The 48,326-nt window shown below is 41.7% G+C and carries 44 protein-coding genes and 2 pseudogenes; 24 read left to right on the top strand and 22 right to left on the bottom strand.

Translation table 11 applies throughout. The annotated features are described in order from the left end of the window. Nucleotides 1-134: 134 nt before the first annotated feature. Nucleotides 135-704 carry a peptidylprolyl isomerase gene (locus ACG9ZB_RS13870; RefSeq protein ID WP_419326345.1) on the bottom strand — a complete coding sequence of 190 codons (570 nt, stop codon included), beginning with the start codon at nt 702-704 and terminating at the stop codon, nt 135-137. Between the two features lie 96 nt (nt 705-800). Between ACG9ZB_RS13870 and ACG9ZB_RS13865 the strand changes: the two genes are divergently transcribed. After that, a complete protein-coding gene (locus ACG9ZB_RS13865) occupies nt 801-1,469 on the top strand; it encodes an acetoacetate decarboxylase family protein (RefSeq protein ID WP_419326344.1) in 669 nt (222 codons plus the stop codon). Between the two features lie 45 nt (nt 1,470-1,514). Here the strand turns inward: ACG9ZB_RS13865 and ACG9ZB_RS13860 are convergent, their stop codons facing one another. Then, the gene (locus tag ACG9ZB_RS13860) at nt 1,515-2,588 is read right to left on the bottom strand and encodes an alpha/beta hydrolase (RefSeq protein ID WP_419326343.1); all 1,074 of its coding nucleotides are present in this window, start codon (nt 2,586-2,588) and stop codon (nt 1,515-1,517) included. A 198-nt stretch (nt 2,589-2,786) separates the two neighbouring features. Between ACG9ZB_RS13860 and ACG9ZB_RS13855 the strand changes: the two genes are divergently transcribed. Beyond that, on the top strand, nt 2,787-3,335 hold the full coding sequence (locus tag ACG9ZB_RS13855) for a hypothetical protein (protein ID WP_419326342.1): 549 nt from the start codon (nt 2,787-2,789) through the stop codon (nt 3,333-3,335). Between the two features lie 137 nt (nt 3,336-3,472). On the opposite strand, the gene ACG9ZB_RS13850 is transcribed toward ACG9ZB_RS13855, so the two are convergent. After that, nucleotides 3,473-3,700 carry a hypothetical protein gene (locus ACG9ZB_RS13850; RefSeq protein WP_039890835.1) on the bottom strand — a complete coding sequence of 76 codons (228 nt, stop codon included), beginning with the start codon at nt 3,698-3,700 and terminating at the stop codon, nt 3,473-3,475. Between the two features lie 921 nt (nt 3,701-4,621). Between ACG9ZB_RS13850 and grpE the strand changes: the two genes are divergently transcribed. The 5 genes from grpE (at nt 4,622) to ACG9ZB_RS13825 (ending at nt 9,653) form a co-directional block, all read left to right on the top strand. Continuing rightward, a complete protein-coding gene (gene grpE / locus ACG9ZB_RS13845) occupies nt 4,622-5,170 on the top strand; it encodes a nucleotide exchange factor GrpE (protein WP_058951459.1) in 549 nt (182 codons plus the stop codon). A 119-nt stretch (nt 5,171-5,289) separates the two neighbouring features. Then, complete coding sequence (dnaK, locus tag ACG9ZB_RS13840) at nt 5,290-7,230, top strand: molecular chaperone DnaK (RefSeq protein WP_419326341.1); 1,941 nt, start codon at nt 5,290-5,292, stop codon at nt 7,228-7,230. A 114-nt stretch (nt 7,231-7,344) separates the two neighbouring features. Further along, the gene (gene blaOXA, locus ACG9ZB_RS13835; RefSeq protein ID WP_419326340.1) at nt 7,345-8,169 is read left to right on the top strand and encodes an OXA-211 family carbapenem-hydrolyzing class D beta-lactamase; all 825 of its coding nucleotides are present in this window, start codon (nt 7,345-7,347) and stop codon (nt 8,167-8,169) included. An 83-nt stretch (nt 8,170-8,252) separates the two neighbouring features. Further along, on the top strand, nt 8,253-9,164 hold the full coding sequence (locus ACG9ZB_RS13830; protein WP_419326338.1) for a matrixin family metalloprotease: 912 nt from the start codon (nt 8,253-8,255) through the stop codon (nt 9,162-9,164). Between the two features lie 114 nt (nt 9,165-9,278). Further along, a complete protein-coding gene (locus tag ACG9ZB_RS13825; protein ID WP_419326336.1) occupies nt 9,279-9,653 on the top strand; it encodes a hypothetical protein in 375 nt (124 codons plus the stop codon). 61 nt (nt 9,654-9,714) lie between these two features. On the opposite strand, the gene erpA is transcribed toward ACG9ZB_RS13825, so the two are convergent. From erpA to ACG9ZB_RS13805, 4 genes and pseudogenes are all read right to left on the bottom strand, one after another. Continuing rightward, the gene (gene erpA / locus ACG9ZB_RS13820; RefSeq protein WP_004697409.1) at nt 9,715-10,050 is read right to left on the bottom strand and encodes an iron-sulfur cluster insertion protein ErpA; all 336 of its coding nucleotides are present in this window, start codon (nt 10,048-10,050) and stop codon (nt 9,715-9,717) included. 118 nt (nt 10,051-10,168) lie between these two features. After that, the gene (locus ACG9ZB_RS13815) at nt 10,169-11,170 is read right to left on the bottom strand and encodes a putative solute-binding protein (RefSeq protein WP_419326348.1); all 1,002 of its coding nucleotides are present in this window, start codon (nt 11,168-11,170) and stop codon (nt 10,169-10,171) included. Between the two features lie 231 nt (nt 11,171-11,401). Then, the gene (locus ACG9ZB_RS13810) at nt 11,402-12,412 is read right to left on the bottom strand and encodes a putative solute-binding protein (RefSeq protein ID WP_004697413.1); all 1,011 of its coding nucleotides are present in this window, start codon (nt 12,410-12,412) and stop codon (nt 11,402-11,404) included. A gap of 255 nt (nt 12,413-12,667) precedes the next feature. Next, nucleotides 12,668-13,620, bottom strand: a pseudogene (locus tag ACG9ZB_RS13805) (putative solute-binding protein). 249 nt (nt 13,621-13,869) lie between these two features. Here ACG9ZB_RS13805 and ACG9ZB_RS13800 point away from each other — a divergent pair. Further along, nucleotides 13,870-15,810 carry an ATP-binding cassette domain-containing protein gene (locus tag ACG9ZB_RS13800; protein WP_419326334.1) on the top strand — a complete coding sequence of 647 codons (1,941 nt, stop codon included), beginning with the start codon at nt 13,870-13,872 and terminating at the stop codon, nt 15,808-15,810. Nucleotides 15,811-16,448: 638 nt separating this feature from the next. Here ACG9ZB_RS13800 and ACG9ZB_RS13795 read toward each other — a convergent pair. The 5 genes from ACG9ZB_RS13795 to dnaA form a co-directional block, all read right to left on the bottom strand. After that, complete coding sequence (locus ACG9ZB_RS13795; protein WP_419326332.1) at nt 16,449-16,817, bottom strand: hypothetical protein; 369 nt, start codon at nt 16,815-16,817, stop codon at nt 16,449-16,451. Nucleotides 16,818-16,986: 169 nt separating this feature from the next. After that, the gene (gene gyrB, locus ACG9ZB_RS13790; RefSeq protein ID WP_419326330.1) at nt 16,987-19,458 is read right to left on the bottom strand and encodes a DNA topoisomerase (ATP-hydrolyzing) subunit B; all 2,472 of its coding nucleotides are present in this window, start codon (nt 19,456-19,458) and stop codon (nt 16,987-16,989) included. 52 nt (nt 19,459-19,510) lie between these two features. After that, nucleotides 19,511-20,593 (bottom strand): DNA replication/repair protein RecF, encoded by a 1,083-nt coding sequence (gene recF, locus ACG9ZB_RS13785; protein WP_419326328.1) that lies wholly within the window; start codon nt 20,591-20,593, stop codon nt 19,511-19,513. Nucleotides 20,594-20,608: 15 nt separating this feature from the next. Continuing rightward, complete coding sequence (gene dnaN / locus ACG9ZB_RS13780) at nt 20,609-21,757, bottom strand: DNA polymerase III subunit beta (protein WP_159127930.1); 1,149 nt, start codon at nt 21,755-21,757, stop codon at nt 20,609-20,611. A gap of 110 nt (nt 21,758-21,867) precedes the next feature. After that, the gene (gene dnaA, locus ACG9ZB_RS13775; RefSeq protein ID WP_419326326.1) at nt 21,868-23,247 is read right to left on the bottom strand and encodes a chromosomal replication initiator protein DnaA; all 1,380 of its coding nucleotides are present in this window, start codon (nt 23,245-23,247) and stop codon (nt 21,868-21,870) included. Nucleotides 23,248-23,919: 672 nt separating this feature from the next. Between dnaA and rpmH the strand changes: the two genes are divergently transcribed. The 5 genes from rpmH (at nt 23,920) to mnmE (ending at nt 28,033) form a co-directional block, all read left to right on the top strand. Beyond that, on the top strand, nt 23,920-24,054 hold the full coding sequence (gene rpmH, locus ACG9ZB_RS13770; protein WP_000831329.1) for a 50S ribosomal protein L34: 135 nt from the start codon (nt 23,920-23,922) through the stop codon (nt 24,052-24,054). Nucleotides 24,055-24,087: 33 nt separating this feature from the next. Continuing rightward, a complete protein-coding gene (gene rnpA / locus ACG9ZB_RS13765) occupies nt 24,088-24,477 on the top strand; it encodes a ribonuclease P protein component (RefSeq protein ID WP_039890852.1) in 390 nt (129 codons plus the stop codon). 9 nt (nt 24,478-24,486) lie between these two features. Then, nucleotides 24,487-24,807 (top strand): membrane protein insertion efficiency factor YidD, encoded by a 321-nt coding sequence (gene yidD / locus ACG9ZB_RS13760; protein WP_004977726.1) that lies wholly within the window; start codon nt 24,487-24,489, stop codon nt 24,805-24,807. Between the two features lie 5 nt (nt 24,808-24,812). Beyond that, nucleotides 24,813-26,576 (top strand): membrane protein insertase YidC, encoded by a 1,764-nt coding sequence (gene yidC, locus ACG9ZB_RS13755; RefSeq protein WP_419326325.1) that lies wholly within the window; start codon nt 24,813-24,815, stop codon nt 26,574-26,576. A 101-nt stretch (nt 26,577-26,677) separates the two neighbouring features. Beyond that, the gene (mnmE, locus tag ACG9ZB_RS13750) at nt 26,678-28,033 is read left to right on the top strand and encodes a tRNA uridine-5-carboxymethylaminomethyl(34) synthesis GTPase MnmE (protein WP_419326323.1); all 1,356 of its coding nucleotides are present in this window, start codon (nt 26,678-26,680) and stop codon (nt 28,031-28,033) included. A 43-nt stretch (nt 28,034-28,076) separates the two neighbouring features. Here mnmE and ACG9ZB_RS13745 read toward each other — a convergent pair whose 3' ends face one another. Continuing rightward, a complete protein-coding gene (locus ACG9ZB_RS13745; protein ID WP_419326347.1) occupies nt 28,077-29,222 on the bottom strand; it encodes an MFS transporter in 1,146 nt (381 codons plus the stop codon). 165 nt (nt 29,223-29,387) lie between these two features. Further along, nucleotides 29,388-29,600 carry a metal-sensing transcriptional repressor gene (locus ACG9ZB_RS13740; RefSeq protein ID WP_419326321.1) on the bottom strand — a complete coding sequence of 71 codons (213 nt, stop codon included), beginning with the start codon at nt 29,598-29,600 and terminating at the stop codon, nt 29,388-29,390. Between ACG9ZB_RS13740 and ACG9ZB_RS13735 the strand changes: the two are divergent. Beyond that, nucleotides 29,573-30,163, top strand: a pseudogene (locus ACG9ZB_RS13735) (cation transporter); the annotation flags it as partial. The gene ACG9ZB_RS13740 and the pseudogene ACG9ZB_RS13735 sit on opposite strands and share 28 nt — an antisense overlap. 106 nt (nt 30,164-30,269) lie before the next feature. Next, on the top strand, nt 30,270-30,971 hold the full coding sequence (locus ACG9ZB_RS13730; RefSeq protein WP_419326319.1) for a DsbC family protein: 702 nt from the start codon (nt 30,270-30,272) through the stop codon (nt 30,969-30,971). 58 nt (nt 30,972-31,029) lie between these two features. Here ACG9ZB_RS13730 and ACG9ZB_RS13725 read toward each other — a convergent pair whose 3' ends face one another. The 3 genes from ACG9ZB_RS13725 to guaD form a co-directional block, all read right to left on the bottom strand. Continuing rightward, on the bottom strand, nt 31,030-31,281 hold the full coding sequence (locus ACG9ZB_RS13725; protein WP_317455396.1) for a GlsB/YeaQ/YmgE family stress response membrane protein: 252 nt from the start codon (nt 31,279-31,281) through the stop codon (nt 31,030-31,032). 172 nt (nt 31,282-31,453) lie between these two features. Next, nucleotides 31,454-31,981 (bottom strand): hypoxanthine phosphoribosyltransferase, encoded by a 528-nt coding sequence (gene hpt / locus ACG9ZB_RS13720; protein ID WP_279699875.1) that lies wholly within the window; start codon nt 31,979-31,981, stop codon nt 31,454-31,456. Between the two features lie 226 nt (nt 31,982-32,207). After that, nucleotides 32,208-33,524, bottom strand: a complete 1,317-nt coding sequence (gene guaD, locus ACG9ZB_RS13715) for a guanine deaminase (protein WP_419326317.1) — start codon at nt 33,522-33,524, stop codon at nt 32,208-32,210. Nucleotides 33,525-33,852: 328 nt separating this feature from the next. Here guaD and ACG9ZB_RS13710 point away from each other — a divergent pair, with 328 nt between their 5' ends. After that, a complete protein-coding gene (locus ACG9ZB_RS13710) occupies nt 33,853-34,326 on the top strand; it encodes a hypothetical protein (RefSeq protein WP_058870669.1) in 474 nt (157 codons plus the stop codon). Nucleotides 34,327-34,708: 382 nt separating this feature from the next. Here the strand turns inward: ACG9ZB_RS13710 and ACG9ZB_RS13705 are convergent, their stop codons facing one another. The 3 genes from ACG9ZB_RS13705 to ACG9ZB_RS13695 all read right to left on the bottom strand — a co-directional run bounded on the left by ACG9ZB_RS13705 (nt 34,709) and on the right by ACG9ZB_RS13695 (nt 37,385). Continuing rightward, nucleotides 34,709-35,869 carry a glutathionylspermidine synthase family protein gene (locus tag ACG9ZB_RS13705; RefSeq protein ID WP_419326315.1) on the bottom strand — a complete coding sequence of 387 codons (1,161 nt, stop codon included), beginning with the start codon at nt 35,867-35,869 and terminating at the stop codon, nt 34,709-34,711. A 3-nt stretch (nt 35,870-35,872) separates the two neighbouring features. Then, a complete protein-coding gene (locus ACG9ZB_RS13700) occupies nt 35,873-36,235 on the bottom strand; it encodes a hypothetical protein (protein ID WP_279699871.1) in 363 nt (120 codons plus the stop codon). A 184-nt stretch (nt 36,236-36,419) separates the two neighbouring features. Continuing rightward, nucleotides 36,420-37,385 (bottom strand): TerC family protein, encoded by a 966-nt coding sequence (locus ACG9ZB_RS13695; RefSeq protein ID WP_419326313.1) that lies wholly within the window; start codon nt 37,383-37,385, stop codon nt 36,420-36,422. 398 nt (nt 37,386-37,783) lie between these two features. Between ACG9ZB_RS13695 and ACG9ZB_RS13690 the strand changes: the two genes are divergently transcribed. The 3 genes from ACG9ZB_RS13690 (at nt 37,784) to ACG9ZB_RS13680 (ending at nt 38,857) form a co-directional block, all read left to right on the top strand. Beyond that, the gene (locus tag ACG9ZB_RS13690; RefSeq protein ID WP_419326311.1) at nt 37,784-38,068 is read left to right on the top strand and encodes a GNAT family N-acetyltransferase; all 285 of its coding nucleotides are present in this window, start codon (nt 37,784-37,786) and stop codon (nt 38,066-38,068) included. Nucleotides 38,069-38,103: 35 nt separating this feature from the next. Next, nucleotides 38,104-38,388 carry a GNAT family N-acetyltransferase gene (locus tag ACG9ZB_RS13685; protein ID WP_004697494.1) on the top strand — a complete coding sequence of 95 codons (285 nt, stop codon included), beginning with the start codon at nt 38,104-38,106 and terminating at the stop codon, nt 38,386-38,388. A 94-nt stretch (nt 38,389-38,482) separates the two neighbouring features. Continuing rightward, the gene (locus ACG9ZB_RS13680) at nt 38,483-38,857 is read left to right on the top strand and encodes a hypothetical protein (RefSeq protein WP_419326310.1); all 375 of its coding nucleotides are present in this window, start codon (nt 38,483-38,485) and stop codon (nt 38,855-38,857) included. Between the two features lie 60 nt (nt 38,858-38,917). On the opposite strand, the gene mpl is transcribed toward ACG9ZB_RS13680, so the two are convergent. After that, entirely contained in the window at nt 38,918-40,285 is a 1,368-nt protein-coding gene (mpl, locus tag ACG9ZB_RS13675) for a UDP-N-acetylmuramate:L-alanyl-gamma-D-glutamyl-meso-diaminopimelate ligase (protein WP_419326308.1), read from the bottom strand. A 255-nt stretch (nt 40,286-40,540) separates the two neighbouring features. Between mpl and ACG9ZB_RS13670 the strand changes: the two genes are divergently transcribed. The 4 genes from ACG9ZB_RS13670 to ACG9ZB_RS13655 all read left to right on the top strand — a co-directional run bounded on the left by ACG9ZB_RS13670 (nt 40,541) and on the right by ACG9ZB_RS13655 (nt 44,796). After that, complete coding sequence (locus ACG9ZB_RS13670) at nt 40,541-40,879, top strand: DMT family protein (RefSeq protein WP_004977754.1); 339 nt, start codon at nt 40,541-40,543, stop codon at nt 40,877-40,879. A gap of 192 nt (nt 40,880-41,071) precedes the next feature. After that, nucleotides 41,072-41,584 (top strand): 5-(carboxyamino)imidazole ribonucleotide mutase, encoded by a 513-nt coding sequence (purE, locus tag ACG9ZB_RS13665; RefSeq protein WP_419326307.1) that lies wholly within the window; start codon nt 41,072-41,074, stop codon nt 41,582-41,584. A gap of 15 nt (nt 41,585-41,599) precedes the next feature. Beyond that, nucleotides 41,600-42,721: a 5-(carboxyamino)imidazole ribonucleotide synthase gene (locus tag ACG9ZB_RS13660; protein WP_419326306.1), complete on the top strand. Its 1,122-nt coding sequence runs from the start codon at nt 41,600-41,602 to the stop codon at nt 42,719-42,721. A 791-nt stretch (nt 42,722-43,512) separates the two neighbouring features. Next, nucleotides 43,513-44,796, top strand: coding sequence for a lytic murein transglycosylase (locus ACG9ZB_RS13655; RefSeq protein ID WP_419326304.1), 1,284 nt, complete (start codon nt 43,513-43,515; stop codon nt 44,794-44,796). Nucleotides 44,797-44,907: 111 nt separating this feature from the next. Here the strand turns inward: ACG9ZB_RS13655 and ACG9ZB_RS13650 are convergent, their stop codons facing one another. Then, nucleotides 44,908-46,035 (bottom strand): anhydro-N-acetylmuramic acid kinase, encoded by a 1,128-nt coding sequence (locus ACG9ZB_RS13650; protein ID WP_126039055.1) that lies wholly within the window; start codon nt 46,033-46,035, stop codon nt 44,908-44,910. A 63-nt stretch (nt 46,036-46,098) separates the two neighbouring features. Between ACG9ZB_RS13650 and tyrS the strand changes: the two genes are divergently transcribed. Beyond that, on the top strand, nt 46,099-47,331 hold the full coding sequence (gene tyrS, locus ACG9ZB_RS13645) for a tyrosine--tRNA ligase (protein WP_419326303.1): 1,233 nt from the start codon (nt 46,099-46,101) through the stop codon (nt 47,329-47,331). Nucleotides 47,332-48,326 lie beyond the last annotated feature (995 nt).

Genomic DNA, 48,326 nt, shown 5'->3' with positions numbered 1-48,326 from the left:
GTGCTTTTAACTGGTTGTTTTATCGGGTGTTGTATTTTTATGCACTAAAAAGGTTCAAAAACATGCAACCACACACCTAACCCAATAATTTTAAAGCAGAAATATAAATTTAATATTTCTGCTCTCTTTTTTCATTACTTTTGCACTGCTGCTGCTTTAATATTCACACTGAGAATTTTAACAGGTTGTTTCGGTACACCTTGATGTGGCCCTGCACGTCCTGTCGGTACTTTAGTGATTTTATCTACCACATCCATACCTTTAGTGACCTGACCAAAAACCGCATAACCTGCGTTATTGGTACTTCTATCTAGAAAGTTATTATCCACCACATTAATAAAGAACTGACTGGTTGCAGAATGCGGTAGGTTGGTTCGTGCCATCGCCAAAGTGCCACGTTTATTCGATAGACCATTACTTGATTCATTTTGAATGGCTGGTCGTGTTGGTTTTTCTATCAGGTCCGCAGTCATGCCCCCACCTTGCACCATAAAACCCGGAATGACGCGATGAAAGATCGTGCCGTTATAAAACTTAGCTTTCGTATAGTCTTCAAAGTTTTTTGCTGAGATGGGTGCTTTATCATTAAACAGTTCAATTTCGATGTTGCCCATTGATGTTTTCATTTCAACAATCGTGTTATTTGCCATGACCGCCATACTCATACATGTAGCCGCCACTGCAACTAAACTCTTCTTTAACATTTCGTTACTCACAGCATTTAGATGTTATTAGATTTCGGTATATTAATCGTTCAGTATAAATAAAACACTACTTCTTCTAAGAAAACGAGAATAACGATGAATGAAGCTTTAGCCCTGTCTCAATTGAGTCAATTTCCACCTTGGCATTTACAAGATGAAGCCTTTATTTTGAATTATTGGATTAGTCCGCAATTTATTCGACAATATAAAGCGTTTCGTATTGCCCCGTCCCCGATTGGTCGTGTGGTTCAAGTCATGTTGGTGCGTTATCATCAATCTCCTGTTGGACCTTATGATGAACTACTTTTACTCGACCATCCTTTACTGAGCAAACGGCGTTTAAGTTCGATTCCTAAAATTTATGTGTCTACACAGATTTCAGTTGAACATGGTCAACAACTTTGGGGTATTCCGAAAGAGTTCGCTCAGTTTGACTGGCATACGCAGCACGAAACAACACAATGTCAACTCAGCACTCAAGACCAAACCCTGTGTTTAACACTCACCCAGTGCAAAAAGGCACGTCCGTTTTATATTAATAGTCATCACATTCCACGTTCTATGCTCAAAATACAGCAAGCATGGCAAGGTCAACGTTATGAGTTTTCTCCACAGTTTCGCGCAAAGCTAATGAAACTGAAAAAATTTGAATGGCAAAACCATACCACTCTCTTTCCAGACTTTGGCCAAGCCAAGGCTCTACAAAGTTTTTATCTCCCGAGCTTTCAGCTCGTTTTTCCAGAAGCCAAAATCCGCTCTAAATAAAAAACAATGTTCCACGTGAAACATTCTTTTTAAAATTCATGCTTTTTATTTGGCATTCTTATCCCAAAATTTTCTAAAATCCTTTGCCATTTCTATGGTAATTTTTTTTGCTCGACGAGAAATGATGGTGAAGTTCACAAACCCATGGGGTTGATCTAGATAATTCTGATAATAAACCTTATTGCCCTGCTGCTTTAATTTGATGGCATAAATTTCACCTTCATCATGTAATAAATCATGACCTGCGGTGATGACAAAAGCGGGTGCGACACTTTTTAATACACCATAAGTCGGCGAAACAATAGGATCATCCAGTGCTACCTGATGTTGTTCAGCATACAACGACGTCACTCTATCGACATCTTGCCCCGTTAAGGTCAGTCCATCTTTATAAGCAAAGAACGATGGATGGCGACTTTTGAAATCGACCACGGGGTAAATTAACAGTTGTGCACTTGGCGCATAAGCTTTTGCAGCAGTTCGCTGCGCCACCACGGCACTGATATTACCACCGGCACTATCGCCAACCACCGCAATTCGATTTTTCAAAATTTTGAACTGACGACGGTTTTGATAGACCCAAGCCAAAGCATCTTCACAAGATTGAATTAATAAATTCGGGCCAACTTCTGGCGCCAAAGGATAGTCAATACTGAGCACCTGCACTTTGGCATGGATCGCCAGTAAGCGACAGACTTCATCATGACTGTCGAGACTGCCGACCACGAAGCCGCCGCCATGATAAAACACCAGCATCGGAAGTTTCTTATTCGGTGCAGGATGATAATGCCGCGCAAACACAGTTCCACTTTGTAAAGGTAGACGTAAATCCTCCACTTGTTTTACCGTGCTGGGTTTGGCGGTCAACATTTGAATTTGATTATCAAACAATTTACGCGAACGGTGGTAGTCTTCAAAAATAAAGCCCGATTTGCCTTGCTTATATTGAGCCGCCATTAAGCATTTAATAAAGGGGTCCAGTTGTTCAAACTGGTGAGGATAACCTAGTGCTTTCACCAGGCCTTCTTGTGCTACTGTCGGTAAGCGATCAATCATACGTGCCGCAGTGCCTTGGCCTTGTTCCATCCATTGTTGTAAAGTTTGATTCAACACGCCCATATCAATAATATCCTTTTATCGTTCTTCATATTCTCTACATGATCATCACTTATGTGACCATTCTCTTATATAAGTCTTCACATCAAGATACATAGCAATACGCCCTATACGCTAATCTTCTTTTAAGAGCTTGTCATTGACAATTTTTATGCCGATTTAGGAGTGTTTTGCTACTCCGTTTTATGAAGGAGACCTGCCATGACTAAAAAAATAATATTCCTCTCGCTCATCAGCACCTTGTTTGTTGGTTGTGTGGCTTTTCCTGAGGATGGCTATTATGACGGACGCTACGACCACCGCTATGATTATGATGATCGACGCTACGACCAACATGATCGCTATGAACGTGAACGAGAACGCCAACGTTGGGAATACCAACAACGACAAAACCGTATCGAACGCGAACGTCGCGAGGCAGACCGAAACCGCCAAAGACATGCTGAATGGGAACGCCAAAACCGCGAACAAGAACGGCAACGTATTGAAGCTGAGCGCAAACGGATCGCTAACCAACGTCATCACGACTGGCAACAGAAAAAGCGTGATCAAGAGCGATTAAACCAAGAACGTAAACGTTATGATGCTGAGGGTCAGCAACGACAAAATGCCGAACGCAAACGTCGTGAGCAAGAGCATCAACGGACTGAAGATCGACGCAAACAATCCCATAAGGATCGTAAGCAACGTCCCGATGATCAACGCCGCGATCAAAACAAAGGTTGGGATAACTCACGTCAAGAACGATAAAATCGTCATCGTACATCAGACTGATGAAATAACACGGCTGAACAGCTTCTAATTATTTACCCTTAAAAAAAAGACCTTCACGGCATCCTGTGAAGGTCTTTAACAAAGCGAATGTAAGAGAAGTTCTCTTTTAAGCTTTATTGTTGTGTGGTCGCAGGTGTAGATTGGATGGGTTCAATCTGAGCCGCAGGATCTGCTTGAACCTCGACTCCAGCACTCCCCTCAACGGTTGCTGTTGCATCCGGTGCAGTGGTCACTTGAGCGGACTCAGGCGCTGTATTGGTTTCATTTGAGCTACAGCCCACAATGGCAAATGCTGAACCTAAAAGCGCTAGAGACAATAATGCAGTTTTCTTATTTAACATTCTTTCATTTCCTTTTACGTTATACAAAATAGCAAAGCCAAACTTTGCGCTGCCTATCTTTGTCAAATCCGAAAACTTTTACACACGTGCTGAGTTGTAGTTTTTGCAGACTCGAGTACAACTTGTGCAATTTTTTATTAATTGGGTACAAATACCGCCTTAGGACTACATCTCCACAGCAGCTCAAGTTAATATGCTGATTCTGCATTATTTCTTTCTTCGGTGAGCAGCATAAATAGGAACTCTATGCTTACACAATCAACTCTTCAGTATTGCAGAACTCTTGTATGCTGATACACGATTAAATAATGTTATTTTTAAAGTTGAAGCAAAAAAAAGCTTAATCCAAGGTAGATTAAGCTCGAGAAAGCATACAAAAATAAAGAAACCAGATCCTTAAAATCGAATTTTGAGTGCAAAGCTCGAATCACTCTGACAGCATTATACCTTTGCACCGAATAGAGTACTTTTGGGAGACGTACTATTCAAAAACCTAAATCTCTAAATTAAGAGGGTTTCCCCAAGCTATGCAAATAGGTCGCAGTCACCATACTTTACTCTCTCCACAAAGTATGATCACCGCTGATGAACTCATTATGTGGTCAAGCGAAAAATTAGTAAAACAGATAAATTTAATTAAAATAATTCAATGTAACGATTAGCCTTTGTCAACATAAAAAACTCAAGCAGGATTGGAAATGGACCTTTGCACAGAATAAGCACCTAGAAAGCCTGATTTCAGCAAATTTTTACCAAAAATAAATGAATTAATCACTGAAGCCGCTTGAATTTTTGGCTCTTGCCCCGACCTTTTGTAGTAATCCTGAATTCAATGACGCATGGCAGTTCAGATTAACCCAGTTAACACTGATGCCTGAAGGACTGTACATGTTTAAGAACCCATTTAAACGGAGTAAATCAATGGCGACTGAGCACAATCAAGAAGCTCAAGATCTAGGGCAAGAGCAAGCGGATTCACAAACAGCGCAAACTCAAGCTGAAACGGAGCAAGCTGAAGTTTCAGTTGAGGATTTACAAGCTCAAATTACCAATCTTGAAGAAAGCCTAAAGCTTGAAAAAGCACGCACTGCAAATGCTGTATACGAAGCACAAAAAAGTGTAGAGCGTATTCAACGTGAATCCGATAAGCATAAAGACACCGTTCTCGAAAAATTCGCAAAAGAGTTACTGGACTCAGTGGATAATTTAGAACGTGCCCTTAGCGCATCGGGTGAGGAAAAAACACCAATGTTTGAAGGTGTGGAACTAACGTTGAAATCGCTACTGACTGCACTGGAAAAATTTGGTGTGGTCGCAGTTGATACAGCAAATGGTTTCAATGCGGACTTGCATCAAGCAGTCGGGATTGATCCAAATGCGAAAGCCAACGAGATCGGAACGGTATTACAAAAAGGTTATACCTTAAATGGTCGTTTGCTTCGTCCAGCAATGGTCATGGTTGGCGCATAAACTCTATAAATTCGAGAGTTTGTAAAATTTTTTCTTGATTATCACTTGAAAAAAATTGAACGGCTCTCATATCGAATAACAAGCAAAAACATTGCAAAAATTTTTGAGGAATCATCCAAATGGCTAAAATCATTGGTATTGACTTAGGTACAACAAACTCTTGCGTCGCTGTACTTGAAGGCGACAAAGTTAAAGTGATCGACAACGCTGAAGGTGCACGTACAACACCATCGATTATTGCGTATAAAGATGGCGAAATCTTGGTGGGTCAGTCTGCAAAACGTCAAGCAGTGACTAACCCTAAAAACACATTATTCGCAATCAAACGTTTGATCGGTCGTAAGTATCAAGACCAAGCAGTTCAAAAGGACATCGGTCTTGTCCCTTACAAAATCATCAAAGCTGACAATGGTGATGCTTGGGTTGAAGTAAACGACAAGAAACTTGCACCACAACAAATCTCTGCTGAAATCTTGAAAAAGATGAAGAAAACTGCAGAAGATTACTTAGGTGAGACAGTAACTGAAGCGGTGATTACCGTTCCTGCTTACTTTAACGATGCACAGCGTCAAGCAACTAAAGATGCGGGTAAAATCGCAGGTTTAGAAGTTAAACGTATCATCAACGAACCAACGGCTGCTGCACTTGCGTTCGGTATGGACAAAAAAGAAGGCGACCGTAAAGTTGCAGTTTATGACTTAGGTGGTGGTACTTTTGACGTATCTATCATTGAAATCGCTGATCTTGATGGCGACCAACAAATTGAAGTGTTATCAACCAATGGTGATACTTTCCTTGGCGGTGAAGACTTCGATAACGCTTTAATCGAGTTCTTGGTTGAAGAGTTCAAGAAAGAACAAAACTTCAACTTGAAACAAGATCCACTTGCATTACAACGTTTGAAAGAAGCAGCTGAAAAAGCAAAAATCGAGCTTTCTTCATCAAATGCAACTGAAATTAACCTTCCGTACATCACGGCTGATGCTACTGGTCCTAAACATTTAGTGATTAACGTAACACGTGCAAAACTTGAAGGTTTAGTGGCTGATTTAGTTGAACGTACAATCGAACCTTGCCGCATTGCGCTTAAAGATGCTGGTCTTTCAACAAGCGACATCTCTGACGTAATCTTGGTGGGTGGTCAATCTCGTATGCCACTTGTACAACAAAAAGTACAAGAGTTCTTCGGCCGTGAACCACGTAAAGACGTGAACCCTGACGAAGCGGTAGCAATGGGTGCTGCAATTCAAGGTGCGGTATTGTCTGGTGACAAAACTGACGTACTTCTTCTTGACGTTACTCCGTTGACACTTGGTATCGAAACCATGGGTGGCGTGTTAACAGCAATTATTGAGAAAAACACCACGATTCCTGCGAAGAAATCTCAAGTGTTCTCAACTGCTGCGGACAACCAACCTGCTGTAGACATTTCTGTGTTCCAAGGTGAACGTAAAATGGCACAGCAAAACAAATTGTTAGGTAACTTCCAATTGGGCGACATTCCACCTGCTCCACGTGGTGTGCCACAAATTGAAGTATCGTTCGACATTAACGCTGACGGTATCTTAAAAGTATCGGCTAAAGATAAGAGCACTGGTAAAGAGCAATCAATCCAGATTAAAGCAAACTCAGGTTTGTCTGATGCTGAAATCGAAGCAATGATCAAAGATGCTGAAGCGAATGCTGAAGAAGACCGTAAGTTCGAAGAACTTGCGAAAGCACGTAACGAAGCGGATGCATTGGTATCTTCTGCTCAAAAAGCAGTGAAAGATCTAGGCGAGCAAGTAACTGCTGACGAAAAAACTGCTGTTGAAACTGCTGTTGTTGAGCTTGAAACTTCGACTAAAGAAAATGATGTAGAAGATATCAAAGCGAAAACTGAAGCACTTCAAAACATCATCATGCCGATTACGCAACGCGCTTATGAAGCTGCGCAAGGTCAAGGCGGTGCTGAAGGTTTCGATCCGAATGCATTCGGTGGTGACGCTGGTCAACAACAAAAAGCGGACGATGGCGTTGTAGATGCTGAGTTCACTGAAGTAAAAGATGACAAAAAATAATTTGTCTCTTTAATAAAAAACCGCGCGAAAGCGCGGTTTTTTATTATCTCAATATTGTTGTTTCACATTCCACTTTTACCTTAGGCTGATAAAAAATTTAGATCTTAGCCACCCATGAAAACTATACAGTTGGGACTCATCGTCCTCATTACAACCTTCGGTTCCGCATGTACAACAATAAGCCCCTCCGTAGAAACAGCTAAAAACCAACAGCAACAAAGTGCGCAGCAGCAGATCCAACAGGGCTTCGATCAACTCCAAACCACTGGGGTGATTGTCATTAAGGATAAGTATGGCTTACACAGCTACGGCAATGACTTGAGCCGTGCTCAGACACCCTATGTACCCGCCTCTGCCTTTAAAATGCTGAATGCCTTAATCGGACTAGAACATGGTAAAGCAACCAGCACCGAGGTATTTAAATGGGATGGTCAAAAGCGCAGCTTCCCTGCTTGGGAAAAGGACATGACTTTAGGGCAAGCCATGCAAGCATCTGCCGTTCCCGTTTATCAGGAGCTAGCACGGCGCATTGGCCTAGACCTGATGAAAAAAGAAGTGCAGCGCATTGGATATGGCAATCAACAGATTGGCAACGTTGTCGATAATTTTTGGTTAGTCGGTCCACTACAAATTACGCCTGTTCAAGAAGTCCTTTTTGTAGAGAAGCTGGCCAATACACAACTCGCTTTTAAACCCGATGTACAACATGCAGTACAAGACATGCTGCTGATTGAACAAAAACCGAATTATAAACTCTATGCCAAATCTGGTTGGGGCATGGACCTAGAACCGCAAGTGGGCTGGTGGGCAGGCTGGGTCGAAACTTCAACAGGTGAAAAAGCGTATTTTGCTTTGAATATGCATATGAAAACAGGGATTTCAGCCAGCGTGCGTGAGCAACTGGTCAAACAAAATCTGACAGCACTGGGAATAATTTAAGCCCATAGAGAAGACGCATTTTTTATATTGCAAAGGTATTTTTTACGCTAAAGTAGCTAAAAATAAAGATATATGAATGAAATATGCGTCAAAGTCTCTTGTTTGCTTTACTGAGCTTTTTAGGATTGATTCTGTATCAAAATATGCAACAGCCCCAGCTGCGTCTCAATCCACTGCTGGATCGACTCACCCATCCATTCGATCAGCGTATTCGTTATCGTATTGCGGAAGTCGATCCGCGTTTTGGTCTCAGTGAACATGAGTTAAAGTACATTAGCCAGCAAGCCACGGATATTTGGAAGCAGGGTTTGGGCCAAGACTACTTTGTCTATGACCCCAATGCTCGGTTCAGTATTCGACTCATTTATGACCAGCGTCAAGATGAGTCGGTACAACGCCGTGATCAACTGTCTAAACTGACACAAAATGAACACGGGCTGAATCAAAAAAATAATGAACTCAAAGCCATGCAGCAAAATCTGGCACGCCACTCAGGGGCCTTAGATATGCAAAAACAGAGTCTACAAGACCTTAGCCAAAACTATAATGCCATGATCCGTCAGTATAACCAGCACGGCGGAGTCCCTGCTTCGCAGCAAGCAGCCGTACAACAGAGTTTGGCGCAGCTGCGTCAACAGCAACACGTTTTAGACCAACAAATTGCCAGCTTTAACCTGCAAGTAAATGCCTACAATCAAAAGGTGGATGAGCTGAATCGTTTGGATCAAGGCCATAATCTGGCCATCGACCAGTTCAACCAGCGCTTTCAACCCCGTCTATTTGATAAAGGCCTGTTTAATGGGCGTGAAATTCATATTTATGAGTTTGAGTCCAAAGAAGACTTACGTCTGACTTTAGCGCATGAATTTGGCCATGCCCTCGGAATGAAACATCATAATGATCCGAAAGCCCTGATGTACCCAATGCTAGAAGAGCAAGATATGCAGCATTTCCGTTTAAAAAGTGCCGATATTGCATTGTTTAATGCCCGTTGAAATGATGAATTGCTAAAAAAATCCCCTAATTTTAATATGTGTATGAAATACAATCACAGCACATCTTGACTCGGGTTCGTGTTATTGTAAATAATTGAATATCCACTAGAAGCTTTGGAGACGAATGTGAGTTACTACCATATCTTAATCGAAGTAAATGACCACATCAGTACGATTGAAGAAACTCGTGATATCGAAATCTTTGATATTGTTGAGATTCAACCTTATCTCCATTCTATTCTATTGCCCTATTTTAACGAGCAGCTGTTAGAACTTGAAGATGAAAATTTAGAGTTTAAGGATGTTTTACATCTGGAAGTTAAACAGACGCTTTTACCGATCAATGATTTGATTGAAGAAGAACAGAAACTGTTACCGAGTGACACCGATGTCACCATTACCGCCTATGAAATTTTTAATAACCGTGACTTAAGCCAAGATGTCACCACGATTATTTTTGACTTACTCGATGCGATTAAACTCGATTGAAAGCGAATGATTGCACATAAAAAAAGCCCTCATCATGAGGGCTTTTTTAATCAGATCAGGTTTAGATCGAGAAAGATGAACCACAACCACAGGTCGTTGTTGCATTTGGGTTTTGCACAATGAAACGTGAACCTTCTAAACCTTCAATATAATCCACCACTGAACCGACCAAATATTGATAACTCAATGAGTCAACCAACATTTTCACATCACCATTGATAAATTCTGCGTCGTCTTCATTTTGGTTTTCAGCAAAGTTAAAACCATAAGAAAAACCTGAACAACCACCGCCCGTGACATATACACGAAGCATTAAATCTTGATTACCTTCACTGTCGCGTAATTGACGTACTTTATTTGCGGCATTGTCGCTTAGTTCAAGTGCTTGGGCATTCATCTTAGATTCCTCAGTTCGGTTCAGCTGTCTTTCAAATCAAAAAGACCATATTTCGAGTATAGCATACTCAATATATGGTCCCTATTTGAATATTTAAAGTCAAATCAGACTAATTTTCTCAAGATTGTTTGTAATTTTCATCCTGTAGTCCACATTCAAAGTTTTTCGCCGCTTGCTTACAACGGAATTGCCATAACAGTTTCATCATTCGCTTATCGTAAATACCGCGGTTGGTGAGATCAATTCGTGCTTCCCGCATCATCTTTTGATAACCGGGTTGATCTGCAGCAGGCACCTGCATCCAATATTTTTGCGGAATTTCGGCTTTCATTTTACCCAAGATGCCGAATGCACGCGGCAGCTGGCCTTTGACCCATTCTCGTGATTTTTGTCCATAACCTGCAGGAAATTTATCCGGACGAATGATGATATTACCTGTGACCTGTAAAATCGGATAATTTACAATCGCCCCTTTCGTCCCCAAGCCTTTATGTAACTCTAAGGGCTTAAAAGCCGCTGCAGGTGCACCAATAATATCGACTTGACCGTTATTGAACTTTGCACCAAAGTTCGTGACATCAGCACTCACAGCTTGTGCACCAATTTGTTGAACCATGACTTTTTGCGCTTGGTCATAGTCTAAAACCGCAATTTTCTTGCCTGCAGCTTTCGCTACGGTATTGATGCTACGGTCATTCACCATTAAAAAAGCATCCCCCACAGGAATCACACCTGCCACTTCGTACTTGCCATTGACCATATGTTTAGCAAAAGTTGGGCTGGCCAAGCCTTGCATCACTTTAACAGCTAAATTGAGATCGGGAATCGCACCAATTGCGTCGAGTGAGCCTGTAAACGAATTAAATTGACGCCCGCGCATGCCTGTAACACTAATGGCATCACATTTTCCTGCTTTAAAATCCTCAGCAATCACGGCTTCATTTTGTCCGACCCGAAGTTCAATATCCGCGCCCCAGTTTTTAGCCGCCAACTGATAATCTTTCATCAGGCTATACACATCACCATTTTTACCGACCAAGTCGAATACACAAACTACTTGTTTGGCCTGTGCCATCGCTGTTGCAGAAATGACTAATGTCCCAACACTCAGGCTTTTCATCCACTGTTTCATACATCTTCCTTTAGACTTATTGTTGTTTATTGTGATGAGCCATTCACTTGTGCTCTTTGTTATTTTTTAATGCCCCGAATGGCACTTCACTCGGTTCAAAACCACTCATTTCCTACGCGCTATACAAATTAGCAGCTTCAAGACCATTTAAATCGGTCGATTAAAAGCAAAAAAGAAAGCCCAATTTAAACTGAACTTTCTTTGATCCCATTCAGAAAATTACTCACCGCCCAGTGAGCATTCAAAGTTGGCTTTATCCACCGAGCAACGGGCTTTTTTCAACACCGACATCATTGCTGGATCATAAATGCCTCGTTTGGTCATATCCATCCGACCATCACGCAACATTTTTTGATATTTGGTTTTGTCTTCTGCTGTAAGATTCATTTTGTATTTTGCAGGAATGCCTGCTTCTAAACGACCAATCATCGCGATGCTTTTCGGTAGGTTTTTCACAAACCAATCTCGCGATTTTTGTCCAAAGCCTGCGGGGAATTGATCTGGGCGAATCACAAAGTCAGCTGTCACTTGTAGTACAGGGAAGTTAAACATGGCGCCGTTCGTGCCTAAACCTTTATAAATTTCTAGGGGCTTATAGGCGTAAGCCGGTGCCCCGACCATATCAACTTGACCATTATTAAACTTCGCTACAAAGTTAGACACATCGGAAATCACCGCTTGCGCACCGACGCGTTGTACCATGATTTTTTGGGCATCGTCATAGCCCAAGACTGCAAACTTTTTACCTGCCGCTTTTTCAATGGAATTAATACTTTTATCGCGTACAAAAATAAAAGCTGAACCTAAAGGTGCAATCCCTGCCACTTCATATTTTTTACCTCCAAGATTGGTCACCATTTTGGCCGCATTACGCTGATCCAATGCAAAAGTAATTGCACGTTGTGCAATGGCATTGCTTGGCGCTCCGCCCAAAGCATCAATAGAACCGACAAATTTATTGTACTGGCGTGCACGCATAGCGGTCATAAACACACCATCACACTTACCTGCTTTAAAATCGTTGTCGGCCACGGCTTCATCTTGACGAGGGATTAAATTAATTTCAGCCCCCCAGCCTTTTGCCGCCAAAGCCCATTCTTGCGCCATTTGATACGACTCACCAGATTTGCCAAGCAAGTCAAATACACAGATGTCCACTTTGGCCGCTTGTGCTGTCGACGCCACACCCAAAGCAGAAAAAGCAGCGAGTGCGAGGGTTAATTTTTTCATTCTTGTGTCCTTGTTGGTTTTGTTGTTTGACAGGTGTCCATACACATGCAAAATATTAAGCAAGTTAAAATTAAAAAAATAGAGCATTTACTCAAGAATTATTGTCAATTGGGCAAATTTTTTTCTTTTCTCTCATTTTTTATTTTCACAGGATTATTAAAAGCATTTTAAATTCATCATATTAAAATAAAAACCCTGCATCATCCGTTTTACATGAATGATGCTTAATATTACAAAGAAATACAGATTTTCGCCTTATTCACCGCCCAATGAACATTCAAAATTGGTGCGTTCAACCGTACAACGGGCTTTTTTCAACACGCGCATCATGCCTGGGTCATAGCCCCCTTGTTTGGTTAAATCAATGCACCCTTCCCGTAGCAAGCGCTGATATTTTTCTTTGTCTTCTTTGCTGAGTTGCATTTTGATTTTACTGGGAATGGCAGCGTCAAGTCGATGCACCATGGCAAAGGATTGCGGAATTTTTTGTAAAAACCATTGCCGTGATTGCTCGCCAAATTGAGTAGGAAAACGCTCGGGTCTGACTATTAAATCTGCAGTGACATTGACTACGGGAAAGTTAAGCATAGCCCCTTTAGAGCCTAGACCTTTTTTCAATTTCTAAGGGTTTATAGGCATATGCAGGTGCAGCAACCACATCGACTTCGCCTGTATTAAACTTTTTTATAAAATTGGAAATATCCGACATCACAGGTACAGCGCCCACTCGCTCTACCATCACCCGTTGGGCCCGGTCATAATGCAGAATGGCAAATTTTTTATCTTGTGCTTTTTCGATGGTATTTAGACTTCGGTCTTTTACAAAAATATATGCTGAACCAATCAAGCCAATACCAGCCACTTCATAGTTTTCACCTTGTAATGTGGTGGTCATACGCTTGGGGTTTCTAAGATCCAACACATACTCCACGGCCTTTTGTGCAATTTTATTGCTTGGCACCCCGCCTAAGGCATCAATCGAACCTGCGAACTTATTATAAGTGAGCGCGCATTGAGGTCATATACACCGCATCGCATTTATCATTTTGAAAGGCTCTATCGGCCAAGTCTTCGTCCTGAAAGGAAATGAATTGTACCTGTGCCCCCCATCTTTTACTGACCAAAGCCCATTCTTCTAAGAATTTATAAGATTCCCCTGCTTTACCCAGCACGTCGAAGACACACACCTGCTGCTTCGCTTGCACCATACTTGAGAAGCCGCACAGTGCTAGCGTCGATAAAATAAAAAATCCTTTTATTTTCAATATTATAAATTCATTTTTTGTTTTACTGGGAAAATATATCTGTGTGCTATTCCTCAATACAGGTCAAATGGCTTCATCCTCCCCTTAAAAGTAACTATTCAAGATTTCAGTTCAGATAAATTTTGAATGTTTAGTCTTTTGCTGACGCATCCATTAGAATAGGCGCACCTTTTTCTGATATTTGATAGTTCCATGATTCAGCTTGATCAAGTTTCATTGCGCCGTGGTGGACGAGTGTTATTTCAAAAAGCCTCCATGCAAATCCATCCGGGTTGGAAAGTTGGTCTCACCGGTGTCAATGGTGCTGGAAAATCAACCCTGTTTGCTGCGCTCTTAGGCTCAATCGGTCCTGATGATGGCACCCTAAGCCGCCCTGCCGTATGGACAGTGGCGCACATGGCGCAGGAAGTAAAAGCCTTAGATATGGCTGCGATTGATTTCGTCCTGACTGGTGATGAAGAGTATTGGAACATTCAACAACAGCTCAACCATCCTGAACAATTAACTGACACTGAACTGGCCGATTTACATGGCCGATTCGACGAAATTAACGGTTATTCGGCACTTGCTAAAGCCGCTCAGCTTATGGCGGGTCTGGGTTTTATGGAACATCAAAACCAACTTTTGGTTTCGAGTTTCTCTGGTGGATGGCGGATGCGTTTAAACTTAGCACGTACCCTGATGAGCCGTTCGGATCTATTATTACTCGATGAACCGACCAACCACTTAGATCTCGATGCTATTTTATGGTTAGAAGATTGGTTGAATGCCTATACGGGTACCCTGATTTTAATTTCGCATGACCGCGATTTCTTAGATGCCATTACCAACCGTATTTTGCATATCGAAAATCAAGAACTCACCCTCTATAGCGGCAACTATTCTACCTTTGAAACCACTCGTGCAGAACGTTTGGCACAACAACAACAAGCCTATGAAAAGCAGCTCGAAACACGGGCACATATTCAAAAATATATTGATCGTTTTAAAGCCCAAGCCACTAAAGCGCGTCAGGCACAAAGCCGAATTAAACAACTGGAACGGATGCAACTACTTGCCCCTGCGCATGTCGATACCCCGTTTACCTTTAGCTTCCGTGAACCCACCAAAATGAGTTCGCCACTGCTCACTCTAGAGCAGGCTGATATTGGTTATGGCGATAAACTGATTGCAACCAATATCAACCTACAAATCACCCCGACGAGCCGAATTGGCTTATTGGGGATGAATGGTGCAGGTAAATCAACCTTAATCAAATCCTTGGTTGGTGATTTACCTTTACTCGCAGGACAGCGCAAAGCTTCCGAACTGTTGAATATTGGTTATTTTGCCCAGCATCAAATGGATTCACTGGATGAATCGGCCAGCCCAATGCTGCAATTGGCACGAATTGCGGATAAAAAAATCAGTGAAGCGACCTTACGTGCCTTTTTAGGCAGTTTCGGCTTTAGTGGCGAACGAATGGATACCCCTTGTGAGAGCTTTTCAGGTGGTGAACGTGCGCGTTTGGCATTGGCTTTAATCGTGTGGTTACGTCCCAATGTGTTGATTCTAGACGAACCGACCAACCATTTAGACTTAGATATGCGCCATGCCCTGACCATGGCTTTACAAGACTATGAAGGTGCAGTGGTCTTGGTTTCACACGAACGCCAACTGATTGCCAGCGTGTGCGATGACCTCATTTTAGTCCACGCTGGAAAATCCATCGAATTTGAAGGCGATCTTCACGATTATGCCAACTGGTTACGTCAAGCGCGCCTAGAGATGATTAAAAAAGGCGGAATCGTAGCGCCGATCGTATCTAAAGTCAGCACTCAAAAAACCATCGTTTCAAAGGTTGATAAAGAAGCGCAGCGTAAATTGGCCGCACAGCGCCGTGAACAAACGCGTCCGATTCGTAAAAATATCGAAAAATGTGAAAGCATACTGGCAAAACACCAGCCACGTTTAGTCGACATTGAACGTTTACTCGGTGATGCTGGCCTATATGATGCTGCACGCAAAGATGAACTCATGAAACTGATGAATGAGCAAACCGAACTTAAAAGCCAAGTCAGTGAAGCAGAAGAACAAATGCTAGAGCTGATGATGGAACTTGAAGAACTCGAAAGCTCATTCGAAAACGAATAATCTTTCCTCATACACCCTGCCCGCTCTGTTTATGCATGGCGGGCATTTTTATGTCTTAACCATTTTGATTGATTTACTTTGCTGCAACACCAATCGATCTTGAAAAACGTACCTTTTCGGTCTATGCATATAACTCAATAGGAAATGCACTCAATTAGTCTGAGCATTTTTATAATTCATAAGTTATTGAAATTAAAATTATTTCTTAATAAATTAAGCGATAAATTAATTGATTTTTATTGTTTAGATATTCTTAAAAAGCAAAAATTAGATTGTTTAATTCAGCTTAATTAATTGAATACTCAACTATATACAGCCCTATTCCAGTAAATTTGACAGCTTAAAGCCAAATATAACCTTTACAACAGACAGCGAATATCCATCATGCTCAGGCATGCACCTTTCAACACAACAAGTTTTGAATTTAAAAAGAGGGAATAAATTTAAAAGATCTGATTTAAATTTAAAAATAAGGCAGGGTTTTAAATTTAAAGACCACACTTAAAGCAGCTGTGGATAAAATTATACGTATTTTAGCAGCTAATATAAAGTGCTATTTTTATTTATCCACAGGCCAGCGCTGTTTATTTATCCAGTTGTTTTAGGCAAATCGATTCTCTTTTTCGCGTTCTTTTTCCTTAATTTAATAAAGCTCTTTGCGCCTTTAAAAAGCGTAATTCTTGTATTTTCCATCCCTGATCAAAGACCCATGTTTCTTCAATTTGTTGGCGATTTTCAACCAAACCGATCAAGACCTGACAGCGTGTTTGGTCACGGTTAAACTCAAATTCTTCAAATTCGACGTCGGGTTTTTGAGGTTTCCAAACGCCATTTTTCACAGCATGTGCGATCTTTTCATAGCGGGTATAGTTACTCTCTACACGATCAGCTTCCTCATAGACCACTTTAAAATGCTCATCTTCATATTGAGCTAAAACTTCATAATTGCCCGTAAAAAATGCATTTACCCAAATATCGCGTACTTGTTCTAGTTGGTTATCCATCATAATGACCTCACATTTTGCACTGTGTAAAAGACTTGATACTCACATCATGACATCGCTATAAGTCAGTTTAATAACAGTGTGCACTGCTTATATTTTATTCAAAAGCATGAAAAATTCTGTAAAAAAAAGCACCCCGTAGGGTGCTTTTTTGGCTTATTTTGTAAAGCGCTTAGGCATCAATGTCCGCATTCAGTGCATTTTCTTCAATGAATGCACGACGTGGCTCCACATCATCACCCATCAAACAAGAAAACATACGATCAGCTTCAATCGCGTCCTGAATGGTAACTTGCAACATGTTGCGGTTTTCAGGATCCATGGTAGTTTCCCAAAGCTGCTCCGCATTCATCTCACCCAAACCTTTATAGCGTTGAATCATCATGCCACGACGTGAATCAGACAAAATATGCTGCCATACCTGATGGAAGTTAGTGACTGCAATCTTGCGATCACCTTTTTGTAGATATGCGCCATCTTCCAACAATGTGAACCAACTCTTAGAGTTTTTCAACAAACGCGCATATTCACCAGAACCCAATAAACCTGCATCTAATAAATAGCTGTGCGGCAGATTGTGTACATAGATGGTGATACGAGGTAAGTAAGTTTCGATCTTTTGACCATCCGCCAGTTCTTTTTCAAACATTTCTAAGCTTAACTCAGGACGCAAGCTCGGTTGAATCTCTGCCACAGCACTGCGCACTTGCTCAGCCCACTGCTCGACATAAGCTCGGTCGTGGTTTTGATCAAGTTTAAAGCCTTCAACCGAAATCAACGCATCTAAGACACTGGCAGGATAACGTACAGTTAAACGCTGTAAGCTCTTCTGAGACGTTTGATAGTCCGCAATCACATTCGCTAAAGCTTCACCACGGATTGCTGGTGCAGCATCGCTAATATGCAATTCAAGCTCATCTATCGCGTTTGAAATTAAATAGGTTTCAAGCGCATCATTATCTTTCAGATATTGCTCTTGCTTGCCTTTTTTCAGCTTATACAGTGGTGGCTGAGCGATATAGATATAACCACGTTCCACCAACTCAGGCATTTGGCGGAAGAAGAAGGTCAACAATAGGGTACGAATATGCGAACCATCCACGTCAGCATCGGTCATGATGATGATTTTGTGATAACGCAATTTGTCCGGATTGTACTCTTCACGACCAATTCCACAACCCAATGCCGTGATCAGCGTGCCGACTTCTTGAGATGAAATCATCTTGTCAAAACGCGCACGTTCCACGTTTAGGATTTTACCCTTCAACGGTAAAATCGCTTGCATCTTACGGTTACGACCTTGTTTAGCTGAACCGCCTGCAGAGTCACCCTCGACGAGATACAATTCAGATAATGCTGGATCTTTTTCTTGGCAATCCGCGAGCTTACCTGGTAAGCCTGCAATATCTAACGCACTTTTACGACGCGTCATTTCACGCGCTTTACGTGCTGCATCACGAGCACGAGCCGCATCAATGATTTTGCCCGCAATCGATTTTGCAGCTTGCGGGTTTTCAAGCAAATATTCAGAGAATGATTTGTTCATTGCCTGTTCAACCGCAGGTTTCACTTCACTGGAAACCAACTTTTCTTTGGTTTGTGAAGAGAATTTTGGATCAGGCACTTTCACTGAAACAATCGCAGTTAAACCTTCACGTGCATCATCACCAGAAACTGCTACTTTCTCTTTTTTGAGTAAGTTTTCGTTTTCCATATAGCTGTTTAGACCACGCGTTAATGCCGCACGGAAACCTGCTAAATGCGTTCCACCATCTTTTTGTGGAATGTTGTTGGTAAAGCAACGTACGTTTTCTTGATAGGTATCATTCCACTGCAACGCCACTTCAACACCAATGCCATTTTCAGCCTGTACGGTGAAATGGAAAATGTCATTCAGATGGGTTTTGCCTTGGTTAATATATTTCACAAACTCAGACAGACCGCCTTCGTAGTCAAACACATGTTCTGCATGAATACGCTCGTCACGCAAAACAATGCGCACGCCCGCGTTTAAGAAAGACAATTCACGTAAACGACGCGCCAAAATATCAACATTGAAAATGGTTTGGCTAAAAGTTTCAGCACTTGGCCAAAAACGGACAGTTGTTCCTGTCGTATCCGTATCTCCCACAACAGTCAGTGGGTAAACAGGATCACCGTGTTTATATTCTTGTTGATGAATATGACCTGCACGATGAATGGTCAATTCCAACTTACGTGACAAGGCATTCACAACTGATACGCCTACACCATGTAGACCACCTGAAACCTTGTAGCTATTGTCATCAAACTTACCACCCGCGTGCAGAATGGTCAAAATCACTTCTGCGGCAGAAACCCCTTCTTCAGGGTGAATATCGGTCGGAATACCGCGCCCATTGTCCGATACACTTACAGATTCATCTTCGTGAATCGTCACCAAAATTTCATCACAGTGACCTGCAAGCGCCTCATCGATCGCATTATCCACCACCTCAAACACCATATGGTGTAAGCCTGAACCATCATCCGTATCACCAATATACATACCCGGACGTTTACGTACTGCGTCCAATCCACGTAATACTTTGATACTAGAGGAATCATAAGCTTTTTCTGTGGTTTGTTCCGTTTGAGAAGCAGCTTGTTGATCTTCTGAACTCATGGTTTCTCCCTAGCGAAAAATAGGTCTATCCCGTGATGGGTAAAATCTAAAATCATTGTGCGACAACTTGAACTTGACCGTTTTCAACACAGAATAATTGATAAGAAATAGATAAATCATGTAAGTGATTTTTGACTGATTCATACTCTAAAGTGGTAATAAAAACTTGACTACCCAGTTGGCTCAATCGCTCAATTAAACGTTGTTGTGCTGTTAAATCTAATTCTGCTGTCAGATCATCTAATAATACCACAGTTTCCTTATTACAAGCGTGTAGCATTGCAATCTGTGACAATTTTAAGGCTATGATTAACAGCTTTTTTTGTCCACGTGACAGTACGACATCGGCATCGCCAAGGCTTGTTTTTAAACGTAAATCTGCCTTGTGTGGACCATACTCGGTATAGCGCCGCTCAAGGTCTTTTTGATGGTGATTTTGCAGGTCATTCAGTAACCCCAACTCGGTATGAAAGCCAGGGCTATATTCTAACTGAACCTCGATATCAGGCAGCAGGTGTTTTAAATCTTGCTCAAAAAAGCTCTTCCACTGTTCCACAATGCTGACGCGCTGTGAATGCAACATTTCACCATAATCACCAAGCATTTTGTTCCACGGCTCCAAATCTGCCAGGCTTAGATTCCGTCGTGTTTTTAGTAAACTATTACGCTGTTTTAATGCCCGTGAATAATATTGCCATGCATGATAAAACTCAGGTTCCACGTGGAACATCAGCCAATCTAATAGTTGCCGTCTAGGCTTGGCACCATGATCAATAATATCGGTACTTTGCGGATCAATCAGTTGCAAAGGAAGAATTTTAGCCAACTGACCTTGAGTAGCAATGTTGTCGCCATTGACCTTGATGAGCTGCTCACCAGACAACAGCTTTTGCATCCCAATCTTTTCAGAACTGGATTGGGCAAAGACAATCGCGTCTTGGGTGTCGGTTTGAATATAGTGTTTTGGAATATGGGTACGAAAGGAACGTCCTGTCGCAAGTAGATGAATGGCTTCTAAAATTGAGGTTTTACCTGAACCATTTTGTCCATAAAAAACATTAAACGGTTGCAATCCATGGAGAGCAACCTTTCTGAGATTTCGAACACGTTCGATGTTTAAACGCGTGATTTGCATGCCTGAACCTAGGGCTTAAACACGCATCGGCATGACCACATAGGTCTGATCTTGATGAGCTGGGTCTTGCACTAGAACCGATTGATTTGCTTCTGTCATCGTCATTGACACATCATCACCATCCAATGCGCCTAAGACTTCCAATATGTATTGGGCATTAAAAGACATTTCCATTGGCGCATTATTATATTGAATCGCCAAATCCTCTACAGCTTCGTCTTGCTCAGGGTTATTGGCACGTAGCTGCAAAGTGTCTGCGGCAAAGTTTAAGAACACACCCCGTAGTTTTTCATTACTTAAAATCGAAACACGTTGTAAAGATTGCTTAAAGACATCATGTGCAATTAAGACATTTTTATCCCCACCACGTGGAATCACACGACGATAATCAGGGAACTTACCGTCAATCAGTTTTGTGGTGAAACGAACAGTGGTATCCCCTTGTTCTTTGTCACGACTGGCAATAGAAATGGTCACATTCAATAATTCACGACCGATTAACAACGCCAATTGTTCATCTTCAATGCTCAATAAACGCTGTAGTTCACCCACCGCTTTACGTGGAACAATCGCTTGAATCAATTGAGTGGCATTTGAGCTAGCAACAGTTTCACACAAAGCTAAACGGTGCCCGTCTGTGGTCACTGCACGCAGTTGATTATTATCAATTTCCAGTAAGGTTCCCGTGAGATAAAAACGCACATCCTGCACCGCCATAGCAAATGCAGTTTTTTCAAATAGACGCTTTAATTCACGCTGTGTCACTGCAACTTGCGTGCCTTGCGTGTTCTCTGTGGTCAATAACGGGTAATCTTCAGCCGGCAAAGTCCCCAACACAAAACGGCTATTACCAGACTTTAAAATACAACGTTGATCTTCAGTAATTTGTAGGTCTATCAGTGCTGCAGTCGGTAAAGATTTGCAAATATCCATCAGCTTGCGCGCAGGAACTGTGGTTTCACCCGCTTGTAAACACGCACCTTCTGCAAGAGGGGTGCTTGCAACCAATTCGACTTCTAAGTCTGAACCTGTAATCGTCAACGACGCTTGGCTCACTTGCACTTTAACATTTGAAAGAATGTTTAAAGTATGGCGACGTTCAACCGCTCCTACGACATGTGATAGAACATTAAGTAAGCTTTCTTTCGCGATTTTTAAACGCACGATACATTCCTCGAAAAACTGAAGATAAAATAATAAATAAATGTGTTTTTAGCAGTGTACTATGCGGCACAACATGCCGCATTGCAAGAATAGAATTTGAGCAATTTTGCTTAACTTTGCAGCAAGCGTTGCAAGTTTTTATAGTCCTCATTGAAGATCGCATCTTCATCGCGCAGACTTAAAACTTTTTCACAAGCATGCATGACGGTACTGTGATCTCGACCGCCAAAGGCCATACCAATTTCAGGGAAACTGTCTCCCGTTAACTCACGTGCCAAGCCCATTGCCAATTGGCGGGGACGAGCATAAATACGGGTCCGTTTAGGCCCAACCAACTCTTTGAGTGGGATTCTAAAGTACTCACTCACCACACGTTGAATATTTTCAGTACTGATGGTCCGTGCACGAATGGCCAAGACGTCTTTTAAAGACTCACGCACAACATCCAAATCAATCGCTGTGCCTTTAAAGCGTGAAATGGCCACCACTTTATTCAACGCACCTTCCAATTCACGTACGTTTGCAACCACCTGTTGAGCAATAAATAACGCACAGTTTCGTGGTAATTCCACATCATTGCTTTCTGCTTTTTTCAGCAAAATTTCAATACGGGTTTCAATATCTGGTGGCTCAACTCCAACCGACAAGCCCCAAGAGAAACGTGAAACCAAACGTGGATCCAATTCCGTTAATTCTTTTGGATAACGATCAGAGGTCAGAATAATTTGCTTAGATTCGTCTAAAAGTGCGTTAAAAGTATAGAAAAACTCAACTAAACTCGCCTCTTTACCCGCCAGCAAATGAATATCATCGACCAACAATAGATCTAAAGATCGGCAATTTTTCTTAAATTCTTCCACTTTGCCTTGTTGTAAAGAACTAACAAAATCTTGAACAAAGCTTTCTGCAGTCATATACATGACACGTGCATTCGGTTTAGCTTGTAACAAGGCATTGCCCACTGCTTGCATTAAGTGTGTTTTACCTAGACCAGTCGGGCCATATAAAAATAAGGGATTGTGCTGAGAAGCACCTAACTGGGTTAAAACCTTACGGCACGTTTCAGCAGCCATTTGGTTTGAACGACCTTCCACAAAAAGTGAGAAGGAAAATAAAGGATTTAACTGGCGTTTACGGCTGTTTTTAGAATTCCCTTCTTCTTTTTCTTTTTTCGGACGCACAACAGGTACTGGAGCAGACTCTAAAGCTGCAGTCGTGGTTGCAGGTTGCTCACTCGCAGATAAAATTGCACCCGGGCGTGAATCGACTAAAATTTCAACTTTACGTACACGCCCTTCAGAGAGCTGCTCCACTAAAATTGTAATCAACTCTAGGTGATGTTCTTGAATGTAACGTGTCCAATAGGGATTGGGAGCATAAAGACGTAATGTGTCATTTAACTCTTCTGCAACTAAAGGGCGTATCCACATTGTAAAGACATTCCCAGAGAGCTCTTGTCGCAAGCGAGTTAAGCAGTCCGTCCAAAGCATGTGAAACCCCTATTCATTCCATCGATAATTAATAAAAACACTATGTACCCACCGAAGCGGGTCGCCATTCTAACCAAGTTATCCACATCTGTCATGGAAAATTCTGCAGATATTGCTCAAAAAGCCTGCTTATGAAAATAAATTTAAATTCAAATGCTGGTGTGGATAAGTTTATCCGCAAACTGTGGATAGAATATAACACAAAGTTATCCACAAACTATTAATTTTATAAAAACAATCTTATCCACACTATATTTTATTGTTTTATAACTAAAAAAGTGTCATTTCCACAGAAAAAGACCACCTTAATAATAATAAATTTAAATTTATAAATTTGAATTTATTTATAAGAGATCTGTTTTCTGGGGATAACTGAAGATCCAAAACGAATTTAAATTTAAAAACATGCGCAGCAAGTGAATTTAAAGACCTGTGGATAATTATGTTGGTAATCTTGTTGGTAACTTATATCACTTTAATAAACAATAATCTAGGTTGTGCATAAGAAAAAAGTGCAGTTGTTTAAAACTTATCGAGAAAAGAGCAAGCTCAAGCTGCTGTTACAAATAAAAAGGCTTAATTTCACAAGAAAATCGGTTTTCCATTGACAGCTCAAGCAATGAACACTAAACTCGCGAACCTTCATTGAATGATCATTTTTGGAGTTTCGATATGAAACGTACATTCCAACCATCTGAATTAAAGCGTAAGCGCGTTCATGGTTTCCGTGCTCGTATGGCTACTAAAGCTGGTCGCCAAGTATTAGCTCGTCGTCGTGCAAAAGGTCGTCACAGCTTAACTGTTTAATTAATAGTTAACGCTTAAACGATTTTGGGTGTTATGACTACACTTTATGGCTTCAGCACAGAGGTTCGTATTCGCTGTGCTGCCGATTATAAAAGTGTCTTCGATGGTGCGCTTTTTAAAGTGCATCAGCCCCATTTCTTATTTCTAGCAAAACTGACCGAACAACCTCAAAGTCGTTTGGGTATTGTTGTTGCTAAAAAGAAAGTGCGTCGTGCACACGAAAGAAATAGAGTAAAACGTTTGGCTCGCGAAAGTTTTCGCTTGCATCAACAGCAATTAACTTTAGATATTGTGGTTATGCCTAAAATGGGGATAGAAACAGTGCCTAATGCAGAGTTGCACCAGCAATTACAATTTGCTTGGCAAAAATTACAACGTCTTGCCAAAAAGCATCAAAAAATAGCTCCCTCCCTGCAAAAGTAGAGATGGCCAATGGTCCGGTTACTGCATTGGTTAATTCGATTTTATCAAATTGCGATTAGTCCTTTACTTGGACCGCGTTGTCGTTATATCCCTACATGTTCTCAATATTCATTGGAAGCAGTCCATACACATGGTGCTGTGCGTGGTGTGTGGTTGGCTACTAAACGTATTTGCCGTTGTCATCCTTGGGGTGGATCGGGGTATGACCCTGTTCCAAACAAAAGGATTCGTTTTATCTCTTTTCAGCAAATAGATTCTCAAAAGCATCTGGTTGCTGTACCCTTTCGTGATTGTTTCTTGAACCAAAATCACTCTAACCACTTGGGGTAATCGATATGCAACAATGGGCCAGGTTTGCCATTCTCGGGGCCATGTTTGTTGTCGCTTATTTGCTCATTTTGGCTTGGCAAAAAGATTATGGACATGCTGAAACTCAGCCACAGCCACAACAGGCTGCAGCAGTTTCACATGAAGTATCTGCAGATTTGCCAAATGCTCAAACGGCTTCAGCAGCGTCTGATATGCCACAAGCAAATATCGCGACTCAGCAACCAGCTACAGAAGCAAAAGCATCTGTAAATCAAAAACTTATTTCAGTACAAACTGACCTTTATCATCTTTGGATTAATCCTAAAGGTGGTGATATTGTTCGTATTGAATTGTTAAACCATGACAAGAGCAAAGACAGTAACGAAGCATTTGTCATGCTTGAAAGTGATGCAAAACGTACTTATGTGGCGCAGTCTGGTTTAATTGGTCTTAATGGTCCAGACAGTAACCGTAGCGGTCGTCCAATGTATGAGATTGAAAAATCTGCTTATACATTGAATGATGCCAAAGCGGTTCAAACTGAAGATGGAAAAAGCATCAAAGTGTTAACCGTACCGATGGTGCTGAAAACAGCTGATGGTGTGGAAATCATTAAAACCTTTACCTTTAAGCAAGGTGAATATCCTGTTGTTGTGAACCATAAAGTGGTGAACCGCAGTGGCCAAAACTGGCAGGGTCAAATGTTTGGTCAACTCAAACGTGACAACTCTGATGATCCAGGCAAATCGGATCAAGGGATTTTCACGCTGGGCACTTTCTTAGGTGGTGCTTGGGGTTCGCCTGAAGAACATTATAACAAGCTTAAATTTGCTAACTTCAATGAAGAAAAATTGAATGTTGAAGCGAAAGGCGGCTGGGTTGCTATGGTTCAGCACTACTTTGTGAGTGCTTGGATTCCGGGTGACTTAAAATTGACGCAAGCCAATGGTCAACCTTATGTTGCGAAATTAGAGTCGCGTAAGTCAACGGATGATATGAATATCATTGGTTTTACTTCGCCGACGATTACTGTGCCTGCTGGTACAGTGGCTGAGATTGATGCGACTTTCTATTCAGGTCCTAAAGTACAATCTGAGCTGAAAGAGCTTGCAACAGGTTTAAACCAAACTGTTGATTATGGTTGGTTATGGCCAATTGCGAAATTATTGTTCTTGGGTCTTGAGTTCTTCCACGGTTTAGTGGGTAACTGGGGCTGGGCAATTATTTTGTTAACGGTCTTGGTGAAACTGATTCTTTGGCCATTGTCGTCTAAGAGCTATCGCTCAATGGCGAAAATGCGTGTCATTGCACCTGAAATGCAGCGTATGAAAGAAGAGTTCGGTGAAGACCGCATGCGCTTCTCTCAAGAAATGATGGCACTGTATAAACGTGAACAAGTCAATCCGCTTGCAGGTTGTTTGCCATTGTTATTACAAATGCCAATCTTCCTTGCGTTGTACTGGGTGTTGATGGAGTCAGTTGAGCTTCGTCATGCGCCATGGTTACTTTGGATTCAAGATTTGTCAGCGATGGATCCGTGGTTTATTTTACCGCTGTTAATGGGCGCAACGATGTTCATTCAGCAGTCTTTAAACCCCCAACCGGCTGATCCAATGCAAGCGAAAGTTTTCAAAATCATGCCGATTGTTTTCACAGTCTTTATGTTGTTCTTCCCTGCGGGTCTCGTGTTGTACTGGATTGTCAACAACAGTATCACGATTATTCAGCAGACCTTGATCAACAAATCTGTTGAAAAAGACCGCTTGAATAAGGAAAGTGCGTCGAGTTAATCGAGGCAACTTTTCGCGAAAAGCTGAATAAATCCGCTTAAGATGGTAATCTTAGGCGGATTTTTCATTGTGTGACTTTTAAGATTTTTTAGGTGAATGTTATGTACAACCGAACCACGATTGCTGCCATTGCAACACCACCTGGGCGTGGTGGTGTGGGGGTCATTCGCCTATCTGGTCCCAAGTCTTATGAGATTGCACAGGCCTTGACCCAAAAAGATTTACCGAAAGCCCGTTTTGCAGGTTTTCGCCAGTTTTATGATGCGTCTGGCGAGGTGATGGATGAGGGCTTAGCGATTTGTTTTCCGAACCCGAACTCGTTTACTGGTGAAGATGTGGTTGAGTTGCAAGGTCATGGTGGCCCTGTCATTCAAAATGCTTTACTGGGGCGTTTGTTGGAGCTCGGTGCGATTGCAGCAAAAGCCGGTGAGTTTTCCATGCGTGCTTTTGAAAATGGCAAGCTGGATTTGGTACAGGCTGAAGCGATCGCCGATTTGATTGATGCGACGTCTCAAGCCGCTGCACGTTCTGCGGTACGCTCATTACAAGGCGCATTTTCAACTAAAGTAAATCGCGTGTTGGAGCAATTGATTCATCTACGTTTGCATGTGGAAGCTGCGATTGATTTTCCTGAAGAAGAAATTGATTTTCTTGCGGATGGGAAAATTTTAAATCTTTTAGATGGTGTTACAGCTGCTGTGAACCAAGTGCAACAATCGGCTCGTCAAGGACAGTTGCTGCGTGAAGGTTTACAAGTGGTGATTGCAGGAAAACCGAATGCGGGTAAGTCATCACTGCTCAATGCATTAGCGGGCATTGAACGCGCCATTGTGACGGATATTGCAGGTACGACGCGGGATGTATTACATGAAAAAATTACCATGAATGGTTTACCCATTACCTTAACTGATACCGCGGGTTTACGTGAAACCGGCGATATTGTCGAAAAAGAAGGGATTCGTCGTGCCATTAAAGAAATTGAGCAAGCCGACCTGTTACTTTTAGTCTATGACTTAAGCCAAGGCGAAGACCCACTCAAACTGGCGCAAGAATATTTTGCTGAGCATATTGAACCGAAACGTTTAATGCTGATTGGTAATAAGTGTGATTTGATGGAAACAAAATCGCATATCGAAGATTTTAACGGCTTCCGTCATATTATGGTTTCGGCAAAGAAAGAAACTGGCGTTCAAGCGCTCATAGAAGCGATTACAGCGCATGCAGGCTTCCAGCCTGAAGAAGATACCTTTATTGCACGTACACGCCATTTAGACGCAATGAAACGCACTCAGCTTTACCTTGCTGAAGCGCGTGAACAATTGGTGGTGTATAACGCGGGTGAGTTGGTCGCAGAGTCGCTACGTTTGGCGCAAAATGCCCTCGGTGAAATTACAGGGGACTTTAGTGCGGATGATTTGCTTGGGAAAATTTTTGGATCGTTCTGTATTGGAAAATAACATCGCTAAATATCAAAAGCCCTGATCACAGGGTTTTTGATATTTAAATCAGACGTATACTGCTTTTATGCGCAAACCACAGATAAACACACAATAAAGCGATGGCAATGCAAAAGCTAATGACCCCGAAACTTAATCCAAAGTGATCTGCCAGGTAACCCACAGCTACAATAGGCACAATCGTACCTAAATAACCAATAAAAAGATAAGTCGACATCACCGCAGCACGATTCTCTAAGGTGGTCATGGCATGAATGAGACCAAAGGAACCAATCAAGGTCAGGCCATGACCGACACCGACGAGAAAATCACTGATAAAGAAAAATGCACTCAGTTGAAATAGCATACCCAGCGCCAAAATGCCTAAGCTTGCAATCAAGGTGATTAAGCCATAGTTAAGGCACTTATAAGCAGGAATACTTCTGGCAAAATACTGCACCACGGCAGAGACAATTAGAATACTGGTAATGGCTGAACCGCTAATGAGGGGGCCGTGCCACGGCAAAATATCCCGCACAAATGAAGGTGATAAGGATGCAAATAAACTAAACGCGGCAAAGGCACTAAATGCGGTAAATCCAACGATCAAAAACAACTGATGATATTGCACTTCTGGTCGGAGTAGCTTTGGGGTGATACTAAAGGGCTGTGCGGTAAATGTGGGAGACTCAACCCAAAATAAACCAAAGAAACATAGTACAGCGCCAAGAATAACGGGTAGATAGGGACTGACCAACGGATATTCTGAAAATTGAGCTATCAGGCCACCAATCAGTGGGCCTAAGCCAAAGCCTACTGCGGTAATAATCGAACTCAGTTGTGGTGCAATCTGTTGATGGCTTTTGGGCACGGTATACATCAGTCCCAGTAAGGCCGAAGTGGTCATCAAACCAGATGCAATACCAATAATAAAACGCCCCAAAGATAAGATGAGAGCATCAGAAGCATAAGCGGAAATCACCAACCCGATGCTAATAAACACCAACCCTACTTGTAAGGTTCGTAAATAGCCAATGCTATTACTGGTCCGGCCGAGAAACAGTAAAGTAGCGAGACAACCAAACATATAAGCCACAAAAATATAGGTGATCTGACTCGGCACCAGATGCCATAAGGCTTGATACAGCGGGTAAAGTGGACTGGCTAAGGCAGTCCCCATCGTTCCCATCATTAAGGCGAGGCTGACCATACAAAATGGACGCCAAGAAGTGCTTGTTGTCATGCAAATGCCATGCGGCTCTCTCGGTAAAACAAGAATATTTTGATGCCTAAGAGAAAAAGGATAGAGAGCAACAGTGTATCGGTTTGTGGAAAAAATGGTCAACTAAAAACTTGAAAAAGAACGCAATAAAACTTAGCCATAGCGTTTCAGCAGTTTTAAGAACTCAGCCAACTCCTCTTCATTGACCTGTTCAGCTTGTGCTAATACATGATTGCGTAAGTGTGCTGCAACTAGTTCATTCATCAGCCCATTGACCGCGCCTTTAATAGTAGCGACTTGTTGTAAAACCTCGATACAACTGGCATCTGAATGTGTATTGGCATATGATTTCGCATATGTTCGCACTGGGTTTGGCTTATTTTGCCTATCGTGCTGTACGGCATTATGCCTATGATCAACACTTTAGTCTCGGCACATGGAAAATTGAAATTCTTGCAGGCTACAGCAGTGCTATTTTGCTGATGGTAGTAGTAGGTTTTATGGCTTTTCACTCGATTCAGCGTCTATTCTCGCCTGTACAAATTCATTATAACGAAGCGATTCCAATTGCGATTTTAGGCTTATTGGTGAATTTAATCTCTGCATGGTTGCTGCATGATGGTCACCATCATGCCTCAGAAGTACATCACCATCATCATGATTTAAATCAGAAAGCTGCGTTTATGCATGTAGTGGATGAAATTCGCCAAGTGTTGGCAGAACTACCGCAGACGACCTTGATCGATTTACATGTTTGGAAAATAGGCAAAGGCAAGTTTTCCTGCATTTTGGCTTTAGAAACGACGGTAAACTTAACTGCGGATCGCGTGCGGGCAATGCTCTCGATTCATGAGGAAATTATTCATGTCTCGGTGGAAATTAATAGCACGGCTCAAACTGTTCCACGTGAAACTTTGACCAGTTCATAAGCAAGGCGTGTTAGGTTTCGGTAAAGCCATGGAAAAAATGATTCAATGCTTGAATAATACGCTCTACACTAGCGCCGTGGTTCTCCGATTGAAAGAGCAAAAAGTGATGATAAAAAAACTGGGTTTGGCACTACTCACAAGTGCAATTGCAAGCATGAGTATGGCCAGCGTAGAAAGTGTTCAAGCCAACTTAAAAAAGAATTATCCAAATATTAATGTTCAAAATATTCAAAAAACAGAAATGTCGGGCATTTATAGCGGATCTTTAGATGGCGAAATTGTGTATTTAGGCGAAGCGGCTGAGCATGTGATTGCCGGTTCGATGGTGCGCTTAAAAGATCAGAAAAATTTAAGTGCTGCCTTATATGTGCAACAGAACTCACTTGATTGGAGCAAGCTGCCGCTAAAAGACGCGATTAAAAGCGTTAAAGGCAACGGCAAACGCCAATTGGCGGTTTTTTCAGACCCAAACTGTCCTTACTGTAAGCAGTTAGAGGCTGAGCTGAATAAACTAAATGATGTGACCATCTATACCTTTATTTATGCCATTAAGGCGCAATCGATTGCACCGTCAAAACAAGTGTTTTGTGAAGCAGACCCTGCCCTCGCGTGGAAAAATTTGATCGCGAAAGGGACCCAACCGACATCGAAAAAACCGTGTGCCAATCCAATTGAGCGCAACATTGAACTCGGTCGTAGTCTGGGTTTACAAGGGACGCCTGTGGTTATTTTCTCAAATGGCTTTAAAGTGAATGGTGCTGTGCCGTCAACCACCATTGAAAATATGTGGCGTGAACTAGGCTTATAAGAGTTCAAAGATATAGATAAAAAAGCACCTGCAACGGTGCTTTTTTTAATGGATAAGTTTAGCTTTTTTTGGTGACCATGTTGTAGATGAATAAAATAATAATGGCACCAATAACTGACGCAATAAAGCCTGCGGTAGAACCTTCACTATATAGACCGAGTAAACGACCACCATAAGTGGCTACGAGAGAACCTGCAATCCCCAGTAAAGTGGTGACAATAAATCCCGCTTTGTCATCGCCAGGATGGACAGCACGTGCGATGAGACCTGCAATAAAACCAATCACGATTGCAACAATAAGTGACCACATGAGCCAGCTCCTTTTTTATCATGTCTTTGTTTTTACATCATGTGCAAAAATATCATCGGGCATAATGCGACTGTGCAGTAGAGCGAATCTGCTAAAAACTGTATGTTTTATGTACTTAGCTAATAGTAAAAATAAAAAAAGTGGCCTTCGGCCACTCTTTTGTCGATTGATCTTAAAGACCAATTTCACCAATAAATGGCAAATGACGGTACTTTTGGTCGTAGTCTAGGCCATAACCCACAATGAATCGATCTTCGACACTAAAGCCTAAAAACTTCACATCGAGTTCAATTTCACGGCGTGAAGGTTTGCTGACTAAGGTACATAGTTCAATTGAGTTGGGAGAGCGTGTTTCTAAAATTTCGAGTACTTTGCTCAAGGTGTTGCCTGAGTCGATGATGTCTTCAATGACCAAAACATCTTTACCGCGAATTTCACCGTCTAAATCTTTTAAAATTTTTACATCACGTGAAGATACCGTACCGCTGCCGTAGCTCGAAACCGTCATGAAATCGAGTTCATGGGGTTTTGAAATCGTACGACATAAGTCTGCCATGAAAATGACTGAACCACGTAATAAACCAATTAGTACGAGTTCCTTATCACTGTTTGCATAATGCGCATCGATTTGTGCACCAAGCTCTTTTACTTTCGCTTGAATCTCTTCAGTAGAAATCATTACGCTCATTTGAACGGTCATGGGTAGATACCTAAAAATTAAAAAAAAATCAAAAATAAAAAAGGCGTTGACCTGCAACACCTCTATATATGCATTAATTTTAATATATCTCTAAACGAGATGCACCCCCTTTTGCCCGCTGGAAATGTAATCATTTCATTGCAGGCGGGATGCTGCTTGGTTTAGAGGCGAAAATCAAAGTTGTTTCAAAACTCGATTAGCTGCTTAAATTTTCGCTATTTGCTACTTAGTTTTGCACATAGGCTTTCTGACCAAAAATATAAGTCGCATGAATATTACGGTCATCGCCCATGGTCATTAGGGCAAATAGCGCATCTTCAATCCCTTTTGCATGTTGTTGACGTAATGCTTGTAACGCAGTTGCTTTGAGGTCGAGCACCACAAAGTCCGCTTCTTTGCCCAAATTAAAGTTACCGAGTTTATCATCCAAGCTCAGTGCTTTGGCACCGCCCAGCGTAGCGTGATAAAGCGATTCAAATGCAGATAGTTTATCACCCTGAAGCTGCTGTACTTTATAGGCTTCATTCAGAGTTTGTAGTTGGTTAAAAGAGGTCCCTGCACCAATGTCTGTACCGAGCCCAACTTTTACCTGCTTGTCCCAAGTCTTATTCAATGGAAATAAACCACTGCCTAAAAATAGATTGGAGGTCGGACAGAAAGCAATTGCAGAGTCAGTTTGATGCATGCAGTCCCACTCAGCCTCTTCTAAGTGCACGCAGTGGGCAAAGACCGAATGTGAACCAGTTAAACCAAAGTGATGATAAACATCGAGATAACCTTGCTGCTCAGGGAATAAGTCTTTTACCCAAGCGATTTCATTTTTATTTTCACTTAAATGTGTATGCACATACACATCTGGATATTCAGCTTTGAGTTGCCCTGCTTTAGCCAATTGCTCTGGTGTTGATGTTGGGGCAAAACGTGGCGTAATCGCATACAGGTTACGACCCTTGCCATGCCATTTCTCAATCAGTGCTTTAGAGTCCGCATAAGCACTGTCAGGCGTGTCGCACAGATCTTCAGGTGCATGACGGTCCATCATGACTTTACCTGCGATCAGACGCATCTGGTGCTGTCCTGCTGCTTCAAATAAAGCATCGACTGATTCGGTATGCACGGTACAGAAGACCAAGGCTGTGGTGGTGCCATTTTTTAGCAGTTCTTGCACAAAGAATTGAGCAATCTGGTCGGCATAGGCTTTATCTGAAAATTGTAATTCGGTTGGGAAGGTATACGTATTGAGCCATTCGAGTAGCTGTTCACCATAGGCCCCCACCATTTCTGTTTGTGGAAAATGAATGTGGGTGTCGATAAAACCCGGCACAATCAATTGTTCAGGATAGTGCTGAACCTCGACGCCAATAGGAAGGTGCTGTTGCCCCTCCTGCCAAGATCCAAACCATTGGATTTTGCCATTTTGGCTAATCAGTAAACCATCTTCTACGTAACGCACTTGGTCGTGAATTTCACGCGCTTGGGCAACCGTATTCTGAATATCTAGGAAGCGACCGCGAACCGCCGTCGTTGCAACTACAGAAGACATTTTAAACCTGTGTTTTGACTTTTTTTCGATTGATTGTACCGTAAACTGGATTTTTTTCACGGCTATTTAATGAAGTTTTTATGTGTGTTGTGAACGCTAGATTTTAAATGAAAGACTGGAGCAGTATTTTCTAAAAAATTGAACTGTTTTGAGGCCAGACATGTATCCATGCCATCGATAAGATCATGATTTTTTATGTCATACATAAGCACAAGCTTTGCGCTTAAATGATTCAATCTATTCGCAAAATTTTGTTGAGAAAGTCTTTATCTTTAAATGCTGAGTCAGTACAGTGTCGACATTGATAAAATAAGAGACAATGACCGGCATGTATTTTTGGAATACCAAAGCATTAGCACATGAATTATCTAGCAATACCCTCGATAAGAAGCATTATAAAAATTATTACTTAGTCACCGCCTTACTGGTTTCAGTGGTGTATTACTACGGTATGTATTCACCCTATGGGGATGTCCGTGTGATTGGTATTGAGGGACTTCTGACTTTATTGATTATGTTTATCGGGATTCAAAGTGCTTATAAAGCCAATGGCGGGGATGAGGGTGAGCATTTCCTAGGTCGAATCACAGCGTTGTCTTTTCCCATTTTGGTACAAACCACCGTGGCTGGTGTTGTGTTTGGTGCAGTGTTATTAGGCCTTTATTTTGCTTTTAATCTAGAAGGCACAGCGTTTGATGATTGGTATGAATGGACTATTTCGCTATTTACCATCTTCCTGCAAATCTTGTTTTTCACGCGTTTGGTGTCTTATATGAAGCGGGTTAAAGCGCATACCATTTAAGCTTGAAAAAAATATTGTTTTCGAATGTATGCCTGTCAGTTTTAGATTTGACAGGCATTTTCTTTTTCAATTTAAATTCTATTTGATACACGCAAGCGTCATCCTCAACCTGCGTAGTGTTTGGAATAGATTGTTTTTGCAACACAAATTTTTTTAATTATAGAAAGTGAACAGATTTTGCGGAGGACAAATGCTTTTCTTACGAAGCTTCGCTTCTCATTTGGTGAAACAAAAGAATAACTAAGCTCCCAGTATTGAACTTAAAAAAGATAAGACTCCGCCGTGAATAACCTAAAAGTGGTAGTACTCCTACTAAAACGCCTGAACAGACCCGTATTAATTTTTGGACAGCTATTTTAAATAGCTGATTTAGAGCACCACTTTATTCCACAAAATAATGCGCAGCAAAATGTGCATCATTGCCGATCACATCAAATACATCTTCACGCAGTGACATCCCTGCACATTCATCCCCGACCATCCAAAGTCCCAAGGTGGGCAGCATGCCTTTGTGCAACGGAGTTTTTACCCAGCGCTGCATGACATAGCCATATTTGTCGTAGTCATCGAAGTAAAAACTACCTGAGGCTGCGCCACAATCGACATTGTTTTGTAGGATATGAATATTTGCGCCTTCGCGCGCTAAGATTGGTTTACGTACCCATTTCCCTGCGTAGTGGGCGTGCGCATCATAAGCATGGGTTTCTAACAACAATGGATGATTTGGAAAGCGTTTCCATAGCTCGATCAACAGGGCTTTATTGGAGAGTAGCATTTTCCAACACGGTTCAATCCATTCGGTTTCAGGTTTGAGAAACTGCGAAAAACTTTCTTCCCAAATCCATTCCCACGGATATAGCTTAAATAAATGCTGAATCTCTTGCTGATGCAAATCGACAAAGGCTGTGCCATTCCAACCGATGTTTTCCATCGACAGTTCGCTGACATTTAAGCCTGCCTGAAAAGCAGTATCCATGAGGTATTCTAAATTGCCCCAATCTTCACGTCCTGCTTCTTGGCAGGCTGCGAAATGGACACGGCTACGTGTAGGATAAAGCTGTTTCCAACGCTCAATCAACTTTTCATGAATGCTGTTGAATTGATCACGGTTTGCAATGTTTTCAACCTGTTCAATCCAGTGCCACTGTGCAACAGAGGCTTCGAGTAAACCCGTTGGCGTATCGGCATTGTATTCCAGCATTTTAATGGCTTGACCATCATAGGCAAAATCGAAACGGCCATAGAGCATCGGCGCTTGGTTATTCCATGAGTGTTCAATCAAAGGAATTGCTGCTGGGGGAATTTGAAAATATTCGGGATAATGACCGCGTTGAATCATATCCCCTGCCACTTCAAGGCACATCTGGTGTAATTCGTTCGAGGCATCTTCAAGCTGTTCAATTTGCTTGAGGCTAAACTCATAAGCCACCCCTTCTGACCAATACATTGAACCATCCCGCGACGGCAAGTTGTAGTAGTCAAAACCAATCTCTTGATGAGCCTGTTGCCAGTTTGCACGCTCAGGGAATAGAACTCGTTTCATGTATTAACCTCCGAACGAGCCGCCGCCACGGCCGAAGCCTCCACGAATGGGTTGGGATTTGGCATGGCTAAAAACGTGAGTCGAGATTCTAGGTGTGCCCGTCGAATGACGTCCGCGAGCTTTCATGACTTGACCCAAGTAACGGACTTTACGGTTGTTTTTATAATATTGAGGGCCGATATAAACCCCAGTAGAGCCACTGTAGCTTGACGAACTCTCTTCGTTGGCAGGTTCGCACAGTTCAAAATGCCAGTCTTGGTAGCAGTTGTATTGGTTATTATAAACATCCTGTTGTAGGGTTTTAGAACCGCTACATGCCGTGAGCAAAACTGGCACCACAACAAGAGTTAATTTTTTGGTACGCATGGATGAGCAACCTTCGGGTTGTTTTATTTTTACAGGTAAAACCAAGGGTTTTAAGCCCGCTTATCATAGGGAGCTGTCTACACAAAGTACAGTACATTTACACAGAAAATCATAGGATTAAGTCTTGCGCATACTAAAATTTGGTCATAAAAAAGCCTTCACTGTGGAAGGCTTTTTTAAAACATTAGAGGGTGGTTTGATGATGTTTCTTACTGTATCGAATCGACAAGATCGCAGTAATGGTCAGCACCAACACAATAAAGCCCAGTGAAATCCAAATTGGCATATGGAACACATCCAACATGAGCATCTTAAAGCCGATGAATACCAAGATAATACCTAAACCATACGGGAGATAATGCATCTTGGTTGCTGCACCAGACAACAAGAAGAACATCGCACGTAGACCCAAAATCGCCATTAAGTTTGCAGTCAACACAATAAACGGATCAGAAGTCACCGCGAAAATTGCAGGAATGGAATCCACCGCGAAAATCACATCCGATGCTTCAACTAAAATTAATACCAAGAACAGCGGCGTTGCCCACAACATGCCGTTTTGACGGACAAAGAACTTGTTGCCATGCAGTTGCGGGGTAATCCGCATATGTTTACGCAACCATTTTAAGATCGCCATATCTTCGATATTGGTTTCTTCTTCGTTTTGTCCTTTGAAGAATTTGAAGCCCGTATACACCAAGAACGCACCGAAGATATACAGAATCCATGAGAACTCTTGCACGAACCACGCGCCAATAAAAATAAAGATGGTACGTAGAATAATCGCACCCAACACACCGTAAAGCAGTAATTGGCGTTGTAATGCAGGTGGAATGGCAAAAGCAGCAAAGATCATCAGCCACACAAAGACGTTGTCAACGGCTAAAGATTTTTCAAGTAAATAACCTGCAAAATACTCCATGACCTTGGTGTTGGCCACAGTGACACCTGCAGTTTGTTGTAAATAAAGCCAGAGACCTGCACCAAAGATTGATGCGACGGAAACCCACGCAATACTCCATAAAGCGGCGGTTTTGATTTTAACTTCTTGACCTTCTTTTTGTTTAAAGCCTAAAAAGTCGATCAGTAGCATCACGGTAACAATGCCGAAAAAAGCAATGTATAGCCATAAATTGCCGATAGATTCCATGAAATCCTCCACATCCAGCAATCGGCCACAAAAAAACCTTGACCTGCTGCCAGATGAAATAAAACATCTGTGACAACATGATCAAGGTCTTGCCTACATTTTAGCGTATGTATTTTGTGCGCTAAAATGCTCAGATACCGACTTTTTGCAAAGTGTAATGACGATAATCTGACACGTGAAAGTGATGCATGGCATTGATTTTTCACGTTTGGAGGAGGCTACTCCCCTTGTTCAATATAAATTTGGTTTTGGATTTGATCCAAAAGTGAGCTAAGCATCGCATATTTTTATGGTTTGAGCAAATATTAAAGAAAATTGTAGATGAAATATAAATGAGACAAAATTTTGCTTCAATTTATGGCAAGCTAAAAAAAACAGTAAACAAAAGAGGAATAATAATGAAAATTCAACATCAAGAAACAGGTAGTAAAGGCGAAGTTTTTGTTGAACAAGAAAACGAACGTGTGGCGGAAATGACCTATAGTTGGGCTGGGGACGATAAATTTATTATTGATCACACTTGCGTCAGTGAGTTGCTGCGTGGGCAACATGTGGGGCGTCAGTTATTGGATGTTTTGGTTAACTTTGCCCGTGATAAGGGTGTGAAAATTTTACCCTTGTGCCCTTTTTCCAAATCGGTATTCGACAAAGATCCATCTATTCATGATGTTTTATTCCTCTAAGATAGATAACCATCAATCCATTCAATGAGTGTGCTATGCAATTTCAACATGTAGATCGTGATCAAAAAGGTGAGTTTTTCTTAAATAATGCAGACGGTCAGCGTATTGCTGAAATTAGCTATATTTGGCGGGACGAGACAACCATTGATGCCAACCATACTTGGGTCGATGATTCACTGCGGGGTCAAGGGGTGGCGCGTTTGCTGTTGGATACTCTGGTTGATTTTTCACGTGAGAAAAACTTGAAAATTATCCCAACTTGCTCTTATGTCGATGTGATGTTTCGCCGTGAGAAAAGTTTTGAAGATGTTGCGGCTTAATTGTTCACAACATTCATCGCAACTCTAAAGGTTAAGCTAAAATGAGATCGATATAGCTGCGATTACAGTTCTATTTTGTGTTTTGCAGCGCTGAATGATGGTGAAAAAGTATATAAATACGCTTTTATCTATTGCCCTATTCTGTTCAGTTTTCCCTTTATTGCATGCTGAAGATTGTGTAAAACTTGAGGAAAAGGCAGAACAAAAAGAAGTTCAGATTATTCCACGTTGGGGTATGAAGGTGATTGCTAAAACCAGAGTATATTTTCATTCAGCACCGAGCAATGCTTGTAAAATCAAAGATCTGTTTATGATTAAAAATGACCATATCACTGCTTATAGCACCTATGATGATGGCCAAGAACAGTGGGTTTCGATCATGTATTTCAGCAAGCGCTTGAGAGACACGGTTCAAGGTTGGGCAAAACTAAAAGACTTTGAATATACGGGTACGATGTCTGGTTTTTAATTGAATAAGCTTGTAAAAAAACCCGCCATATGCGGGTTTTTTCGTCTAAGTGAGAACAAATTATTCTGCGTTTAAGGCGCTAATCAATTTTTGGTGTAAACCACCAAAGCCGCCATTAGACATGATCACAACAGCATCGCCCTCGCCTGCATCACTGACGATGGTATGGATAATGTCATCTAATGTACGTGCAACCACAGCCTTGTTCGGTGCAGCTGCAATGACAGGTTGTAAGTCCCAATCCAAACCTTCTGGTTGATACCAAATCACCTCATCGGCCAAACGCGCAGAGTGCGCAAGTCCATCTTTATGGCTTCCCATGCGCATGGTATTTGAACGTGGTTCAATAATCGCCCACAACTTACGCTCGCCTAAACGCTTACGTGCGCCTTCTAGCGTCGTATCTATTGCGGTTGGGTGATGGGCAAAGTCATCATACACTTCAACGCCACGTACCGTGCCTAAAAGCTCCATACGACGCTTCACGCCGCCAAAGTTAGACAGTGCTTCACACGCTTTTTCAATGCTTACGCCCACATGTTCAGCCGCAGCGATAGTCGCCAAAGCATTGGCTACGCTGTGCTGCCCTGTCATGTTCCATTGCACCGTGCCTTTCACCACGCCGTGTTGGAGGACTTTAAAGTGCGAACCATCCGCACTGAGTTGTTCGGCATACAATTCAGACTGGTCGTGGGCCTCTAAAGAGGTACGAACCACAGGCGTCCAACAGCCCTGTTCTAAAACTTCATCAATATTGCTTTCAGTAATCGGCGCAATAATACGACCTTCACTTGGAATGGTACGAACCAAGTGATGGAATTGTTTTTGAATTGCTGCTAGATCATCAAAAATATCGGCATGGTCAAATTCAAGGTTATTTAAAATGGCCGTTTTGGGGTGGTAATGCACGAACTTCGAACGTTTGTCAAAAAAGGCAGAATCATATTCATCAGCTTCGACACAAAAGTATTTACCAGCACCTAAACGCGCACTTTCAGAGAAACCTAATGGTACACCGCCTATCAGGAAACCTGGCTCTAAACCCGCCTGATCCAAGACCCAAGCCAACATGGTAGTGGTGGTGGTTTTACCATGGGTTCCTGCTATGCCAAGTACGTGTTTACCTTGGAGCACATGATCGGCCAAAAATTGTGGGCCTGAAATATACGGCAAGCCTTCATTGAGCATGTATTCAACTGCGTCAATCCCGCGTTTCATCGCATTGCCGACGATGACTAAATCAGGATGCGGTTGTAAATGACTGCGGTCATAACCTTGCATTAAGGTAATGCCTGCATTTTCGAGCTGGGTGGACATGGGAGGATAAACGTTTAGATCCGAACCCGTCACTGTGTGGCCAAGATCACGTGCTAAAAGCGCTAAAGACCCCATAAAGGTGCCACAAATACCCAAAATATGCAGATGCATTCCGCCTCACTCCACTGCTTTTATAGACACATCACGTATTATTGGTGCTGTTGTCGTGATTAATTCGATGTGAAAGCAACCATAGCAAGGCGCTTAGCGAAAAGATAGTGATTCTTGTATCTAATCGTTTAATTATTCTGCGGCTTGAGCAGTGCTTTTATTTTGTAAAAAAGCCGGCTGAAAAGTGCAATATTTGCTGAATTTTCTAGCAAAAAACGTAGAATAAAATGCTCCTAAACTCAGCGATTTTGCTTCATGTCCCTGCCCTTTATTTTATTGATTATTGCCAACTGTTTTATGACACTTGCATGGTATGGACACTTAAAATTTTTGCCGGGTGTACCGCTTTGGCAAGCCATTTTATTTAGCTGGTTCATCGCGTTGGTGGAATACAGTTTTATGATTCCTGCGACCCGTATGCTGTCACAGCAAGGCTGGTCAATGGGTGAAATGAAAATCACCCAAGAAGTGGTGACTTTATTGGTTTTTGTGCCCTTTATGCTTTTCTTATTTAAACAGCCCTTTAAGCTTGATTATTTGTGGGCTGGACTGTGTTTATTTGGTTGTGTGTATTTTGTTTTTCGCAGTCAATAAATTAAAAAATGAAGCTACAGTCCTCTTTTTATTTAAGTTTTATGCTTTAGCCTAAAAAAACAAGAAAAATCTGCATTTAGTTGTACGGTTAAATTTTGGAGAGCTGAAAAATCAGTCTATAATACGGGGCTCTTATTAAAGCTTGGCGCTAGTCGAGATTTATCTCTCTTAACTATCTCTGGAAACATTGCAATGAATGCGGCCGCTTCACAAGACACTCCTCTCGTTGGAATTATCATGGGTTCTCAATCAGATTGGGCCACTCTCGAACACACTGCCAATATGCTTAATAAGCTTGGTGTCCCATTTGAAGCGGAAGTTGTGTCTGCGCACCGTACACCAGATCGTCTTTTTGAATATGCAGAGCAAGCACGTGACCGTGGTATCCAAGTGATTATTGCGGGTGCAGGCGGTGCGGCGCATTTACCGGGAATGTGTGCGGCGAAAACTGATTTGCCTGTACTTGGTGTGCCAGTGAAGTCTTCGATTTTAAACGGTGTCGATTCACTGTTATCGATTGTGCAAATGCCAGCAGGTATTGCAGTGGGTACCTTAGCGATTGGTCCAGCAGGCGCAACCAATGCTGCGATTATGGCAGCACAAATTTTAGGTCTGACATGTCCTGAAATTGCAAAAAATGTAGCCGATTTCCGTGCTGCACAAACCGACAAAGTCGCAAGCAACAATATTCCAGGCCAAGCTTAATACGGGGCATTCCTCATGAATAAAACCATCGGTATTTTTGGTGGTGGGCAGCTGGGTCGCATGATGGCGCAAGCGGCTTTGCCACTAAATATTCAATGTACGTTCTTTGATGTGAGTACAGACTGCCCTTCAGCGGCTTTAGGAACCGTGATTTCAAGCAAAACTGAAAATGGTTTACAAGACTTTATTGCCAGTGCAGATGTCTTCAGTCTTGAGTTTGAAAATACACCTTTGTCCGATGTTGATGTTTTGACCAAGCAAAAAGATATGCATCCGCCGCGTCAGGCTTTAGCCATTGCACAGCATCGCTTGTCTGAAAAAGCGTTATTTGATGAGCTTGAGATTCCTGTTGCGCCTTATAAAGCGGTAGATTCCCTAGAAAGTTTAAGCGCTGCGGTTGCTGAGCTGGGTTTACCGATTGTACTGAAGACAGCCACAGGTGGCTATGATGGTAAAGGTCAGTTCGTATTGCGCTCTGAGCAGCAAATTGAACAAGCATGGGCTGAATTAGGCCCTGCTGGTAGTTTAATTGCAGAAAGTTTTGTGACCTTCTCGCGTGAAGTTTCGATCATTGCGGTACGTGGTCAAAATGGCGATGTGAAAACGTGGCCTTTGACTGAAAACCATCACCATCATGGTATTTTGTCGCATTCAATTGTTCCTGCACCGAATAGTGCGGACTTACAACCCGTTGCACAAGACTACATCACTCGCCTATTGAATCATTTGAATTATGTTGGCGTGTTGACCTTAGAACTGTTTGTCACAGACCAAGGTTTGTATGCCAATGAAATGGCGCCACGTGTGCATAATTCAGGACACTGGTCGATTGAAGGCGCAGTATGCTCTCAGTTTGAAAACCATATTCGTGCAGTTGCAGGATTACCCTTGGGTTCAACTGAAGTGGTTCGCCCTACGGTCATGATCAATATTATTGGTCAATATCCACAGTCTGAACAAGTCTTGGCCTTAGAAGGTGTACATCTACATCTTTATAATAAGGAAGAACGTGAAGGTCGTAAGATTGGTCACCTGACTTTAATGCCGAATGACACTGCTCAACTCACGATGCTATGTCGCCAGTTGGCTAAAATCTTACCAAATCAATTGGCACTGAGCGAAGATATGACCATCTAAAGCTTCAGTTGTTGTTAAAAAAAGCGATCACGATAGTGGTCGCTTTTTTATTTGGACTCATTCAGGCATGATTGCGCCTCTTTGAAAAAAGTGACCGTTAATCGGATCAAATTTAAAATAAATTGCATGTTTTTTATCCGTTTAGATAAAATTAGCGCATAGAAAAATAAACTGAAAGCAAAATAAAGCGAGTTTTGTACAGAGATGCACGTTTTAAAACAGAGCTCACAATTGAATGTGACACTGATTTTCACCTAAAAAAGCTGAAACAGCAGAAATCTCGGTTAACTTGGGTATGTGGATATCTTTTTAGGCGTGTTTTGAATTTAAAGAATAGAAGTAAAATTTTGAATTTAAAAGTGGGTTTTAAATTTAAATCGAGTGTTTAAATTTAAAGTGAATTTAAAAATTTTGATGTTGTTTGAATTTAAATTCAAAACAATAAATTTAAAGTCTGTGAGATGAATTTAAAGTTTTGAATTTAAAAATATTGAGCTTGGGTTTCGAAGTTTAATTCTTTGTATATTGTTGATTATGAATGTTAAATAAAAATCTGGATAAAATAAATTTAAAACAAGATGATTGAATTTAAAGTGCTTGCTGAACTAAAGGTTGTTTTTGAATTCAAAAGTTGAGATCTGCAGTGTTGTGGATAAGTGGTTTTAAATTTAAAAGATGGTTTTGAATTTAAACCAAAATGAATATTCATTTACGTTTTGATTCAGAAAAGTGAAATCGAAAGTGTTAAGGTAAAAAGCATAATTTAGAGATAAAGAATGATTAGGGATTTTATGCACCGTTTTGCTTTTCTTTTAGGTTCATTTTTTTTAGCGGCGACTCAGGCGAATGCTGAGCTCATTATTAATGGTCAAAAAGTTACAGGTAGTTCAAATGTCGCAACTTCCGATTATCGTCCTCAGAATTCATTTCAAAGCTGTATTACCAATTTAAAAAGCCAAGCGATGGCGAATGGTGTGTCTGCGTCTACTTATGATCGCTACACGCAAAATTTAGCGCCTGATTATTCCGTGATTGAAAAATTAAATTACCAACCTGAATTTTCCACGCCTATTTGGGATTATTTGTCAGGATTGGTGGATGATGAGCGTGTTGCAGTAGGTCAGCAAAAATTGGCGCAGCATCGTGAAGTGTTGAATCGTGTTGCGGCAGCATATGATGTGCCTGCGGAGACCGTGGTTGCCGTGTGGGGCGTGGAAAGTAATTTTGGCGATATTTCAGGTAAATATCCATTATTACAAGCTTTAGGTACATTGAGCTGTGAAGGGCGCCGCCAAAGCTATTTCCGTGGAGAGTTTTTTGCCGCTATGCGTATTTTACAGCGTGGCGATTTAACGGAGCCACAACTGAAAGGCTCATGGGCAGGTGCGTTTGGCCATACCCAGTTTATGCCATCGACGTATGAAGAGCTGGCCGTCGACTTTGATGGCGATGGACGCCGTGATTTGGTGTCGAGTACTACAGATGCTTTAGCATCAACAGCCAATTTCCTCAAAAAACGCGGTTGGCAAACTGGGCAACCTTGGGGCTTTGAAGTAAAAAATCCGCAAGCGATTTCTCTGAGTGGTGAAAGTCGTCGCAATAAGAAGTCCTTATCTTACTGGATGCAAAACGGATTGGTACGCGCAGATGGCTCAGCGTTAATTCAAGGCAATTTATCTTCTAGCTCGCAAGCGGGGTTGATGGCACCTGCTGGTGAAAATGGTCCACTGTTTTTAGTGTTTAAAAACTTTGATGCAATCTATAGTTATAACGCAGCAGAAAGTTATGCATTAGCGATTGCGCATTTGTCAGACCGTTTACAAGGGCAAGGCGGTTTTAGTACAACTTGGCCAACTGATGATGCAGGCACTTCACGTTCTGAACGTCGTGAAATTCAGCAGTTTTTACTGAATCGTGGCTATGATATTGGCGCGGTAGATGGTTTGATTGGTGATAAAACTCGTCAAGCCATTCGACAGGAGCAAATCCGTTTAGGTTTAAGTCCGACGGGACGAGCGGGACAGCAAATTTTAAAAGCCTTCCGTCAGGAAAATGCCAAGTTGATGATGCGTTAACATTAATAGCAAAAAATGTTGAGATAGATAAAAAGCCAGTCGGTTATTCACCTGACTGGCTTTTTTTGATTTGCACTGGTTGCGACTAAAAGGTCAGAAGTACTGTGATGTTTAAACCGCGGTAATTGTCCCGAGAATACGGTTACCTTGTGCCCCTGTCACTGTCGGTAAGTTGCCACTGAGTTGCTGGATAAAGCGCATAGCCAACCAAGCAAAGGCAGTTGCCTCTACCCAAGTTGGGGCTAAGCCAATCGCGGAGGTGGTTTGTACAGACCAATTGTGTTTACGTAAGCGCCAGCGTAATTGTTCTAAAAGATGCGAGTTATACGCACCGCCGCCGCAGACGTACACTTCACCCGTATCCATATCGGAGCGATAGATGGCTTTTTTAATGGCGCGCGTGGTGAGCTTCATTAATGTGGCTTGAACATTTTCTGGACTATCTTCAAGCTCGTCATATTCAAGGTCATTGCGCCAGTCGGCAATTTGTTCATCTAACCATTCGAGGTTAAAGTCTTCACGGCCAGTGCTTTTTGGTGGTTCTTTAGAAAAATACTCATGGGATTGGAGCCGATCAAGCAAGCTGCGAATCGGATGGCCGTAAGCTGCCCAATTGCCATTTTCATCGTAGGGCTGTCCAGTAAAGCGTTCACACCAAGCGTCCATTAAAATGTTGGCTGGGCCTGTATCAAAACCGTAGACCTGATCAGGTTGGCCTGCGGGTAACATGCTGACATTTGCGATGCCGCCTAGGTTTAAGATGACGCGATGAATGCTTTCATGTTGGAACATATCTTGGTGAAACGCAGGAACCAGCGGGGCACCTTGGCCACCTGCGGCCATATCACGACGTCGAAAGTCTGAAATCACCGGAATTTGGGTGATTTCAGTGATGATGTTTGGGTCACCAATTTGCAGGGTAAAGCCGTGCTCTGGGCGATGGCGAATGGTTTGTCCATGTGAGCCAATCGCTTTGATTTGACTACGATCTAAATGACTTTGCTCAATCAGCTGATTGATGCCTTCGCCAATCATCTTTGCTAAAGCCACATCTGCCTTGCCCATACGGTCGATTTCGTTGTCACCGGGCAAAGTGAGTGCCATCAGTTCATCGCGTAAATCTGGGTCGAAAGAAAGAGTGAGGGTGGCGTGAAGCTGCAATGGATCAAAAGAAGCAGCAACAATATCAACACCATCCATGCTGGTGCCGGTCATTACCCCAATATAGATCGCTGTCATGATTATTCTAAAGCCTGCAATGTGCTGAAAAAGTGTTAGTATATCGCACAAATTGAATAACTGATGTGTTTGGGTTTTGTGATGTCAAATTTCCTGCCGGCTGAAGAACAACTTGCTCTCATTCAACGAGGCACGCATGAAATTATTTCTGAAGAAGATCTTCTGAAGAAATTAAAAGAAAATCGTCCTTTAAAAATTAAAGCGGGCTTTGACCCGACTGCGCCTGACTTGCACTTGGGGCATACGGTTTTAATTAATAAATTGAAAACTTTCCAAGACTTGGGTCATGACGTGACCTTCTTGATTGGGGATTATACCGCGATGATCGGTGACCCGACTGGAAAAAGTGCAACACGTCCACCATTGTCGCGTGAGCAAGTGCTTGAAAATGCAAAAACCTATCAAGAACAGGTGTTTAAAATTCTTGATCCGAATAAAACTAAAGTGCGCTTCAACTCAGAATGGTTTGCAACCAAAACAGCGGCTGATTTAATTCAGTTGGCATCACAGCAAACGGTTGCACGTATGCTTGAGCGTGATGACTTCACCAAGCGTTATAACAACCATCAACCAATCGCAATTCATGAGTTTTTATATCCATTGGTTCAAGGCTATGACTCGATTGCCCTTGAGGCAGATGTTGAGTTAGGCGGTACGGACCAAACCTTTAACTTATTGATGGGGCGTACACTTCAAGGTCGTTATGATCAAGAAGCGCAAGTCTGCATTACAGTGCCAATCCTTGAAGGTTTAGACGGTGTGAACAAAATGTCTAAGTCTTTGGGTAATTATATTGGGGTATTTGATGCACCAGGGGCGATGTATCAGAAAGTCCTTTCGATGCCAGATGCATTAATTGAACGCTATTTCGATTTACTCAGCTTTAAATCTGTTGATGATATTAAAGTCCTGCTAAACGAAATTGCTGAAGGGCGTAATCCACAAGAAGTGAAGAAAATTCTAGCCCTTGAGTTGGTGGAGCGTTTCCATGGTGCAGAAGCGGCAGAAAATGCACATAAAGGTGCAGGCAACCTGATTACTGAGGGTGAGTTACCAGAAGGAACACCTGAAGTGACAATTTCACGTGCAGAATTTGGTGGCGAGTTGTTTATTGCAACAATTCTTCGCGTAGCGGGCTTAAACCCAAATGCTGCAGCGGCAAAAGATGCCGTGGGTCGTGGTGCGGTAAAAGTCGATTGGAACGTGGTCGATATGGGTTTCTCTGTTAAAGAAAATGTCACTTTAATTGTCCAGTCGGGTAAAAAAGCCATTGCCAAAGTCACTTTTACAGACTAAGTCAGTGCATATATATGCTTTAAGTTATTGATATAAAAGCAGGCTTCGGCCTGCTTTTTATTTTTTTAATCTTTATAAAAAAATCAAATAAGTAAATTCAAAAAAAACCTTATAAAAACAATGCTTAATTTTTTCCAAAAATATTGCAATTTAAAATGAGTGTGTATAAGATTTCAACGTCTAGTCGATGTTTTTAACATCGCTAGCAGGTTCAATAAGAATAACTCTCCACAGTTTTCAAGTCTCTTCCCCAAGGGACTTTTTTTAAGATAACTATAATAATGACATCTATGGATCAGATAACGATCTAACTCCGAGGAAGAGGTTTTGGGAGAGATCTCTTCCTTTTTTATTGGCAAAAATTTAGTTTTTTAAAATCAGCCTCTCACGGACAAATAACGAGCTTTCATAAAAGTTGGGTACAACAGACTCTTAAATAAAGCTGGTCATCACCTTCAAAGGTATATAACACTGCGTTTTCTACTTATATTCAGATGCTTCTTATCATCCAGCTTTATCGTGGCTGTTATTTCAGCTCTGTCTTGAATTATTTTGATTGAGATGTGCATAGAAGAGGGTTTTGCTATTTATGCGAATGAAATAAAAACAGACTAAGCACTCCATTCTTGTTAAATAATTAGGTGCCTTTATAGCGATGTGGCAGTTTTTTAGCTTAGGCATGTATCAAATATAAAAGAACTACGTCTTTAGAAAGATGATTTATCAAAAATACAGAGATGAACGGAATACAGAGTGATTTTAAACCTGAAAACAACGTTGCTAGAAGATTGGTAAGAGTCTGCTGAAAGAAAAAATAAATGCTAAGGCGTAAATTTCAAGCTTAAAAGACTTTTAAAGATTGGAAATGAAATACTCATGTTGAAAGAAATAAGAGAAAAAATGATAAATATGATCAAAAAATAGATGAAAAATACGATTTTTCTTAAGTTTTGTAGAAAAAACCAACGCCTGTTTCAAATAAGTGAATTTGGGGG

The sequence above is a fragment of the Acinetobacter johnsonii genome (genome assembly GCF_048551975.1).
Classification (GTDB): Bacteria; Pseudomonadota; Gammaproteobacteria; order Pseudomonadales; family Moraxellaceae; genus Acinetobacter; species Acinetobacter johnsonii_A.
Note: the sequence above shows the minus strand (reverse complement) of the source record. Positions and strands in the feature narration are given on the sequence as shown.

What these genes read in the sequence shown, in the direction of transcription:
- ACG9ZB_RS13855 (WP_419326342.1), top strand. Translation starts at nt 2,787, where the DNA reads ATGACTAAAAAAATAATATTCCTCTCGCTCATCAGCACCTTGTTTGTT.
- yidD (WP_004977726.1), top strand. Translation starts at nt 24,487, where the DNA reads ATGGTCCGGTTACTGCATTGGTTAATTCGATTTTATCAAATTGCGATT.
- ACG9ZB_RS13680 (WP_419326310.1), top strand. Translation starts at nt 38,483, where the DNA reads ATGATGGTGAAAAAGTATATAAATACGCTTTTATCTATTGCCCTATTC.
- blaOXA (WP_419326340.1), top strand. Translation starts at nt 7,345, where the DNA reads ATGAAAACTATACAGTTGGGACTCATCGTCCTCATTACAACCTTCGGT.
- mnmE (WP_419326323.1), top strand. Translation starts at nt 26,678, where the DNA reads ATGTACAACCGAACCACGATTGCTGCCATTGCAACACCACCTGGGCGT.
- guaD (WP_419326317.1), bottom strand. Translation starts at nt 33,524, where the DNA reads ATGTCTTCTGTAGTTGCAACGACGGCGGTTCGCGGTCGCTTCCTAGAT.
- ACG9ZB_RS13670 (WP_004977754.1), top strand. Translation starts at nt 40,541, where the DNA reads ATGTCCCTGCCCTTTATTTTATTGATTATTGCCAACTGTTTTATGACA.
- ACG9ZB_RS13850 (WP_039890835.1), bottom strand. Translation starts at nt 3,700, where the DNA reads ATGTTAAATAAGAAAACTGCATTATTGTCTCTAGCGCTTTTAGGTTCA.
- dnaK (WP_419326341.1), top strand. Translation starts at nt 5,290, where the DNA reads ATGGCTAAAATCATTGGTATTGACTTAGGTACAACAAACTCTTGCGTC.
- ACG9ZB_RS13865 (WP_419326344.1), top strand. Translation starts at nt 801, where the DNA reads ATGAATGAAGCTTTAGCCCTGTCTCAATTGAGTCAATTTCCACCTTGG.
- ACG9ZB_RS13725 (WP_317455396.1), bottom strand. Translation starts at nt 31,281, where the DNA reads ATGTGGTCACTTATTGTTGCAATCGTGATTGGTTTTATTGCAGGTCTC.
- ACG9ZB_RS13700 (WP_279699871.1), bottom strand. Translation starts at nt 36,235, where the DNA reads ATGCGTACCAAAAAATTAACTCTTGTTGTGGTGCCAGTTTTGCTCACG.
- ACG9ZB_RS13695 (WP_419326313.1), bottom strand. Translation starts at nt 37,385, where the DNA reads ATGGAATCTATCGGCAATTTATGGCTATACATTGCTTTTTTCGGCATT.
- mpl (WP_419326308.1), bottom strand. Translation starts at nt 40,285, where the DNA reads ATGCATCTGCATATTTTGGGTATTTGTGGCACCTTTATGGGGTCTTTA.
- hpt (WP_279699875.1), bottom strand. Translation starts at nt 31,981, where the DNA reads ATGACCGTTCAAATGAGCGTAATGATTTCTACTGAAGAGATTCAAGCG.
- ACG9ZB_RS13795 (WP_419326332.1), bottom strand. Translation starts at nt 16,817, where the DNA reads ATGATGGATAACCAACTAGAACAAGTACGCGATATTTGGGTAAATGCA.
- dnaA (WP_419326326.1), bottom strand. Translation starts at nt 23,247, where the DNA reads ATGCTTTGGACGGACTGCTTAACTCGCTTGCGACAAGAGCTCTCTGGG.
- ACG9ZB_RS13690 (WP_419326311.1), top strand. Translation starts at nt 37,784, where the DNA reads ATGAAAATTCAACATCAAGAAACAGGTAGTAAAGGCGAAGTTTTTGTT.
- ACG9ZB_RS13705 (WP_419326315.1), bottom strand. Translation starts at nt 35,869, where the DNA reads ATGAAACGAGTTCTATTCCCTGAGCGTGCAAACTGGCAACAGGCTCAT.
- recF (WP_419326328.1), bottom strand. Translation starts at nt 20,593, where the DNA reads ATGCAAATCACGCGTTTAAACATCGAACGTGTTCGAAATCTCAGAAAG.
- ACG9ZB_RS13710 (WP_058870669.1), top strand. Translation starts at nt 33,853, where the DNA reads ATGTATTTTTGGAATACCAAAGCATTAGCACATGAATTATCTAGCAAT.
- gyrB (WP_419326330.1), bottom strand. Translation starts at nt 19,458, where the DNA reads ATGAGTTCAGAAGATCAACAAGCTGCTTCTCAAACGGAACAAACCACA.
- erpA (WP_004697409.1), bottom strand. Translation starts at nt 10,050, where the DNA reads ATGAATGCCCAAGCACTTGAACTAAGCGACAATGCCGCAAATAAAGTA.
- tyrS (WP_419326303.1), top strand. Translation starts at nt 46,099, where the DNA reads ATGTGTTTGGGTTTTGTGATGTCAAATTTCCTGCCGGCTGAAGAACAA.
- purE (WP_419326307.1), top strand. Translation starts at nt 41,072, where the DNA reads ATGAATGCGGCCGCTTCACAAGACACTCCTCTCGTTGGAATTATCATG.
- ACG9ZB_RS13685 (WP_004697494.1), top strand. Translation starts at nt 38,104, where the DNA reads ATGCAATTTCAACATGTAGATCGTGATCAAAAAGGTGAGTTTTTCTTA.
- ACG9ZB_RS13655 (WP_419326304.1), top strand. Translation starts at nt 43,513, where the DNA reads ATGCACCGTTTTGCTTTTCTTTTAGGTTCATTTTTTTTAGCGGCGACT.
- ACG9ZB_RS13860 (WP_419326343.1), bottom strand. Translation starts at nt 2,588, where the DNA reads ATGGGCGTGTTGAATCAAACTTTACAACAATGGATGGAACAAGGCCAA.
- grpE (WP_058951459.1), top strand. Translation starts at nt 4,622, where the DNA reads ATGGCGACTGAGCACAATCAAGAAGCTCAAGATCTAGGGCAAGAGCAA.
- rpmH (WP_000831329.1), top strand. Translation starts at nt 23,920, where the DNA reads ATGAAACGTACATTCCAACCATCTGAATTAAAGCGTAAGCGCGTTCAT.
- ACG9ZB_RS13660 (WP_419326306.1), top strand. Translation starts at nt 41,600, where the DNA reads ATGAATAAAACCATCGGTATTTTTGGTGGTGGGCAGCTGGGTCGCATG.
- ACG9ZB_RS13730 (WP_419326319.1), top strand. Translation starts at nt 30,270, where the DNA reads ATGATAAAAAAACTGGGTTTGGCACTACTCACAAGTGCAATTGCAAGC.
- ACG9ZB_RS13870 (WP_419326345.1), bottom strand. Translation starts at nt 704, where the DNA reads ATGTTAAAGAAGAGTTTAGTTGCAGTGGCGGCTACATGTATGAGTATG.
- ACG9ZB_RS13810 (WP_004697413.1), bottom strand. Translation starts at nt 12,412, where the DNA reads ATGAAAAAATTAACCCTCGCACTCGCTGCTTTTTCTGCTTTGGGTGTG.
- yidC (WP_419326325.1), top strand. Translation starts at nt 24,813, where the DNA reads ATGCAACAATGGGCCAGGTTTGCCATTCTCGGGGCCATGTTTGTTGTC.
- ACG9ZB_RS13800 (WP_419326334.1), top strand. Translation starts at nt 13,870, where the DNA reads ATGATTCAGCTTGATCAAGTTTCATTGCGCCGTGGTGGACGAGTGTTA.
- rnpA (WP_039890852.1), top strand. Translation starts at nt 24,088, where the DNA reads ATGACTACACTTTATGGCTTCAGCACAGAGGTTCGTATTCGCTGTGCT.
- ACG9ZB_RS13650 (WP_126039055.1), bottom strand. Translation starts at nt 46,035, where the DNA reads ATGACAGCGATCTATATTGGGGTAATGACCGGCACCAGCATGGATGGT.
- ACG9ZB_RS13830 (WP_419326338.1), top strand. Translation starts at nt 8,253, where the DNA reads ATGCGTCAAAGTCTCTTGTTTGCTTTACTGAGCTTTTTAGGATTGATT.
- ACG9ZB_RS13745 (WP_419326347.1), bottom strand. Translation starts at nt 29,222, where the DNA reads ATGGTCAGCCTCGCCTTAATGATGGGAACGATGGGGACTGCCTTAGCC.
- ACG9ZB_RS13815 (WP_419326348.1), bottom strand. Translation starts at nt 11,170, where the DNA reads ATGAAAAGCCTGAGTGTTGGGACATTAGTCATTTCTGCAACAGCGATG.